52 protein-coding genes and 1 tRNA gene (1 of these 53 running past the window's edge) are annotated in these 57,671 nt (G+C 66.1%); 30 read left to right on the top strand and 23 right to left on the bottom strand.

The features are described from left to right. Window positions 1–715: the 3' portion of a ParA family protein gene (locus QX010_RS09330; protein WP_316179014.1), read on the top strand. 89 nt of this gene lie to the left of the window's left edge; only the last 715 of its 804 coding nucleotides appear in the window; its start codon lies off the left edge, out of view; its stop codon occupies window positions 713–715. A gap of 251 nt (window positions 716–966) precedes the next feature. Here the strand turns inward: QX010_RS09330 and QX010_RS09325 are convergent, their stop codons facing one another. Together QX010_RS09325 and mutM are read right to left on the bottom strand one after the other, a co-directional pair. Beyond that, window positions 967–1,440, bottom strand: a complete 474-nt coding sequence (locus QX010_RS09325) for a cyclic nucleotide-binding domain-containing protein (RefSeq protein ID WP_315803949.1) — start codon at window positions 1,438–1,440, stop codon at window positions 967–969. Window positions 1,441–1,518: 78 nt separating this feature from the next. Beyond that, complete coding sequence (mutM, locus tag QX010_RS09320; RefSeq protein ID WP_316179012.1) at window positions 1,519–2,400, bottom strand: bifunctional DNA-formamidopyrimidine glycosylase/DNA-(apurinic or apyrimidinic site) lyase; 882 nt, start codon at window positions 2,398–2,400, stop codon at window positions 1,519–1,521. 105 nt (window positions 2,401–2,505) lie between these two features. Here mutM and ubiE point away from each other — a divergent pair, with 105 nt between their 5' ends. From ubiE to QX010_RS09260, 12 genes are all read left to right on the top strand, one after another. Further along, entirely contained in the window at window positions 2,506–3,267 is a 762-nt protein-coding gene (gene ubiE / locus QX010_RS09315) for a bifunctional demethylmenaquinone methyltransferase/2-methoxy-6-polyprenyl-1,4-benzoquinol methylase UbiE (RefSeq protein ID WP_316179011.1), read from the top strand. Further along, window positions 3,264–4,838 (top strand): 2-polyprenylphenol 6-hydroxylase, encoded by a 1,575-nt coding sequence (ubiB, locus tag QX010_RS09310; RefSeq protein WP_316179009.1) that lies wholly within the window; start codon window positions 3,264–3,266, stop codon window positions 4,836–4,838. Before ubiE ends, ubiB begins: the two co-directional genes overlap by 4 nt. Window positions 4,839–5,045: 207 nt before the next feature. Then, window positions 5,046–6,473 carry a bifunctional phosphopantothenoylcysteine decarboxylase/phosphopantothenate--cysteine ligase CoaBC gene (gene coaBC / locus QX010_RS09305; protein ID WP_316179007.1) on the top strand — a complete coding sequence of 476 codons (1,428 nt, stop codon included), beginning with the start codon at window positions 5,046–5,048 and terminating at the stop codon, window positions 6,471–6,473. Further along, window positions 6,470–6,928: a dUTP diphosphatase gene (gene dut / locus QX010_RS09300; RefSeq protein ID WP_316179005.1), complete on the top strand. Its 459-nt coding sequence runs from the start codon at window positions 6,470–6,472 to the stop codon at window positions 6,926–6,928. Before coaBC ends, dut begins: the two co-directional genes overlap by 4 nt. Window positions 6,929–7,117: 189 nt before the next feature. After that, window positions 7,118–9,625, top strand: coding sequence for a sensor histidine kinase (locus tag QX010_RS09295; RefSeq protein WP_316179003.1), 2,508 nt, complete (start codon window positions 7,118–7,120; stop codon window positions 9,623–9,625). Next, a complete protein-coding gene (gene tsaE / locus QX010_RS09290; RefSeq protein WP_316179001.1) occupies window positions 9,622–11,163 on the top strand; it encodes a tRNA (adenosine(37)-N6)-threonylcarbamoyltransferase complex ATPase subunit type 1 TsaE in 1,542 nt (513 codons plus the stop codon). Before QX010_RS09295 ends, tsaE begins: the two co-directional genes overlap by 4 nt. A 179-nt stretch (window positions 11,164–11,342) precedes the next feature. Further along, window positions 11,343–11,648, top strand: a complete 306-nt coding sequence (locus QX010_RS09285) for a PilZ domain-containing protein (protein ID WP_008963143.1) — start codon at window positions 11,343–11,345, stop codon at window positions 11,646–11,648. Between the two features lie 150 nt (window positions 11,649–11,798). Further along, complete coding sequence (locus QX010_RS09280) at window positions 11,799–12,521, top strand: nucleotidyltransferase family protein (RefSeq protein ID WP_315803957.1); 723 nt, start codon at window positions 11,799–11,801, stop codon at window positions 12,519–12,521. Between the two features lie 348 nt (window positions 12,522–12,869). Then, on the top strand, window positions 12,870–16,016 hold the full coding sequence (gene addB, locus QX010_RS09275) for a double-strand break repair protein AddB (RefSeq protein WP_316178999.1): 3,147 nt from the start codon (window positions 12,870–12,872) through the stop codon (window positions 16,014–16,016). Next, window positions 16,010–19,483, top strand: a complete 3,474-nt coding sequence (gene addA, locus QX010_RS09270; RefSeq protein ID WP_316178998.1) for a double-strand break repair helicase AddA — start codon at window positions 16,010–16,012, stop codon at window positions 19,481–19,483. Before addB ends, addA begins: the two co-directional genes overlap by 7 nt. Window positions 19,484–19,581: 98 nt before the next feature. Further along, a complete protein-coding gene (trxA, locus tag QX010_RS09265; protein ID WP_015663255.1) occupies window positions 19,582–19,902 on the top strand; it encodes a thioredoxin in 321 nt (106 codons plus the stop codon). A gap of 143 nt (window positions 19,903–20,045) precedes the next feature. Then, window positions 20,046–21,056, top strand: coding sequence for an ATP-dependent DNA ligase (locus QX010_RS09260; protein WP_316179411.1), 1,011 nt, complete (start codon window positions 20,046–20,048; stop codon window positions 21,054–21,056). 2 nt (window positions 21,057–21,058) lie between these two features. Here the strand turns inward: QX010_RS09260 and QX010_RS09255 are convergent, their stop codons facing one another. The 12 genes from QX010_RS09255 to aroA all read right to left on the bottom strand — a co-directional run bounded on the left by QX010_RS09255 (window position 21,059) and on the right by aroA (window position 33,196). Then, the gene (locus tag QX010_RS09255; protein ID WP_316178996.1) at window positions 21,059–21,799 is read right to left on the bottom strand and encodes a metallophosphoesterase family protein; all 741 of its coding nucleotides are present in this window, start codon (window positions 21,797–21,799) and stop codon (window positions 21,059–21,061) included. A 12-nt stretch (window positions 21,800–21,811) separates the two neighbouring features. Then, on the bottom strand, window positions 21,812–23,155 hold the full coding sequence (locus QX010_RS09250; protein ID WP_316178994.1) for a folylpolyglutamate synthase/dihydrofolate synthase family protein: 1,344 nt from the start codon (window positions 23,153–23,155) through the stop codon (window positions 21,812–21,814). Beyond that, entirely contained in the window at window positions 23,152–24,090 is a 939-nt protein-coding gene (accD, locus tag QX010_RS09245) for an acetyl-CoA carboxylase, carboxyltransferase subunit beta (protein WP_315803962.1), read from the bottom strand. The genes QX010_RS09250 and accD overlap by 4 nt, the downstream gene beginning before the upstream one ends. A gap of 94 nt (window positions 24,091–24,184) precedes the next feature. Continuing rightward, window positions 24,185–25,021, bottom strand: a complete 837-nt coding sequence (gene trpA, locus QX010_RS09240) for a tryptophan synthase subunit alpha (RefSeq protein WP_316178992.1) — start codon at window positions 25,019–25,021, stop codon at window positions 24,185–24,187. Beyond that, window positions 25,018–26,241 (bottom strand): tryptophan synthase subunit beta, encoded by a 1,224-nt coding sequence (trpB, locus tag QX010_RS09235; RefSeq protein WP_316178990.1) that lies wholly within the window; start codon window positions 26,239–26,241, stop codon window positions 25,018–25,020. The genes trpA and trpB overlap by 4 nt, the downstream gene beginning before the upstream one ends. After that, on the bottom strand, window positions 26,238–26,897 hold the full coding sequence (locus QX010_RS09230; RefSeq protein WP_315803965.1) for a phosphoribosylanthranilate isomerase: 660 nt from the start codon (window positions 26,895–26,897) through the stop codon (window positions 26,238–26,240). The genes trpB and QX010_RS09230 overlap by 4 nt, the downstream gene beginning before the upstream one ends. Before the next feature lie 77 nt (window positions 26,898–26,974). Next, entirely contained in the window at window positions 26,975–27,367 is a 393-nt protein-coding gene (locus QX010_RS09225) for a lipopolysaccharide assembly protein LapA domain-containing protein (protein WP_315803966.1), read from the bottom strand. 77 nt (window positions 27,368–27,444) lie between these two features. Beyond that, complete coding sequence (locus tag QX010_RS09220) at window positions 27,445–27,762, bottom strand: integration host factor subunit beta (RefSeq protein ID WP_315803967.1); 318 nt, start codon at window positions 27,760–27,762, stop codon at window positions 27,445–27,447. 169 nt (window positions 27,763–27,931) lie between these two features. Continuing rightward, on the bottom strand, window positions 27,932–28,912 hold the full coding sequence (sppA, locus tag QX010_RS09215) for a signal peptide peptidase SppA (RefSeq protein ID WP_316178988.1): 981 nt from the start codon (window positions 28,910–28,912) through the stop codon (window positions 27,932–27,934). 351 nt (window positions 28,913–29,263) lie between these two features. Next, window positions 29,264–30,973, bottom strand: a complete 1,710-nt coding sequence (rpsA, locus tag QX010_RS09210) for a 30S ribosomal protein S1 (RefSeq protein ID WP_315741235.1) — start codon at window positions 30,971–30,973, stop codon at window positions 29,264–29,266. 250 nt (window positions 30,974–31,223) lie between these two features. Beyond that, a complete protein-coding gene (gene cmk / locus QX010_RS09205; RefSeq protein WP_316178986.1) occupies window positions 31,224–31,862 on the bottom strand; it encodes a (d)CMP kinase in 639 nt (212 codons plus the stop codon). Continuing rightward, on the bottom strand, window positions 31,859–33,196 hold the full coding sequence (gene aroA / locus QX010_RS09200) for a 3-phosphoshikimate 1-carboxyvinyltransferase (RefSeq protein WP_316178984.1): 1,338 nt from the start codon (window positions 33,194–33,196) through the stop codon (window positions 31,859–31,861). Before aroA ends, cmk begins: the two co-directional genes overlap by 4 nt. Window positions 33,197–33,347: 151 nt before the next feature. On the opposite strand from aroA, the gene QX010_RS09195 reads away from it, so the two are divergent. The 3 genes from QX010_RS09195 (at window position 33,348) to QX010_RS09185 (ending at window position 34,526) form a co-directional block, all read left to right on the top strand. Next, window positions 33,348–33,752: a TIGR02300 family protein gene (locus tag QX010_RS09195; RefSeq protein WP_315805660.1), complete on the top strand. Its 405-nt coding sequence runs from the start codon at window positions 33,348–33,350 to the stop codon at window positions 33,750–33,752. Window positions 33,753–33,833: 81 nt separating this feature from the next. After that, window positions 33,834–33,909: transfer RNA gene (locus tag QX010_RS09190), tRNA-Ala, on the top strand. Between the two features lie 380 nt (window positions 33,910–34,289). Beyond that, on the top strand, window positions 34,290–34,526 hold the full coding sequence (locus QX010_RS09185; RefSeq protein WP_316178982.1) for a GIY-YIG nuclease family protein: 237 nt from the start codon (window positions 34,290–34,292) through the stop codon (window positions 34,524–34,526). Window positions 34,527–34,562: 36 nt separating this feature from the next. On the opposite strand, the gene QX010_RS09180 is transcribed toward QX010_RS09185, so the two are convergent. Beyond that, window positions 34,563–35,024, bottom strand: coding sequence for a MarR family transcriptional regulator (locus tag QX010_RS09180; protein ID WP_315805658.1), 462 nt, complete (start codon window positions 35,022–35,024; stop codon window positions 34,563–34,565). A gap of 166 nt (window positions 35,025–35,190) precedes the next feature. On the opposite strand from QX010_RS09180, the gene QX010_RS09175 reads away from it, so the two are divergent. The 10 genes from QX010_RS09175 to QX010_RS09130 all read left to right on the top strand — a co-directional run bounded on the left by QX010_RS09175 (window position 35,191) and on the right by QX010_RS09130 (window position 44,185). Further along, on the top strand, window positions 35,191–35,616 hold the full coding sequence (locus QX010_RS09175; RefSeq protein ID WP_316178980.1) for an organic hydroperoxide resistance protein: 426 nt from the start codon (window positions 35,191–35,193) through the stop codon (window positions 35,614–35,616). Window positions 35,617–35,737: 121 nt separating this feature from the next. Further along, a complete protein-coding gene (locus QX010_RS09170; protein ID WP_316178978.1) occupies window positions 35,738–36,940 on the top strand; it encodes a CaiB/BaiF CoA-transferase family protein in 1,203 nt (400 codons plus the stop codon). Window positions 36,941–37,143: 203 nt separating this feature from the next. After that, window positions 37,144–38,463, top strand: coding sequence for a sn-glycerol-3-phosphate ABC transporter substrate-binding protein UgpB (gene ugpB, locus QX010_RS09165; RefSeq protein WP_316178976.1), 1,320 nt, complete (start codon window positions 37,144–37,146; stop codon window positions 38,461–38,463). A 49-nt stretch (window positions 38,464–38,512) separates the two neighbouring features. Then, window positions 38,513–39,394: a sn-glycerol-3-phosphate ABC transporter permease UgpA gene (gene ugpA, locus QX010_RS09160; RefSeq protein ID WP_315805654.1), complete on the top strand. Its 882-nt coding sequence runs from the start codon at window positions 38,513–38,515 to the stop codon at window positions 39,392–39,394. Next, window positions 39,394–40,242 carry a sn-glycerol-3-phosphate ABC transporter permease UgpE gene (gene ugpE, locus QX010_RS09155; protein WP_315805653.1) on the top strand — a complete coding sequence of 283 codons (849 nt, stop codon included), beginning with the start codon at window positions 39,394–39,396 and terminating at the stop codon, window positions 40,240–40,242. Before ugpA ends, ugpE begins: the two co-directional genes overlap by 1 nt. Before the next feature lie 138 nt (window positions 40,243–40,380). Beyond that, window positions 40,381–41,460: a sn-glycerol-3-phosphate import ATP-binding protein UgpC gene (locus QX010_RS09150; protein ID WP_315805652.1), complete on the top strand. Its 1,080-nt coding sequence runs from the start codon at window positions 40,381–40,383 to the stop codon at window positions 41,458–41,460. A gap of 134 nt (window positions 41,461–41,594) precedes the next feature. After that, entirely contained in the window at window positions 41,595–42,020 is a 426-nt protein-coding gene (locus tag QX010_RS09145) for an Hsp20 family protein (protein ID WP_006613108.1), read from the top strand. Between the two features lie 58 nt (window positions 42,021–42,078). Then, window positions 42,079–42,342 carry a DUF1150 family protein gene (locus QX010_RS09140; protein WP_009026315.1) on the top strand — a complete coding sequence of 88 codons (264 nt, stop codon included), beginning with the start codon at window positions 42,079–42,081 and terminating at the stop codon, window positions 42,340–42,342. Between the two features lie 144 nt (window positions 42,343–42,486). Next, window positions 42,487–42,993 (top strand): GNAT family N-acetyltransferase, encoded by a 507-nt coding sequence (locus QX010_RS09135; RefSeq protein WP_315805651.1) that lies wholly within the window; start codon window positions 42,487–42,489, stop codon window positions 42,991–42,993. 265 nt (window positions 42,994–43,258) lie between these two features. Continuing rightward, window positions 43,259–44,185, top strand: a complete 927-nt coding sequence (locus QX010_RS09130) for a sulfotransferase domain-containing protein (RefSeq protein ID WP_316178973.1) — start codon at window positions 43,259–43,261, stop codon at window positions 44,183–44,185. Here the strand turns inward: QX010_RS09130 and ptsN are convergent. The 7 genes from ptsN to QX010_RS09095 all read right to left on the bottom strand — a co-directional run bounded on the left by ptsN (window position 44,146) and on the right by QX010_RS09095 (window position 50,994). After that, window positions 44,146–44,607, bottom strand: a complete 462-nt coding sequence (ptsN, locus tag QX010_RS09125; protein WP_315805649.1) for a PTS IIA-like nitrogen regulatory protein PtsN — start codon at window positions 44,605–44,607, stop codon at window positions 44,146–44,148. The genes QX010_RS09130 and ptsN overlap by 40 nt on opposite strands. Before the next feature lie 328 nt (window positions 44,608–44,935). Then, a complete protein-coding gene (gene hpf / locus QX010_RS09120; protein WP_316178971.1) occupies window positions 44,936–45,538 on the bottom strand; it encodes a ribosome hibernation-promoting factor, HPF/YfiA family in 603 nt (200 codons plus the stop codon). Between the two features lie 72 nt (window positions 45,539–45,610). Beyond that, on the bottom strand, window positions 45,611–47,245 hold the full coding sequence (gene rpoN / locus QX010_RS09115) for an RNA polymerase factor sigma-54 (protein WP_316178970.1): 1,635 nt from the start codon (window positions 47,243–47,245) through the stop codon (window positions 45,611–45,613). Window positions 47,246–47,455: 210 nt separating this feature from the next. Next, entirely contained in the window at window positions 47,456–48,469 is a 1,014-nt protein-coding gene (gene lptB / locus QX010_RS09110) for an LPS export ABC transporter ATP-binding protein (RefSeq protein ID WP_316178968.1), read from the bottom strand. A gap of 354 nt (window positions 48,470–48,823) precedes the next feature. Continuing rightward, window positions 48,824–49,510, bottom strand: coding sequence for an LptA/OstA family protein (locus tag QX010_RS09105; RefSeq protein ID WP_315805646.1), 687 nt, complete (start codon window positions 49,508–49,510; stop codon window positions 48,824–48,826). A 4-nt stretch (window positions 49,511–49,514) separates the two neighbouring features. Beyond that, window positions 49,515–50,216, bottom strand: coding sequence for an LPS export ABC transporter periplasmic protein LptC (gene lptC, locus QX010_RS09100; protein WP_315716868.1), 702 nt, complete (start codon window positions 50,214–50,216; stop codon window positions 49,515–49,517). A 163-nt stretch (window positions 50,217–50,379) separates the two neighbouring features. Continuing rightward, the gene (locus tag QX010_RS09095; protein WP_315758171.1) at window positions 50,380–50,994 is read right to left on the bottom strand and encodes a ribonuclease D; all 615 of its coding nucleotides are present in this window, start codon (window positions 50,992–50,994) and stop codon (window positions 50,380–50,382) included. Between the two features lie 433 nt (window positions 50,995–51,427). Between QX010_RS09095 and QX010_RS09090 the strand changes: the two genes are divergently transcribed. The 4 genes from QX010_RS09090 to QX010_RS09075 all read left to right on the top strand — a co-directional run bounded on the left by QX010_RS09090 (window position 51,428) and on the right by QX010_RS09075 (window position 55,470). Beyond that, window positions 51,428–52,399, top strand: coding sequence for a TRAP transporter substrate-binding protein (locus QX010_RS09090; RefSeq protein WP_316178966.1), 972 nt, complete (start codon window positions 51,428–51,430; stop codon window positions 52,397–52,399). 110 nt (window positions 52,400–52,509) lie between these two features. Then, entirely contained in the window at window positions 52,510–53,055 is a 546-nt protein-coding gene (locus QX010_RS09085) for a TRAP transporter small permease (RefSeq protein WP_316178964.1), read from the top strand. Continuing rightward, window positions 53,046–54,338 (top strand): TRAP transporter large permease, encoded by a 1,293-nt coding sequence (locus QX010_RS09080; protein WP_316178963.1) that lies wholly within the window; start codon window positions 53,046–53,048, stop codon window positions 54,336–54,338. The genes QX010_RS09085 and QX010_RS09080 overlap by 10 nt, the downstream gene beginning before the upstream one ends. A 247-nt stretch (window positions 54,339–54,585) precedes the next feature. Then, complete coding sequence (locus tag QX010_RS09075; RefSeq protein ID WP_316178961.1) at window positions 54,586–55,470, top strand: NAD(P)-dependent oxidoreductase; 885 nt, start codon at window positions 54,586–54,588, stop codon at window positions 55,468–55,470. Between the two features lie 186 nt (window positions 55,471–55,656). Here QX010_RS09075 and QX010_RS09070 read toward each other — a convergent pair whose 3' ends face one another. After that, on the bottom strand, window positions 55,657–56,697 hold the full coding sequence (locus tag QX010_RS09070; protein WP_316178959.1) for a hypothetical protein: 1,041 nt from the start codon (window positions 56,695–56,697) through the stop codon (window positions 55,657–55,659). Window positions 56,698–57,671 lie beyond the last annotated feature (974 nt).

The raw sequence follows: 57,671 nt of genomic DNA, 5'->3' as shown, positions 1-57,671 counted from the left end.
CCACAAGGTGCGCGTGATCGAGACCGACCGTCAGGGCACGCTGACCAAATGGCAGGCGCGCCGCGCCGCGGGCGAGCCGATCGTCGAAGCCGGCTACGACGCCAAGATGATCGAGCCTCGCCTCGAAGCGCTGGCCCGCGACGGCTTCACTGTCTGCGTGATCGACACCGGGGCCGGCATCACGGCGTCCACGACGGCCGCGATCCGCCACTGCGATCTGTGCCTCATTCCGGCGCGTCCGAGCGTCGCCGACATCGAAGCGACAGCACCGACCTTGAGCATCGTGCGCGCCTGGCGCAAGCCGTTCGCCTTCGTGCTCAACCAGGCCCCGATCCGCGGCGGCCATCGCGTCACCGATGCGACGACTGCGCTCGACGCCGACGCGCCACGCGACATCGCGGAGGTGCTGGCGCAGCCCTTCATCATGATGCGCAACGACCACCAGGACGCGCTCGCCGCCGGTCTCGGCGTCAGCGAGTTCGATGCGGCCGGCAAATCGGCGCAGGAGATTCGCAGCCTGTGGCGCTGGACCGCCGGCAAGCTTGCAGGCGATCACGTCATGCACGACGCGGGCGAACTGAAGGACGCGAGCGAGCACGCCGAGGTCGAGTTCCCGATCATGCTGACGCCGCCCACCGAGGAAGCGAAACTGCCGGTGGCGCGGGTGTATCCGACCTGGGCCGACAACGGCATCAACTGGAAGGCGGGATTGTAGTCCTCGTTAGTTGGACCCGAGCTTCTGCCGCGACGGCGGTGCGCTCCCTGGCCCCGCTCTTGCGGGGAGAGGGTTGGGGTGAGGGGCAGACGCGGGGCAGACACACGGGAAGTGTTCGTGGTGAGACCTGTCCCCCTCACCCGGATTGCATCTCACGATGCAATCCGACCTCTCCCCGCAAGCGGGGCGAGGTTAAGGAGTAGCCCAGCCGTAGATCGAGCACGCTTCGCACTGCTTCGCCGCCCGCTCGCCTACCGCGACCCACCCTCCCGCATCTTGATCCGCGCATCGGCGCGACGCAGGCGGCGGCACAGCTCGCGATTGATGTTCTGCAGCACGATCACGTAGGCGTGGATGTCAGCCTTGTAGAAGGCATACAGCTTTTGCGCCGTCAGCTCGTACAGCACGGTCGGCGCTTCCGCGACCACGGTGGCCGATCTGTTCTGCATGTCGAGCAGGGTCATCTCGCCGAAGAAATCCCCGGGCTCGAGACGCGACATATGGATCGCGGCACCCGTCTCCAGGCGCTCACTGACCTCCAGCGTACCGCTATGCACGACGAACATCGAGCGACCCGCCTCGCCTTCGGCGACGACCACGGCGCCCTTGTCGAAGCGCCGCTCGACCAGCATCGAGACCAGCAGATCGAGGCTCGCATCAAGCAGGCCGCCGAAGAACGGCGTCGCGAGCAGAAATGCTTTCAGGTCGGGCGAGCTGACAGCCATGGCGGCAGTATACGCCCACTCCCGTCCGCCACAAGCAGACCGGGGATGGCCGGCCGTGCCGGCTCCTCGGCCGCGACATCACTTCTGGCACTTCGGGCACCAGAAGGTCGAGCGGCCGTTCTGCACGAAGCGCTTCACCACGCCGCTGCAGCCGTCCGTCCGGCATGGCTCACCCTCGCGGTCATAGACCTGGAACGAATGCTGGAAATAGCCGAGTTCGCCTGATGTCTGGCGGTGATCGCGCAGCGACGAGCCGCCGGCGCGGATCGCCTCGTTGAGTACGGCGTGGATCGCCTCCACCAGACGCGTGGCGTGATCCGTGGGCTCGCCCTTCTTCGTTGCCAGCGTCGCCGCCAGACGCCGCGGCGACAGATGGGCGCGAAACAGCGCCTCGCAGACATAGATGTTGCCGAGCCCGGCGACCACGCGCTGGTCGAGCAGCGCGGCCTTCAGGCTGGTCTTCTTGCCGGCACAGGCGCGCGCCAGCATCGCGGCATCGAATTCATTGCCGAGCGGCTCCGGCCCGAGGCCCTTCAGATGCGGCTCGGTCTCGATGTCGCCGCGGCCGATGATCTTCATGAAGCCGAAGCGGCGCGGATCGTTGAAGACGATGTCGGCGCCCGACGACATGTGAAACACGACATGGTCGTGCACGCTGTCCTTGCCGCGCGGATAGTGAAACTCGCCCGGCGTCTCCTCGTGCTCCGGCTTGATCACCCGGAACGAGCCGGACATGCCGAGATGCATCAAGAGCACGTCGCCGGAGCCGAGGTCGGCCAGCAGATATTTGGCGCGCCGACCGAGCCCCCTGACGGTCTGGCCCTGCAGGCGCTTGGCAAAATCGGGCTGAAACGGAAACCTGAGATCGCCGCGCCGGGCCTCGGCCTTGACGATGACGGCGCCTTCCATGACCGGCTGCAACCCGCGCCGGACGGTCTCGACTTCGGGCAGCTCAGGCATCCCTGCTCATTTCACCTTTTGCATCCGCGACCATTCACCTTGTCCGGCTGACGTGATAGCGCCTTGGCCGCATCAGCGCTATGGTGCCGTATCGGAGTAAGGGTGATGGATCAGCCGGACCAAACCACTCATTTCGGCTTCAGGGACGTGCCTCTGGGCGAGAAGCAGACGCTGGTGAACGAAGTGTTTCACAGCGTGGCACAGCGCTACGACCTGATGAACGACCTGATGTCGGGCGGACTGCACCGCGTCTGGAAGGACATCATGATCAACATGCTGAACCCGCCGAAGAGCGATGCGCCGTTTGCGCTGCTCGATGTGGCCGGCGGCACCGGTGACATCTCCTTCCGCGCCGCCAGGAAGGCCGGCGCCGGCTTCCATGCGACCGTGTGCGACATCAACGGCGACATGCTCGAGGTCGGGCGCCAGCGCGCGCTGAAGCAATATCTCGACGACAAGGTCTCGTTCGTCGAGGGCAATGCCGAGAAGCTCGCCTTCCCCGACCGCTCCTTCGACGCCTATACGATCGCCTTCGGCATCCGCAACGTGCCGCAGATCGAGCTGGCGCTGGCCGAGGCATTCCGCGTGCTCAAGCATGGCGGCCGCTTCCTGTGCCTGGAGTTCTCCACCGTCGAGATGCCAGGGCTAGACAAGCTCTATGACCTGTTCTCCTTCAACGTGATCCCGCAGCTCGGCCGCGCCGTCACCGGCGATGCCGAGTCCTACCGCTACCTCGTCGAATCCATCCGCCAGTTTCCGCGGCCCAACGCCTTCGCCGAGATGATCTCGGCGGCCGGCTTCTCCCGAGTGTCCTGGCAGACTCTCTCCGGCGGCATCGTCGCGCTTCATTCCGGCTGGCGTTTGTGATCTCCGCACTCACCCACATTACGCGGCTCGCCCGGGCCGCCCTGGTGTTCGCGCGCGAGGGCGTGTTCGGCGCCGTCGATCCGAGCCTGGCGCCGCCGCCGGGCCAGCTCGCGCTGAAGCTGGCGCGGCTCATCGAGCGCCCCGGCGCCAAGTCCGGGCCAAGATTGTCGCGCGCGCTGGAGCGGATGGGCCCGGCCTATCTCAAGCTCGGCCAGTTCCTGGCGACCCGGCCCGACGTCGTCGGCGTCATCATGGCGCGGGATCTCGAATCGCTGCAGGACCGGCTGCCGCCGTTCCCGCAGGCCGAGGCCGAGGCCGTCATCGCCACCGCGCTCGAACGCCCGATCAGCCAGCTGTTCACGCATCTCGGTCCACCGGTCGCCGCCGCCTCGATCGCGCAGGTGCATCGCGGCGAGGTCGAGCGCGACGGCATTCGTCGTCCGGTCGCGGTGAAGGTGCTTCGACCGAACGTCGCTGCGCGCTTCCGCCGCGACCTCTCCGATTTCTTCTTCGTCGCCGAAAAGGCCGAGGCGCATTCGTCGGAGGCGCGGCGGCTGCGGCTGGTCGAGGTCATCAACACGATGTCGCGCTCGGTCGCGATGGAGATGGACCTTCGCCTGGAGGCCGCTGCGCTCTCCGAAATGGCGGAGAACATCAAGGACGATCCGGATTTCCGCGTGCCCGCGGTCGACTGGGACCGGACCGCCAACACCGTGCTGACGATGGAGTGGATCGACGGCATCGCGCTGAACGATCACGCCCGGCTCGCGGAGGCGAATGTCGATCTGCCCGACGTCGGCCGCAAGGTGATCCAGAGCTTTCTCCGCCACGCCCTGCGCGACGGCTTCTTCCATGCCGACATGCATCCGGGCAACCTGTTCCTGGACCAGCAGGGACGGCTGGTTGCGGTCGATTTCGGCATCATGGGCCGGCTCGGGATGAAGGAGCGGCGCTTCCTCGCCGAAATCCTGCTCGGCTTCATCACCCGCGACTATCGCCGCGTCGCCGAAGTGCATTTCGAGGCCGGCTACGTGCCGCCGCATCATTCGGTGGAGAATTTCGCACAGGCCATCCGCGCCATCGGCGAGCCGATCCATAACCGCACGGCCGAAGAAATCTCGATGGCCAAGCTCTTGACCCTGCTGCTCGAGGTCACCGGCCTGTTCGACATGCGCACCCGGCCGGAGCTGATCCTGCTGCAGAAGACCATGGTGGTGGTCGAGGGCGTCGCGCGCGGCTTCGATCCCAAGCTCGACATCTGGAAGGTCGCCGACCCCGTGGTGCGAGAATGGATCGAGCGCAATCTCGGGCCGATCGGCCGGATCGAGGGCGCCGTCACCGGAATCGGCGAACTGGCCCGGCTGACCGCGACCCTGCCGGTGCTCGCCGCCCGCGCCGCCGCCGTGCTCGAGCACATGGAGACCATGACCCGCGACGGCCTCCGCCTGTCGCCCGAGACCATCGCCGCCATGGGCCGCACCGAAGGCAAGAAGAGCCGCTGGCGCGCGATCGCGCTGTGGGTCATCGCGCTGACCTTCATCGGCATTTTGTTCGCGGTGCTCAGGCTGTAGATTCGTAGGGTGGGCAAAGGCGCAGCCGTGCTGTCTCGTCGTACGAGATGGCGGTGACGCCGTGCCCACCGTCTCACCCTGGAGCCTGCCGATCGACGGTGGGCACGCTGCCGCCTACGGCGGCCGCTTCGCCCACCCTACATTGATTGCACTGCGATCAATTTCTGCTAGCATTGCTTGCATCTGGACCCTGCTGGGGAGGCGGACATGGCCAGCCTGACCATCCGCAAGCTCGACGACTCGCTCAAAACCTATCTACGACTGCGCTCGGCGCAGAACGGGCGCTCCGTCGAGGAGGAAGTCCGGGTCATCCTGCGCGCGCTGATCGAGCCGGTCGATCCGTCCGAGCCGACGACGGCAGCGCCAGCTCCAGCCGCTCTGCCTGAGCCTGGTCTCCCTCAGCCCGGCGCCGCCCGTGAAGCGCGCGTCACCCTGATCATCGGCGGCGGCATCGCGGCATACAAGTCGCTCGACTTGATCCGCCGTCTGAAGGAACGCCACATCCGCGTCCGCTGCGTGCTGACCAAGGCGGCGACGCAGTTCGTCACCGAGTTGGCCGCGTCAGCGCTGTCGGGCGACCGCGTGTTCACCGATCTGTTCGACGCGCGCAGCGAGTTCGACGTCGGCCACATCCGCCTCGCGCGCGACTGCGACCTGATCGTGGTCGCGCCGGCCACCGCCGACCTGATGTCGAAGATGGCGCACGGCGCCGCCGGCGACCTCGCCAGCGCCATCCTGCTCGCGGCGAGCCGGCCGATCCTGCTGGCGCCGGCGATGAACCCGATGATGTGGAGCAACCCGGCCACGCGCCGCAACGCCGCCACCCTGCAGCGCGACGGCGTCCGGATGATCGGCCCCAACGCCGGCGAGATGGCCGAGAAGGGCGAGGCCGGCGTCGGCCGCATGGCCGAGGCCATCGAGATCGCGGACGCCGTCGTCGCCATGCTCAAGCCGCCGACGCCGCGCCCGCTCGCCGGCCGCCGCGTGCTGATCACGGCCGGACCGACGCACGAGCCGATCGATCCGGTGCGCTACATCGCCAACCGCTCCTCCGGCAAGCAGGGCTTTGCGATCGCCGCCGCCGCGCAGGCCGCCGGCGCCGACGTCCGGCTGATCGCGGGGCCGGTCGAGCTCGCCGATCCCAAGGGCGTCAACGTCACGCATGTCGAGTCGGCACGGCAGATGCTGGAAGCGGTCGAGGCCGAGCTGCCGGCCGACGTCGCGATCTTCGCCGCGGCGGTGGCCGACTGGCGCGTCGCCAATGAGGGCGGCCAGAAGCTGAAGAAGACGGACAAGGCGATTCCGCCGCTCGCGCTGGTTGAGAATCCCGACATCCTCGCAACGATCTCGAAGCTCAAAGACAAGCGGCCAGGTCTCGTGATCGGCTTCGCCGCCGAGACCGAGCACCTGATCGACAACGCGAAGGCCAAGTTCGCCCGCAAGGGCTGCGACTGGATCGTCGCCAACGACGTCTCGCCTGCGACCGGCGTGATGGGCGGCGACCGCAACACCGTGCATCTCTTGACGAAGGACGCCGATGGCGTCCATGTCGCGTCCTGGCCGATCATGACCAAGGACGAGGTCGCGACGGCGCTCGTTGCCGAGATTGCCAGAACCATGGGACCCGTTGCGTGACACAGACGATCGCGATCGACGTGCAGATCCTGCCGCATGGCGAAGGCCTGCCGCTGCCGGCCTATCAGACCGCACATGCCGCGGGGCTCGATCTGCTCGCCGCGGTTCCGGCCGATGCACCGCTCGTCCTTGCGTCAGGCGGCCACGCGATGGTGCCGACGGGATTGTCGATCGCGCTGCCCGACGGCTACGAGGCCCAGGTGCGACCGCGTTCGGGGCTCGCTGCACGCCACGGCGTCACGGTGCTGAACGCACCGGGCACGGTGGACGCGGACTACCGCGGCGAGATCTGCGTGCTGCTGATCAACCACGGCAAGGAACCGTTTACGATCCGTCGCGGCGAGCGCATCGCGCAGATGGTGATCGCCGCCGTGGTGCGCGCCGAGCTCAGCCTCGCGACAAGCTTGACGACGACCGCGCGCGGCAGCGGCGGCTTCGGCTCGACGGGCCGTTGAACTACGGGCTTGCCACTGTTCCGACTCGAAAGAGTCGATCGGCGGACGCATTTTCCTCAGGCGCAACCACCGTTCACGGTCTGGACTCTTACCGCTGGAGTCCCGAAGCGGTTATGGTTGATTGATTCGTGAGACGGCGCGGTCGACGCGATCGGCGCCGCGCGGAACTTCGTGCGGTTTGGGGCAAATATGTCGGGCGTGATCGTGGTGATGCGTCAGACGCTGCTGTCGTGCACGTCACTTGCGCGCAAAGGCCTGATGGGTCTCGCTGCGACTGCGCTTGCGCCGGCGACACCGGGCTTCGCAGGCGATGGCGTGCCGCCGGATGCGATCACGACGCTGTTCGAGCTGAGCCGTCCTGATATCGCCGAGGTCACGGCGATGCTGGCGCTGCTCGGCTTCTCCGTGGTCGCTGCGGTCGCGCTGGTGCGCACGCGTCTGGCGGCCGCGCGCAAGGAAGCGCGGCTGCGTGCCAATGTCGCCGAGCTGCAACTGCAGGCCGATCGCTACCGTGCGCTGCTGTTCGCCGAGCCGCAGATCCTGATCGCCTGGCCGGCCGGCGGCCATCGCCCGCAGATCTCCGGCGACACCTCGATGCTGGTGCCGCAGGATCAGCCGCAGCGCATTCTCGCCTTTGGAACCTGGCTGCCGCCGGAGCCCGCGCTGCAGCTCGACCGCGCCGTCGACGCGCTGCGCGAAGCAGGCGAAGGCTTCATGCTCAATCTCACCACCTCGCACGGCCATGCGATCGAGGCGATGGGCCGCGCCATCGGCGGGCAGGCCATCGTGCGCATCCGCGAATTGTCCGGCCTGCGCCGCGAGCTCGCCGAGACGCAGCTCCGCTTCAAGGCGCTCGGCGAGGAGACGGAGTCGCTGCGCGCGCTGGCATCGGCGCTGCCGTGGCCGATCTGGGCGCGGCAGGCCAATGGCGCCCTCGCTTACGTCAACCCGGCCTATGCCCGCGCCGCGGACGCCCGCGACGTGCCGGACGCGATCGGCCGCAACATCGAGCTGCTCGACTCGGCCGACCGTATCGACCTGCAGCGTGCGCTCGGCGCCAACGGCCGTTTCGAGGGCCGGCTGCCGATCGTGACCGGCGGCGAGCGTCGCATGTATGACGTGCGCGCCTTCGTGCTGGGCCACGGCAGCGCCGGCGTCGCCATCGATGCCAGCGAGGCGGCGGCGCTGGATGCGGCCGTGGTGCGGATGCGGGAAGCACACCGGCGCACGCTCGACCAGCTGTCCTCGGGCGTGGCCGTGTTCGACGGCCAGCGCCGGCTCGCCTTCTACAACGACTCCTATCGCCGACTGTGGGGTCTCGATCCCACGTTCCTGGACAGTCAGCCCGATGACTCGTCGGTGCTCGACCGTCTTCGCGCCGCGCGCAAGTTGCCCGAGCAGGCCGACTTCCGGGCCTGGAAGGCCAAGCTTCACGAGGCCTATCGCGCCGTCGAGGCCGCCAAGGACACCTGGTTCCTGCCCGACGGCCGCGCATTATCGGTCGTCACCACGCCGAACCCGGAAGGCGGCGTCACCTATCTGTTCGACGACGTCACCGAGAGCTTCGCGCTTGCCCGCCGCTTCGACGGCCTGATCCGGGTCCAGCGCGAGACGCTCGACAGCCTCGCCGAAGGCGTCGCGGTGTTCGGCTCGAACGGCCGGGTCGAGCTGTTCAATCCGGCCTTCGCCAAGATGTGGCGGCTGTCGCCGGATCAGTTGCGCGAGCATCCGCATATCGACACCGTGGAATCCTGGTGCCATCAGCTCTATGACGACGCCGTCGCCTGGCGCACCATCCGCGAGGCGATCACCTCGATCGAGAACCGGCTCGACGCGGCGCTGAAGCTCGAGCGCAAGGACGGCAGCGTGCTCGACTGCATGAGCCGTCCCCTGCCCGACGGCGCGACCATGCTCACCTTCCAGGACATCACCGATACCGAGAATGTCGAGCGGGCGTTGCGCGAGAGCAACGAGGCGCTCGAAGCCGCCGGCCAGATGAAGATCGACTTCGTCCACCACGTGTCCTACGAGCTGCGTGCGCCGCTGACGACGATCATCGGCTTCGCGCATTTCCTGTCCGATCCGTCGACCGGGCCGCTGACGCCGAAGCAGGCCGAGTATCTCGACTACGTCACCAAATCCACCAACGCGCTGCTCGCGCTCACCAACAACATTCTCGACCTCGCCACCATCGACGCCGGCGCCATGAAGCTCGAGCTCGGGCCGGTCGACGCCGCCAAGGCGATCGAGGCCGCGGCCGAGGGCGTGCAGGACCGCCTCGCCACCGATCGCATCCGCCTGACGATTGCGGTCGACCCCGATGTCGGCTCCTTCGTCGGCGACGAGCGCCGCGTCGTGCAGGTGCTCTACAATCTGCTCGCCAACGCCGTTGGCTTCTCGCCGCCGGATTCGAGCGTCGTCGTCAGCGCCCGCCGCACCGATCACAGCGTCACCTTCGCGGTCACCGATTCCGGCCCCGGCATTCCGCCCGAGGTGAAGGACAAGGTGTTCGAATGGTTCGAGAGCCATTCGCAGGGCTCGCGCCATCGCGGCGCCGGCCTCGGCCTGTCGCTGGTGCGCTCCTTCGTCGAGCTGCATGGCGGCAGGGTGCGGATGGATTCGGTGGTCGGCAAGGGCACCACGGTCACCTGTGACTTCCCGACCGACCACGTCGCGCAACGCAACGCCGCGGAATGACGGACCAGCTGACATTCACCACCGCGCTCGCGGACGAAGCCGCCACCGCCGCTCTCATGGCCGACCTCGCGCTGCTGATCGGCCCGGGCGCGCTGATCACGCTCACCGGCGATCTCGGCTCCGGCAAAACCGCGGCGGCGCGGGCGATGATCCGCTACCTCGCCGGCGACGACGAGCTGGAGGTGCCCAGTCCGACCTTCACTCTGGCGCAGAGCTACGACCTGCCGAGCTTCCCGCTGGTGCATGCCGATCTCTATCGCATCAGCGATGCATCGGAGCTCGAGGAGATCGGCCTGTCGCCGCTGCCGGAGGCGACCGTCGTGCTGATCGAATGGCCGGAGCGCGCCGGCAACGCTCTGCCGCTGGACCGCGTCGACATCGCGCTGCGCCACGATCCATCGCAGGGCGACACCGCCCGCAGCGCCGAGGTCACCGGCAGCGGCAAGGCGGCCGCGGTGGTTGCGCGGCTGAAAGCCTTGCGCGAATTCCTCGCCGAGGCCGGGCACGCCAAATCGCGCCGCGAGCGCATGGCCGGTGATGCCTCGACCCGCTCCTATGCGCGGCTCCACAAGGGCGAGCGCGTCTCAATCCTGATGAACTCGCCGAAACGCCCTGACGGCCCGGCGACCTACAACGGCAAGCCCTATAGCGGCGCCGTGCATCTCGCCGAGGACGTCCGCCCCTTCGTCGCGATCGCCGCGGCCTTGCGCGGGCGCGGCATCTCGGCGCCGAAGATCAACGACGCCGATCTCGGCCAAGGCTTTCTCATCACCGAGGATCTGGGACGCGAGGGCGTGATCGAGGGCGACCCGCCACGACCGATCGTGGAGCGCTACGAGGCCGCGACCGATCTGTTGGCCACGCTGCACGCGCAGGACGTCCCCTCGGTGCTGCCGCTGGCGCCGCAGGTGACCTACGAGGTTCCGACCTTCGACGCCGAAGCCATGCTGATCGAGATCGGCCTGATGCTCGAATGGTACCTGCCCGACCGTGGCGTGGAGCTGTCGCAGGTGCTGCGGGCCGAATTCCTGGAAATATGGCGGGAGATGCTGGAGGCGCCGCTCGCGGCCAAGCCGACATCTAGGCCGACCTGGGTGATCCGCGACTACCACTCGCCCAACCTGCTCTGGCTGCCCGCGCGCGACGGCATCGCCCGCGTGGGCGTGATCGACTTCCAGGACGCGGTGATGGGACCACCGGCCTACGACGTGGTCTCCCTGGCGCAGGACGCCCGGATCGACGTGTCGCCCGAGATCGAGCGGGCGCTCCGAGAGCGCTACATCGCCGCGCGCCAAGCTGCGTCGACGGAGTTCGACGCCGACGAATTCAGCGCGCACTACGCGATCATGTCGGCCCAGCGCAACACCCGCCTGCTCGGCACCTTCGCCCGCCTCAACCGCCGCGACGGCAAGCCGCATTACCTCAAGCACCAGCCCCGCATCTGGGACTATCTCCACCGGTCGCTGGCCCATCCCGCACTGGAGCCGCTGCGCGACTGGTACGCGGCGAACGTGCCGCCGCCAGCGGGCATAGCTTGAAGCATCCTCTCATGGCACCGACGGTCCACTCCCCTCCCCCATGCGGGCAGGGGAGCCGACCGTCGCCATGGCAAGCTCGCACCATCGCTCTCACACCGTAGCTTTACCGGTTCTTAGCCATCCCCCCTTACCTTGCGCCCGCGGCGCCGGTTGCGCGCCGCGCGTGAATGGAGGTTGCGATGGCAGAGCGGATGAAGGGCGAACGCGTCGTCTTCGAGCGCGGCATCCCGGCTTTCATGATGGGCATCGACGGCACCTGGCGCCGCAACTGCACCATCGAGGACGTCTCGGAGACCGGGGCGAAGCTGACGGTCGAGGGCTCGGTCGAAGGCCTGCACCTGAAGGAGTTCTTCCTGCTGTTGTCGTCGACCGGCTTGGCCTACCGGCGCTGCGAGTTGGCCTGGGTCAATGGCGACCAGATCGGCGTCACCTTCCTGAAGCAGGGCAAGAAGAAGACCAACAAGCGCGCCACGGCCGAAGCCTGACCGAGCCACGACAGCCTGCGGCATCTTGCATCACGACGGCCGGGCAGCCGTCGCATATTCGTCATCGGCCCAGGCTATCGCAACCGGCCGAGACGATAGATGTTCTTGCGTGGTATGATTCGCACCACCGTTGATCGAGATGCCCTGAAGATGCCCGTCAAGCCGCACAAAGCCATGGTCCTCGCCGCCGGTCTCGGATTGCGCATGCGCCCACTGACCGAGACGATGCCCAAACCGCTGGTGCGCGTCGCCGGCCGCCCGCTGCTCGACCATGTGCTCGACCGCCTCGCCGAAGCCGGCGTCACCGAAGCCGTCGTCAACGTCCACTATCTCGCCGACCAGATCATCGAGCACACGGCCGCGCGCAGCACGCCCCGCGTGATCATCTCCGACGAGCGCGACCAGGTGCTCGGCACCGGCGGCGGCGTCGTCAAGGCGCTGCCGCTGCTCGGCCATGAGCCGTTCTTCCACGTCAACTCCGACACGATGTGGATCGAGGGCGTGCGCCAGAACCTGTCCCGGCTCGCCGACGCGTTCGATCCCGAACGCATGGACATCATGCTGCTGATGGCGCCGACCGCGACCTCGATCGGCTACGCGGGTCAAGGCGACTACGCGATGCTCGCCGACGGCACCTTGCGCAAGCGGCGGGAGCATCAGGTGGTGCCGTTCGTCTATGCGGGCGCCGCGATCATCTCGCCGGCGATCTTCGACGGCGCGCCGAAGGGCGAGTTCTCGCTGACGAAGATGTTCGACAAGGCGAACGAGCAGGACCGCCTGTTCGGCCTCCGCCTCGAAGGGGTGTGGATGCATGTGGGCACGCCGGCTGCTGTGATGGAAGCCGAAGAGGCGCTGCTGGAGAGTGCGGCGTAGACCCCCGGGCGAAGCCATCACCTCACACTCGGTGTCATCCGGAGCGCCGCGGCTTTTCTCCGTCATTGCGAGCGCAGCGACCCAATCCAGAGTCCCGTGCTCAGCCGTGGATTGCTTCGCCGCGCTGTCGGTGACGATGAAGGTGGGCGGATGGTTCCAGCAACTCAGCTCTCACCGCCCGCGAAAGCGGGTTACGACAGCTGAGATCGCGGCCGCAGAGGGGCTCCCCGCGTGCGGCGTCCAACATCGGAGCGGTCGCGGCGCTATCAACACCCATCCACACCCCGGATATGACCTCCGCCCGATCGCTCCCTATATAGATGGCCTGAGCAACCCGAATCGCAGGCCATGCGCGTCTTCACCGTTCCCATCTCGGCGCCGTTCCTGCGCAGCGTGATCGCGGCGCTGGTCGACGGCCGGCTGGTCGACGGCTTCGAGGCGCGCAGCGATCCGGCCCGACTCGCGACCGCCACGCTGTATCTGCCGACGCGCCGTTCGCTCCGTGTCGCGCGCGAAATGTTCCTCGACGAGCTGAAGACCGATGCCGCGGTGCTGCCGCGCCTCGTCGCGCTCGGCGACATCGATGAGGACGAGCTTGCCTTCGCCGAGGATCGCGACGCGTTCCTCGGGCCCGCGCCGCTGGAGATCCCGGAACGGCTCGACGACCTCCAGCGCCGGCTTACGCTGGCACGGCTGGTGGCGGCCTGGGCCAAGACGCCGGTGTCGGCGCCGCTGGTGATCGGCGGGCCCGCCTCGACGCTCGCGCTGGCCGGCGACCTCGCACGGCTGATCGACGACATGGTGACGCGCGGCGTGTCGTGGGACGCGCTCGACGCGCTGGTGCCGGATCAGCTCGACAAATACTGGCAGTATTCGCTCGAGTTCCTGCGCATCGCGCGGACCGCGTGGCCGGCCTATCTGCAGGAGATCGAGCGCATCGAGCCGGCGGCGCGGCGCGATCTGTTGATCGCGGCCGAAGCCGCGCGGCTGTCGGCGCATGCCGATGGTCCCGTCATTGCCGCCGGCTCCACCGGCTCGATGCCGGCGACGGCAAAATTCCTGCTCGCCGTCGCCAAGCTTCCGCATGGCGCGGTGGTGCTGCCTGGGCTCGACACCGATCTCGACGAAGCCGCGTGGAATTCGATCGGCGGTGCCAGGGACCGCGCCGGCCGCGTGTTGACGCCGCCCGCGGTCAACCATCCGCAATATGCCATGCACCTGCTGCTCAAGCGCTTCGGCCTGGAGCGGCGCGACGTGGTCCGTCTCGCCCCAACCGGCCGCGGCGGCCGGGAGGTGTTGATCTCAGAGGCGATGCGGCCGTCGGAGGCGACCGCCGTCTGGCACGAGCGGCTGCGCCAGTTCGACATCGCCGCCAATATCGGTGAGGCGATGGACAATCTTGCGGTGGTTGCCGCACCGAATCCGGAGATGGAGGCGCTGGCGATTGCCATCGCGATGCGCGAGGCGCGCCATCTCGGCAAATCCGCTGCGCTGGTGACGCCCGACCGCGCGCTGGCGCGCCGCGTGATGGCGGCGCTGACGCGCTGGCACCTTACGTTTGATGATTCCGGCGGTGATGCGCTGCTGGAAACACCCGCCGGCATCTTCGCGCGCCTCGCGGCGGAGGCCGCCGCGCGCGGCCTGGAGCCGCCGACCTTGCTGGCGCTGCTCAAGCACCCGCTGTGCCGGCTCGCCCGTGCTGCCAATGGCTGGAAGAGTGCCATCGAGACGCTGGAGCTCGCGGTGCTGCGCGGCACGCGGCCGCAAGCCGGAACCGGCGGGCTCGCGCGCGACTTCGCGCGCTTCCGCGACGAGCACACCAAGCTGCATCAGGGCGAAGTATCATCGCTGCACAAGGCCGAGCCGCGCGCGCGTCTCAGTCCCGAGCAGCTCGACCGCGCCGGCGCGCTGATCGCGCAATTGCAGACGGCGCTGGCGCCGCTGGAAAACCTCGCCTCGCCGCGCCCGCAGGATTTCGCCGAGCTCGCCGCGCGGCATCGTGAGGTGCTGATTGCGCTGTCGACCGACGATGTCGGCCTCAGCACCGCCTTCACCGATAGCGACGGCGCCGCGCTGGCGCGCTGCTTCGACGACCTGCTCGCGTCCGGCGAGCGCTGCGGCCTGATGGCGCCGCTGGCGGATTATCCGGATCTGTTCCATACCGCCTTCTCCGATCGCGCGGTGCGCCGCCCCGAGCGCCACGGCGCGCAGCTGCAGATCTACGGTCCGCTCGAAGCCCGGCTGATGCAGGCCGACCGCATGATCGTCGGCGGCCTGATCGAGGGCATCTGGCCGCCGGCGCCGCGCATCGATCCCTGGCTCAGCCGCCCGATGCGGCATCAGCTCGGCCTCGACCTGCCCGAGCGCCGCATCGGACTATCAGCACACGATTTCGCGCAGCTGCTCGGCGCGCCCGAGGTGATCCTGACCTACGCCGCAAAGTCCGGCGGCGCGCCCGCCGTGGCCTCGCGCTTCCTGCACCGGCTCGAAGCCGTCGCCGGCGCCGAGCGCTGGAAGGCGGCGGAGGCGCGCGGTGACATCTACGTCCGCTATGCCGAGGTGCTCGACCAGCCCGCGACCGTGAAGCCGATCGAGCAGCCGGCACCGAAGCCGCCGCTGGCAGCACGGCCGCTGCGCATGTCGGTGACCGCGATCGAGGACTGGCTGCGCGATCCCTACACGATCTTCGCGCGCTACATCCTGCGGCTCGATCCGCTCGATCCCGTCGACATGCCGCTGTCATCAGCCGATCGCGGCTCGGCGATCCACGAGGCGATCGGCGAGTTCACGCAAGTTTATGCCGATGCGCTGCCGCTGCATCCGGCGCATGCGCTGCGCGTGATCGGCGAGAAACATTTTGCGCCGCTGATGGAGCGCCCCGAAGCGCGGGCGCTGTGGTGGCCGCGCTTCCAGCGCATCGCCGGCTGGTTCGCGGCGTGGGAGAGTGCGCGGCGCGAGCAGATCGGCGCGATCACCGCGGAGATCCGCGGCGAGATCGGCATTCCCGTAGGCCCGGGCCGCACCTTCATGCTGTCGGCGCGCGCCGACCGCATCGAGCAGCGTGCCGAGGGCACCTACGCCATTCTCGACTACAAGACCGGACAGCCGCCCACGGCCAAGCAGGTACGCATGGGCCTGTCGCCGCAGCTCACGCTTGAAGCCGCGATCCTCCGCGAGGGCGGCTTCGACGGCATTCCGGCCGGCAGCCTGATCAGCCAGCTCGTTTATGTCCGGCTGTCCGGCAACAACCCGCCGGGCGAGGAGCGCATTCTCGAGCTGAAGATCAACAAGAGCGACGCGCCGCAGCATCCGGACCAGGCCGCGCAGGAGGCGCGCGAAAAACTCGAAGCGCTGATCCGCAGCTTCGAGGACGTCAATCAAGGCTACACCTCGCTGAACCTGTCGATGTGGGCGAACCGCTACGGCGCCTATGACGACCTCGCCCGCATCAAGGAGTGGTCGGCGGCCGGCGGCCTGGGAGTGGAGGAATGGTGAAGGCGCCCCGCCCCATTCCGCAGGCCGTGCGCGAGGCGCAGACGCGCGCATCGAACCCGGCTGCCTCCGCGTTCGTGTCGGCCAATGCCGGCTCGGGCAAGACGCATGTGCTGGTGCAGCGCGTGATCCGGCTGCTGCTCGACGGCGTGCCGCCGGAGAAGATCCTCTGCATCACCTTCACCAAGGCCGCCGCCGCCAACATGGCCGAGCGCGTGTTCTCGACGCTGGGCCATTGGGTGACGCTCGACGACGACGCACTCGACGGCGCGATCCAATCCACCGGCATCCCGAGCCCCGACAAGACGCTGCGCGCGTCGGCGCGAAAGCTGTTCGCCAGCGCGCTTGAGACGCCGGGCGGCTTGAAGGTGCAGACCATCCACGCGCTGTGCACGCGGCTGCTGCAGCAGTTTCCGTTCGAGGCCAATGTGCCGGCGCGGTTTTCGGTGCTCGACGAGCGCGACCAGACCGAGATGATGGAGCGCGCCAATCTCAAGGTGCTGCTCGATGCCTCCAGGGCCCCCGACAGCGCGGTCGGCCGCGCGCTGCAGGTGGCGATGACCAATGCGGCCGATTCGACCTTCAAGGACGTCGTCCGTGAGGCCTGTCTCAGCCGCGATCACTTCATGGCCTGGACCGATGGCGCCGGCCGCGTCGAGGTCGCCGCGCAGCATCTCGGCGAAGTACTTGGCATCGCGCCGGATGAGACGCTGGAAGCCATCGAGCGCGACATGGTCGACGGTCCCAATCTGCCGCGTGCGGATTGGACCGATATCGCCGCCCGGCTGGATGGCGGCGCCAAGACCGACCAGAAGCAGGCGGAGCAACTTCGCGCTGCACTGGCGTTCTCTGGAGCCGATCAGGTCGACGAATATCTCCGGCTGTTTCTCACCGACGACAAGCAGCCGCGCAAATCGCTGCTGACCAAGAAGTTCGCCGAGAGCAATCCCGGCCTTGCCGGCCTGTTCGACGCCGAAGCGCGTCGGCTCGACCGCCTGATCGAGAAGCGCCGCGCCGCTGTCGTGCGCGACCGCACCGAGGCGCTGCTGCAGATCGCGACAGCGGCAGCCGCGAACTATCGCCGCGAGAAGGAGGAACGCGGGCTGCTCGACTATGACGACCTGATCGACAAAACCTTGGCGATGCTGAACCGCGTCTCTGCCGGCTGGGTCCACTACAAGCTCGACCGCGGCGTCGATCACGTGCTGATCGACGAGGCCCAGGATACGAGCCCACGGCAGTGGGACATCGTTGCCCACATCATCGAGGAGTTCACCGCCGGCGCCGGCGCGCGCGACGGCCTGACGCGGACGATCTTCGCGGTCGGCGACGAGAAGCAGTCGATCTTCTCGTTCCAGGGCGCCGACCCGCACGAGTTCGATGCGCGCCGGCGGCAATTGCAGAAGCGCTTCACCGACGCCGGGCTGTTGTTCGATCCGGTGTCCTTCACCTATTCGTTCCGCTCCGGGCCGACGGTGCTGCACGCGGTCGACCATGTATTCCGCGAGCGCGAGGTCTACAGCAGCATCCACTCGCCTGACATCGGCCATCCCATCCACAACGCGCTGACCGATGCCGGGCCGAGCATGGTCGAGCTCTGGAGCCTGTGCGAACGCGACGACCGCAAGGAGATCGAGGGCTGGCGGGCGCCGTTCGACGGCGTCTCCGTCACCAGCCCCGAGGTGAAGCTGTCGCGCCGCATCCAGGCCGAGATCAAGCGGCTGATCCTGACAGGCACGATGACCGGCCATGACGGCGCGCGGCGGCGGCTCAGCTATGGCGACATGCTGATCCTGGTGCGCCGGCGCGGCAACGCCTTCGATGCCGTGATCCAGGCGCTGAAGCACGCCGGCATCCCCGTCGCCGGCGCCGACCGGCTCAAGCTGACCGAGCACATCGCGATATCAGACCTGATGAACCTCGCCGACGCGCTGCTGCTGCCGCAGGACGACCTGGCGCTGGCCACCGCGCTGAAGAGCCCGCTGTTCGGGCTCGACGACGACGATCTGTTCAAGCTGGCGTGGCAACGCCGCGGCTCCTTACGCGACGCACTCACAGCACATGCCGCTGACGACGAGCGGCTGCAGTCGGTCGTCCGACGGTTGCAGCAATGCGAGCGCCGCGCCGCGGAGGACACGCCGTTCGCGTTCTATGCCTGGCTGCTTGGCGGCGATGGCGGCCGGCGCCGTATCCTGGCGCGGCTCGGCCACGAGGCCAATGACGCGCTCGACGAATTCCTGGAGCTGGCGCTGTCCTATGAGCGCAAGGCGCCGGCCTCGCTGCAGGGATTCATCGCCTGGCTGCGCGCCGCCGACACCGAGGTGAAGCGCGACATGGAGATTTCGCGCGATGAGGTGCGCGTCATGACCGTGCACGGCGCCAAGGGCCTCGAAGCCTCCGTCGTCTTCCTGGTCGACACGACGTCATCGCCGGCGGATTCGCAGCGGCTGCGGCTGATCCACGTGCCGCATGGCGAGCAGGAGATCGTGGTCTGGGCCGGCCGCAAGGCCGACGATCCGCAAGCCGTGGCTGCGGCGCGCACGGCGATGCTCAAGGAAACCGAGGACGAATATCGGCGGCTGCTCTATGTCGCGATGACGCGCGCCGCGGATCGGCTGGTCATCGGCGGCTGCATGCCGGGCAACATGAACAACGTCCGCAGCGGCAGCTGGTACGACCTGATGGCGCGCGGCCTTGACGCGGCGGGCCTGCAGGTCGAGGTGACCGAAACCGAGGACGGGCCGGTCAAGCGCTACGCGCGGGCCGAGGACATCGCGGAAACCGCTGCTGACGAAACGCAGCGCATGGTCGAGACGGCCGTCGAGCTGCCGGCGTGGCTGCGCACGGCGGCGGCGGAGGCGCCCGGCGAGGTCGCCGTGCTCCGGCCATCCGATCCGTCCGCCGACGAGCGGCCGGTGCGCACGGGCGAATCGCTGGCCGCGCGCAGCCTCGCGATGCAGCGCGGCACGCTGGTGCATCGCCTGCTGCAGTCGCTGCCCGAGGTGCCGCCGGAGCGGCGGCGCGATGCCGCGCTGCGATATCTGATTCGCAACGCCGCCGACTGGCCGGAGGACGAGCGCGCGGGACTCGCGGAACGCGTGCTCGCCGTGGTCGAAGACCCGCGCTTTGCCGCGGTGTTCGCGGCCGGGAGCCGGGCGGAAGTCTCGATCGTGGGCCGCCTCGCACTGGCCGGCCAGCCTCCGGCGCTGGTCTCCGGCCAGATCGACCGACTGGTGGTGACCGAGGTCGAGGTGCTGATCGTCGACTTCAAGACCAACCAGCAGCCGCCCTCGGGACTCGCCGACGTGCCCCCGGCCTATGTCCGGCAGCTCGCGCTGTACCGCGCCGTGCTCGGCCAGTTGTACCCCGGACGAAACGTCCGCGCCGCGCTGCTCTGGACCGAAGCTCCTGAATTCATGGAGCTTCCGGCCTCCGCGCTGGACGCCGTGCTGCCATCCCAGCACGACTGAGTGAGCCCGCTTGACCCGGCATCACGCCATTCCTACTTTGACATCCACGCTGAGGCGGCGCGTCCGCGCCGCTCCCTCCAACCGAACGAGGTAATTCCATGGCCGTTGGCAAGGTTTCCGACGCCGATTTCGAAAGCGAAGTGCTCAAGGCCGACGGCCCGGTCGTGGTCGACTTCTGGGCCGAGTGGTGCGGCCCGTGCCGCATGATTGCGCCCGCCCTCGACGAGATCTCGAGCGCGATGGGCGACAAGGTCAAGATCGTCAAGCTCAACGTCGACGAGAGCCCGAAGACGGCCTCGAAGTACGGCGTGATGTCGATCCCCACCCTGATGGTATTCAAGGGCGGCGAGATGGCCTCGCGCCAGGTCGGCGCTGCGCCGAAGGCGAAGCTGCAGCAGTGGATCTCGTCGGCGGTCTGACGCTCCACGATCCAGGATTTTTGTCGAACGGCCGGCGGAATCGCCGGCCGTTCGCGTTGAGGGGGTGTGTTTCAGCGTTTTCGGATGTCGCCATGCCCGCCCGCGCCCATCGCTCGCCCTCCCGCAAATCCGGTTTGCTGGCCATGGAGGCGCGCTCGGTGGATGCAATCCCGCGCGGCGAGGACTGGCAATACGAGCCGAAATGGGACGGCTTCCGCTGCCTGCTCGCGCGCGAGGGCGCTCAGGTGACGATGCAGTCGAAAGCCGGCGAAGATCTCGCCCGCTACTTCCCCGAGGTGGTCGCCGCGGCACGCCAACTGAAGGCAACCAGCTTCATCCTCGACGGCGAGCTGGTGGTGCCGCAGGTGAAGTCGTTCTCGTTCGATGCGTTGCTGCAGCGGATTCATCCCGCCGCCAGCCGGGTGAAGAAGCTGTCGGTGGAGACGCCGGCGCTGTTCCTCGCCTTCGATCTGCTGGCGAGTGGCAAGAAGGAGCTCGTGACGCACACGCTGCACGAGCGGCGGCCGGCGCTGGAGGCGTTTGCGGAAGCGAACTTCGCCGGGCACCCGACGTTTCGGCTGTCGCCGGCGACGACGCGCTTTGCGACCGCGCAAGACTGGCTGGCGCAATCCGGCGGCGGCTCGGATGGCGTGATCGCCAAGCGCATCGACCTGCCCTACCAGGCAGGCAACCGCGACGGCATGCAGAAGATCAAGCGCTATCGCTCGGCCGATTGCGTGATCGGCGGCTTCCGCTACGCCACCAACAAGGGCGCCCAGGGGCGCAAGCTGGTCGGCTCGCTGCTGCTCGGGCTCTACGACGATGACGGCCTGCTGCATCACGTCGGCTTCACCTCCGCGCTCAAGAAGGACGAGAAGCCCGCGCTGACCGACAAGCTCGAGCCGCTGATCTCGCCACCCGGCTTCACCGGCAATGCGCCGGGCGGGCCGAGCCGCTGGTCGACCGAGCGCTCCGCGGAGTGGTGTCCGCTGAAACCGAAGCTGGTGATCGAGGTCTGCTACGACCATTTCTCCGGCGAGCGCTTTCGCCACGGCACCTCGATCCTGCGCTGGCGGCCCGACAAATCGCCGAGGCAATGCACGTTCGAGCAGCTCGAGCAGAGGGTCGCTGATCCCTGGAAACTGCTCGCGTGAGCTCAGCGGATCCAGCCGGTCGCAAGCGCCGATGCAAATTCCTCGTCGCCATTGGCGCGCGCGAGCGCAGCCATGGATCGGTGATCATAGGGCACGTGGCGGAAGCTCACGCTCCAGCCGGACGACGTCAGCTCAAGGATCGCGTAGCGCGCATCAGGCGTGCCGGCCTGCACGACATGCGGATGCGGCGCGTTATAGGAATAGCCGGGGCTGCCGACGCTGCCCGGATTGACGATCAGCCGACCGTCGCGCAAGCGCACCGCACGGGCCGTGTGGGTATGGCCACACAGGATCAATGATTGCGAAATGCCGGCGGCCAGTCGCTCGATGTCGTCGAGCAGCGCGCAAGTGATCGCACCGTCCTGAGCGACGCGCTCGAGCCAGTAGACGTTGTCGTCATCGGGCGTCGCGTGACATAGAAACACCTCGTCCTGATACACGGCCGTCGCCGGGATCGTGCGCAGCCAGTCGAGATGATCAGCTTCGAGCTGGGCGTAAGCAGGCCGCTCCCATGCGCCCATCTTCTCCGGCGGTCGATCGATCAGCCAGCGATCGTGGTTGCCGCGGACATGCACCGCATCGAGCGGCATCAGCAGATCCATCGTCTTGCGCGCGTCGAGCGGGCCGCTCGCCATGTCGCCGAGGTTCACGATCTCGGTCACGCCCTGCGCACTGATATCCGCGAGCACGGCCTCCAGCGCGAGATGGTTGCCGTGGACATCTGCGATCGCGGCAAAGCGCATGCGCCATTCCTCTCAGGTCGGCGGAGTGCCGTTGAGGTCGAGCACGTGGCCCGCGAGATAGAGCGACCCCGTGATCAGGATACGCGGCGGGACCTCATAGGCAAGCCGCGCGATGCCGGCGAGCGCCGACGCGACGCCATCGGCGATCTCGACGCGCATGCCGAGCGTGCGCGCGGCGGCGGCCAGATCAGCCGGTGCCATCGCCTTGCTCTCGTTCGGAACCGGCACGACGATGATGTGGCGCGTCAGGCCGGCGAAGTTGACCAGGAAGCCCGCGGCATCCTTGTTGCCCATCATGCCGACGATGACGACGAGCTGCCGCGACACGCGCTCCTCGAGATCCCCGATCGCCGCGGCGACGACACGGCCGCCTTCGGCATTGTGGCCGCCGTCGAGCCAGATCTCCGCGCCCTGCGGCGCGATCGCGGTGAGCGCGCCGCTCGACAGCCGCTGCATGCGCGCCGGCCATTCGGCGCCGACGATGCCGTCCTCGAACGCCTTGGTGGCGAGCTTGAACTGATCGACCGCGCGCAAGGTCGCGATCGCGAGGCCCGCATTGTCGAACTGATGCCGGCCGAACAGTTTTGGCGCCGGAAGATCAAGAAGACCACGGTCGTCCTGATAGACCAGCCGGTTGCGCTCGACACTGACGTGCCAGCTCTCGCCCGCGGCAAACAACGGCGCGCGCTGTCGCCTGGCCTCGCGCTCGATCACGGCCATCGCATCGGGCTCCTGCGCCGCCGAGATCACCGGGCAGCCGCGCTTGATGATGGCGGCCTTCTCGGCCGCGATCAGCGCGCGGGTGTCACCGAGAAACTCCATGTGGTCCATGCTGATCGGCGTCAGCACGGAGGCCGCGACCTGCTCGACAACATTGGTGGAATCGAGCCGGCCACCGAGGCCGACTTCGAGCAGCACGACATCGGCTGGATGCCTTGCGAACAGCACGAAGGCCGCGACGGTCTTGACCTCGAAGAAGGTGATCGGCGCGCCGGCATTGACCCGCTCGCACTCCAAGAGCGCGGAGATCAGCTCGTCGTCCTCGACCAGGACGCCACCGCCGACCTGGCCGAGCCGATAGCTCTCGTTGATGCGCACCAGCCAGGGCGAGGTGAAGACGTGGACGCGCAGCCCCGCGGCCTCGAGCATTGCGCGCAGATATGCGACCGTGGAGCCCTTGCCGTTGGTGCCGGCGACGTGGATGACCGGCGGCAGCTTGCGCTCGGGATGACCGAGCTGCGCCAGCAGCCGGTGCATGCGATCCAGCCCGAGCGAGATCCGGCTCGGATGCAGGGCAGAAAGCCGCGTGATCAGCTCGTCGAGCGACGGTCTTGGCTGGGCGGCAGAATCGTTCACGCGCTCGTTGCGACCGCCGGCGCTTCCGCGGCTTCGGCGGGCTTGGCCGGCGGCGGCAGCTGCGGCGCGGGCTTGGCGTGTTCGATGGCCGGCGCCTTGGTCAGCAATCGGCACAGCCGCGCCAGCGTCGGGCGCAGGTCATGACGGTGCACGACCATGTCGACCATGCCGTGGTCGAGCAGGTATTCCGCGCGCTGGAAACCTTCGGGCAGCTTCTCGCGAATGGTCTGCTCGATCACCCGGGCGCCGGCGAACCCGATCAGCGCACCGGGCTCGGCAATGTGGACGTCGCCGAGCATCGCGTAGGACGCGGTGACGCCGCCGGTGGTCGGATTGGTCTGCACGACGATGTAGGGCAGCTTGGCCTCGCGCAGCATCTGGACCGCGACCGTGGTGCGGGGCATCTGCATCAGGGACAGGATGCCTTCCTGCATGCGCGCGCCGCCGGAGGCCGCGAACACGATGAACGGCGACTTCTTCTCGACCGCGAGCTCCAGGCCACGCACGATCGCCTCACCGGCGGCCATGCCGAGCGAACCGCCCATGAAATCGAAATCCTGCACGGCGATGACGACGCCCATGCCTTCGAGCTTGCCGAAGCCGACCTTCACCGCATCGTTCATGCCTGTCCGCGCCCGCGCATCCTTGATGCGGTCGGCATAGCGGCGCTCGTCGCGGAATTTCAGCGGGTCGGGCGTGACCTCGGGCAGCGCGACGTCGAACCAGGTCTCGTTGTCGAACATCGACTTCAGCCGCGCCACCGCACCCATGCGCATGTGGTAGTTGGAGCCGGGGATGACGAACTGGTTGGCCTCGACGTCCTTGTAGAACACGAGCTGTCCGGAATCCGGGCACTTGATCCAGAGGTTCTCCGGCGTCTCGCGGCGCAGGATGTTGCGGATCTTCGGCCGGACCACGTTGGTAAGCCAGTTCATGTGTCGCTCCGTGTTGCGGTCGCCCGGATATATGGCGGGACGGCGGGGTCACGGCAAGACGGCCGCGACATCCGCTCGGATAGTGGTTGACGGCCTATTCCGCGGCCTGTTGCGCGCCGCGCACGCCCTGGGCGAGAGCGGCGGCCAGATCGGCGACCGCACTGACGGTCTTGGCGGTCGCGCGGTCCTCGGCATCGAGGCTGGCGCGGAGTGCGTCGACCAGGGCGGTGCCGACCACGGCGCCATCGGCATGGGCTGCGATGGCGCGGGCCGTCTCCGGTGTCCGGATGCCGAAGCCGACGCAGACGGGCAGCGCCGTATGGCGCTTGATGCGCGCCACGGCGGCGCCCACAGCCGACGAATCCGCGGCCGCCGCGCCGGTGATGCCGGTGATCGAGACGTAGTAGACGAAGCCGGAGGTGTTCGCGAGCACCGCCGGCAGCCGCTTGTCATCGGTGGTCGGCGTCGCCAGCCGGATGAAGTTGAGCCCGGCCTTCAGCGCGGGGATGCAGAGCTCGGTGTCCTCTTCCGGCGGCAGGTCGACGATGATCAGGCCGTCGACGCCGGCGGTCTTGGCATCGTCGAGAAACCTGTCGACGCCGTAGATGTAGATCGGGTTGTAGTAGCCCATCAGCACGATCGGCGTGTCGACATCGCTGTCGCGGAAGCTGCGCACCAGTTGCAGCGTCTTCCTCAGGGTCATGCCGGCCTTCAGCGCGCGCAGGCCCGCCGCCTGGATCGACGGACCGTCGGCCATCGGATCGGTGAACGGCATGCCGATCTCGATGATGTCGGCGCCAGCCTGCGGCAGCGCCTTGACGATCGCCAGCGAGGTTTCAGGATCAGGGTCGCCTGACATCACGAAAGTGACGAACGCCGAGCGGCCTTCCTTTTTCAATTGCGCGAAACGCGCATCCATCCGGCTGGTCACGATGCCTTCGCCCTTCCTCGCAAGATGTCGCCCACCTGCGGCACGTCCTTGTCGCCGCGGCCGGACATGTTGACCACCATCAGGTGGTCTTTCGGCTTCTTCGGCGCGAGCTCCATGACCTTGGCGATCGCATGCGCCGGCTCCAGCGCCGGGATGATGCCTTCGAGCCGCGATAGCAATTGGAACGCGGCCAGCGCCTCCTCATCGGTCGCCGACAAATAGTTCACGCGGCCGACCTCGTGCAGCCAGGAATGCTCCGGTCCGATACCGGGATAGTCGAGACCGGCCGAGATCGAATGCGCCTCCTCGATCTGTCCGTCCTCATCCATCAGCAGATAGGTGCGGTTGCCGTGCAGCACGCCGGGACGGCCACCGGCGATCGATGCCGCATGCAGCTGCGTGAGGCCGTGGCCCGCGGCCTCGACGCCGTAGATCTCGACCGAGGGGTCGTCGAGGAAGGGATGGAACAGGCCCATCGCATTGGAGCCGCCGCCGATGCAGGCGATCAGCGAATCCGGCAGGCGGCCTTCGGCCTCCTGCATCTGCGCGCGCGTCTCGCTGCCGATCACCGACTGGAAGTCGCGCACCATCATCGGATAGGGGTGCGGGCCGGCGACGGTGCCGATGCAATAGAACGTGTTGTGGACGTTGGTGACCCAGTCACGCAGCGCCTCGTTCATCGCATCCTTCAGCGTCTTGGCGCCGGACTGCACCGGCACCACCTTGGCGCCGAGCATCTCCATGCGGATCACATTCGGCTGCTGCCGCTCGACGTCGACGGCGCCCATGTAGACCACGCAGTCCAATCCGAAACGCGCGCACAGCGTTGCGGTGGCCACACCATGCTGGCCGGCGCCGGTCTCGGCGATGATGCGCTTCTTGCCCATCCGGCGCGCGACCATGATCTGGCCGAGCACGTTGTTGACCTTGTGCGAGCCGGTGTGATTCAGCTCCTCGCGCTTGAAGTAGATCTTGGCGCCGCCGAGATGCTCCGTCAGCCGCTCCGCGTAATACAGCGGCGAGGGCCGGCCGACGTAGTTCTTCAGGTAGCCGTTCATCTCGGCGTGGAATGCCGGATCGGCCTTGGCCTCCGCATAGGCCTTTTCCAGGTCGAGGATCAGCGGCATCAGGGTTTCGGCGACGAAGCGGCCGCCGAAGATGCCGAAGTGACCGCGGTCATCAGGACCGCTGCGGTAGGAATTGGGAATGGCTGTCGTCATTGAACGCTCAACTCTTCAGCGGCCCGCGCCGCGCGAATGAAATCCCGGATCATGTCGCAATCCTTCACACCCGGCGTTCGCTCGACGCCGGATGACACGTCGACGCCGCCGGCGCGCGTGATCCGCACGGCCTCGGCGACGTTGTCGGCGCTCAGGCCGCCGGACACCATGAACGGGCGATCGAGTTTCAGGCCCTGCAGCAGACGCCAATCGAAGGTAGCCCCGAGTCCGCCGGGACGGGTCGCATCCTTCGGCGCACGCGCGTCGAACAGGATGCGGTCGCACACATCGGCGTAGCCCGCCAGCGGCGCAAGATCGGCGTCGGTCGCGACCGGAATGGCTTTCATGATGGGCAGGCCGAAGCGCTGCTTGAGGTCGCGGATGCGCGCGATGCTTTCGCGGCCATGCAGCTGCAGGAGATCAGGCCGCAGCGTCTCGACGATATTTTCGATCATCGCGTCGTCGGCATCGACGGTCAGCGCCACCTTGAGCGCGCGCCCCCTGACGTCACGGCCCAGCTCACGCGCGGCCGTCAGGCCGACATGGCGTGGGGACGGCGGAAAGAACACGAAGCCCACCATGTCGGCGCCCGCGTCGAGCGCCGAAGCGAGGGTATCGGGCGTGGTCAGGCCGCAGATTTTGACGAGCAGGGACATCGATGAACAACGCACGTCCGGGCGGAAAGGATCACCAGAAGCCGGCGGCTTCCAAGGCCGGCGAGCTTGGGCGCCTTCTACAACGCGGCGCCCTGCTTGTCTCGCCCATAAGGGGCGAAAAGCCGCGCCGGCGCCGCCGGAACCAGAGATTGTGCCGAGCCCTGATTTGCACGCGCCGCGGCGCTCAACTGCACCACCTGCGCACGGGCCGCTTCGGCATCGGCCTGATGACGGCGCGCGGCCCGCCGCCAGCGGCGCTGGCCGATCCAGGTGGCACAACCACCTGCGATCACGCCCAGGATCGCGACGGCGATGATCAAGGCGAACAACGGGACCGATACCGCGAGCGCCGGATCGGTCGCGTTGAACGGATCAAACGATACGGTAACGAAATGCCGATTGGCGACCGCGAAGATGACGAACAGCACCAGCAGCGGAAGGACGACCACGACAGTGAAGAATTTTCGCATGCGCTCGCTCGTGTCAGTCAGGCCGGATTCGCCTCGAAATCAGCCGCCGACGACTAGCACGGCCGGCGCGAGATGCTTCAATCGTCTGAGTCGTCAGCCGCAGCGCCCGCGGGATTGTCTCGGTTCAGCCGCTCGCGCATTTCCTTGCCCGTCTTGAAGAACGGGACGCTCTTCTGGTCCACCGGGACATGCGCCCCGGTCCGCGGGTTGCGACCGGCGCGGGCCGGCCGATGCTTGACCGAGAAGGCGCCGAAGCCGCGCAGCTCGACGCGGTCACCGCGGGCGAGCGCCGCGACGATCTCGTCGAGGATCGCGTTGACGATGTTCTCGACATCCCGCTGGTAGAGATGCGGGTTGTGCTCGGCGATACGCTGAACCAGCTCGGATTTGATCATCGAGAAAATGTACCCGGGGAGACAGGTCCCATTTCCGTGAAAATATGCTGGACTGTCAAGACGCTAAATCATTCATCGCGGCCGTGAATCGGGGGGCGAGGCCGGGTACGGGGCCTCGCCATGGCACACGCGAAACGGGAAGATCGTCCCGAGGATGGTCTTGGCGAGTTCAATTGCCCGGCGCGGGCGTCCAGAGCGCGAGCATGCCGTCGAGGCCGATGCGATCGACCGCCTGGACCACGCCGGTGTGCTCGAGCTGGCGGGCGATTCCGGAAAGGCCGATGGCGTCGAGCGCGATCGAGGTGGCCGTTCGCAGGAAGGTGAGATCGCCAAACCGCGGCGTGAGCTTGTAGTCACGCACCGGAAGGTCCTTCTTGACGTTCTTGTTCGCGACGAGCCAGGCGACCGCGGTCTTCTCGTCGCCGAGCTCGTCGATCAGCTTCAGCTCGATCGCCTGCCGGCCGGTGAAGACGCGGCCGTCGGCCACCTTCTCCAACTGCTCATCATTCATGGCCCGGCGATCCTTCACCAGTCCGCGGAACCAGGCGTAGGAATCCTTGACCAGGGCGTCGAGCGCCGCACGCGCTTCCGGGCTGGTGGGCTCGTAGCCGTTGGGGGCGGCCTTCAGCGGCGAGGATTTGACCTCCTCGATCTTCACGCCGACCGTCTTCAACAGCTCGCCGACATTGGGGTACTGGAACAGCACGCCGATCGAACCGACCAGCGAACTCTGCTGCGCGACGATGTGATCGGCAGCGATCGCGCCGATATAGCCGCCGGACGCCGCGAGACCTTCAACGACGACGACCAGCGGCTTCTTCGCCTTCAGCCGGACCAGCGAATCGTAGAGCTGCTCGGAGCCGGCGGTGGTGCCGCCCGGCGAATTGATGTGGACGATGACGGCTTCGGCCGAGGAGTTTTCGAGCCGCTCCAGCGCCTCGACTCGCTCATGATCGCTACGGATCAGGCCCTCGATATTGACGCGGGCGATCGAGCCGGTGGTCGACAGCACGGTGCGGCCGCGCGGCGACATGGCGAGGCCGATGGCGGAAAGAGCCGCGACCGCGATCAGCACCGCGACCACCCGCCAGAACGTCAGCTTGCGGCGCAGCCTGCGGCGATCGACGATCACATCCGAATCAAGCGACATGGACAGCTCCTGGAAGTCTCGGCGCGTTTTGCATCCGCAGCCTGAATATCTCGTTATCCGATTACATCAATCGCGGCGCAATTTGAAGAAAGGAAGGCTCCGCCACGAAGCCGTCAAAGGGTCGACGGGCTCCGAGCAGGCCGCAGGGCTAGCGTATTCGATGATCGGAGTCTTGCTCTCATCTCTCCACGTCGTCATGGCCGGGCTTGTCCAGGCCATGACGGAGCAACTAAGTTGCAGGTTCGACCGTATCCACATATGCGATGGCGAGGGGCGGGTCGAAATGCCCTGGGGGCACAAAAAAGCCCCGGCCGAAGCCGGGGCTTTGATCTCGTCACGCGGATCGAAGGCTTACTTCGAGTCGCGGTTCTTGAGCGCGGTGCCCAGAATGTCGCCCAGCGTCGCGCCCGAATCGGACGAGCCGTACTGCGCGATGGCTTCCTTCTCTTCAGCGACTTCCAGCGCCTTGATCGACACCTGGACCTTGCGGGCCTTCTTGTCGAACTGGATCACGCGGGCATCGACCTTCTCACCGACGGCGAACCGCTCGGTGCGCTGATCGTTGCGATCGCGCGCCAACTCGGAGCGCTTGATGAAGGTGGTGAAGTCGGTGCCGGTGATCTTGACGTCGATGCCGCCGTCCTTGACGTCGAGCACCTCGCAGGTGACGACCGCACCCTTCTTGACATCGCCCGGCTCGGCGAAGGGATCGCCTTCGAGCTGCTTGATGCCGAGCGAGATGCGCTCCTTCTCCACGTCCACGTCGAGCACCACGGCCTTGACCATGTCGCCCTTCTTGTAGTTGTCGATGACCTGCTCGCCCGGCTGCTTCCAGTCGAGGTCCGAGAGATGGACCATGCCGTCGACGTCGCCTTCGAGGCCCAGGAACAGGCCGAACTCGGTCTTGTTCTTGACTTCGCCCTCGACGACCGAACCCGTCGGATGCTTCTCGACGAAGACCTCCCACGGGTTGCGCATGGTCTGCTTGAGACCGAGCGAGATGCGGCGCTTGACGCTGTCGACTTCGAGCACCTGCACTTCGACTTCCTGCGAGGTCGAGACGATCTTGCCGGGGTGCATGTTCTTCTTGGTCCACGACATCTCGGAGACGTGGATCAGGCCTTCGATGCCCGGCTCGAGCTCGACGAACGCGCCGTAGTCGGTGATGTTGGTGACGCGGCCATGGAAACGGGCCTGCAGCGGGTACTTCGCCTCGATGCCCTGCCACGGATCGTCGAGCAGCTGCTTCATGCCCAGCGAGATGCGGTGCGTCTCGTGGTTGATCTTGATGATCTTGACCTTGACCGTCTGACCGATGCTGAGCACCTCGGTCGGATGGTTGACGCGGCGCCAGGCGATGTCGGTGACGTGCAGCAGGCCGTCGATGCCGCCGAGGTCGACGAACGCACCGTAATCGGTGATGTTCTTGACGACGCCGTCGATCACCTGACCCTCTTCGAGGTTCTGCACCAGCTCCTGGCGCTGCTCGGCGCGGGTCTCTTCCAGCACGGTCCGGCGCGACACGACGATGTTGCCGCGGCGACGGTCCATCTTGAGGATCTGGAACGGCTGCGAGTTGTTCATCAGCGGCGCGACGTCGCGGATCGGACGGATGTCGACCTGCGAGCGCGGCAGGAAGGCCACGGCACCGTCGAGGTCGACGGTGAAGCCGCCCTTGACCTGGTTGAAGATGACGCCGTTGACCTTTTCGTTGTTCTGGAACGCCTTCTCGAGCTTGCCCCAGCTCTCTTCGCGGCGCGCCTTGTCGCGCGACAGCACCGCTTCGCCGAGCGCGTTCTCGATGCGATCGAGGAACACTTCGACCTCGTCGCCGACTTTCAATTCACTGTCACGGCCGGGCCCGGCGAATTCGCGCAGCGCCACGCGGCCTTCGGTCTTCAGGCCGACGTCGATGACGGCCATGTCCTTCTCGATCGCAACAACCTTGCCCTTGACGACAGAGCTTTCCTGCAGGTTGCCCTTGGTGAAGGACTCATCCAGCATCGCGGCGAAATCATCGCGGCTGGGATTGTAGGAAGAAGCAGAGGTACTCGAAGCCATTTGTTCTCCAGATGCGGACATTCTCGCCAGCTTGGGTTGATCGGCGCATCGAATGGACAGTGCCTGGAGGTCCACAAATCCCCAGACGTCCGCGCTGTCAGCGCGATAAGCGCAAACGACGCGGGCCGGCAGTGCCTGCACATGCGATACGTATGAAGTGCGTCCGGCTGATCGGACTCGATTGAACCGCAATCGAGCTATCGACGGTCAAGGGCGGGAGCGGGCTTTCCTCCAATGACGCCGGCGGAAATCAAACCCGCTGGCGGCCCGCTCGAACGGCCTCGACGATGTCGATGGCGGCCCGGACGCCGCCTTCTATATCCAAATGGGAGTTGTCAAGCAAGTAAGCATCCGGGGCTTGTTTTAAAGGCGCGACGGCCCGGTTCTGGTCGCGCTCGTCGCGCGCCAGGATGTCGGCCAGAATGGCCGCCTCGTCGGCCGGTTCCCCCCGCGAAAGCGCCTCGAGCGTGCGGCGATGCGCCCGGATGCGGGGATCGGCGACGACGTAGATCTTCACCTCGGCGTCCGGGCAGATCACGGTTCCGATGTCGCGGCCGTCGAGCACGGCACCGGGTGGCTGGCTTGCGAACTGACGCTGGAAGGCCACCAGCGCCTCGCGCACTTTCGGCAACGCCGAGACCACGGAGGCCGCAGACCCGACCTGGTGCGACCTCAGCGCCGGATTGTCGAAGGTCGAGGGATCCAGGCTCATGGCGACGTCCGCCGCCCGCGCCTCGTCCTTGAGGTCGATGCCGGCGGTCAGCAGCGCATGGGCAACGGCCCGGTAGATCACGCCCGTATCCAGGTGCCTGAGGCCGTAATGCGCCGCGAGACGCTTGGCCATGGTGCCCTTGCCCGAGGCCGCCGGGCCGTCGATGGCGATGATCATGCGAAATCCGCGCCCGCCTTGCACATCAGCGGGATGAAATCCGGGAAGCTGGTGGCGATGAAGGCGGTATCGTCGACGGTGACCGGCTTGTCGGACGCGAGGCCCATCACGAGGGCGGACATCGCGATGCGGTGGTCCATGTGGGTCGCGACGATGCCGCCGCCCGGCACGTGACCGCGGCCCTCGACGATCAGGTCATCGCCGCTGATCTCGACCTTGACGCCGTTGACACGCAGCATCGCCGCGGTGGCCTCCAGCCGGTCGGATTCCTTGACGCGCAGCTCATGCAGGCCGCGCATCACGGTGGTGCCCTCGGCATAGGCGGCGGCGACGGCCAAGACGAGATATTCGTCGATCATCGACGGCGCGCGCTCGGGCGGCACGACGACGCCCCTCAGCTTCGAGGCGCGCACGCGCAGCCGGGCCATGGGCTCGCCGGCATCGCCGCGGACGTCGTCCTCCTCGATCGAGGCGCCCATCTCGCGCAGGGTCGTGAACAGGCCGGTGCGCAGCGGGTTGGTCATCACGTCCGACAGCACGAGGTCCGAGCCATCGACGATCAGCGCGGCGACCAGCGGGAACGCGGCCGAGGACGGGTCGGCGGGAACGATCACGGGGGCACCACACAGCTCCGGCTGGCCGGTCAGTGCGATGCGGCGGCCATGAGACCCTTCCGGCGTGGTCACGATCTCCGCGCCGAAATGCTTCAGCATCAGCTCCGTATGGTCGCGGCTGGCCTCCTGCTCGATCACGGTGGTCACACCGGGCGCGGCGAGGCCCGCGAGCAGCACCGCCGACTTGATCTGGGCCGAAGCCACCGGCGTGCGGTATTCGATCGGCACCGGGTTGCCGGCGCCCTGCAGGGTCAACGGAAGCTTGCCGCCCTCGGCGATCGACACCACCTTCGCGCCCATCAGCGCCAGCGGGTCGAGGATGCGCCGCATCGGACGGCTGCGCAGCGAGGCATCACCGTCGAAAACGGCCGTGATCGGGCAACCGGCGACGGCGCCCATCACCAGCCGGCAGCCGGTGCCGGAGTTGCCGAAATCGAGCGGTGTGCTGGGCTGGGCGAAGCCGCCGACCCCCACGCCACGGACGGTCCACGCGAAGTCGCCGGTGCGCTCGACCTTGGCACCCAGGGATCGCATCGATTCGGCGGTGTTGAGGACGTCCTCGCCCTCGAGCAGGCCGGAAATCCGGGTCTCGCCGACCGACAGCGCCCCCAGGATCAGCGCCCGGTGCGAGATCGACTTGTCGCCAGGCACGCGAATCGTGCCCGAGAGGGGCCCGGAGGCGCGTGATTCCAGGGGAGTCGGGGCGGCTGACGTGCTCACGGCGGGATCCTCGTGTTTCGGACGCGGCAGGTATCACAGCCCCCGCCCTCCGTCACGAGCGGTGATTTTCCCGTTGACAGCGCTATTGACAGCGGCGCGGCAACTAGCCAAGTGAGACACCGCTTTTCAGACATTGCCAGGACGCCTGCACGTGGCCAAATCCGAGCTCGGAACCAAACGCATTTGCCCGACCACGGGCAAAAAGTTCTATGACCTCAACAAGAACCCGGTGATTTCGCCCTACACCGGCGAGGTCGTGCCGATCGCGCCCGTGGCTCCGACCCGCGCCATGCGCGGCGAGGCTGCGCGTGCCGCTGCGGCGGCCGACGTGGTTGAGCCCGCCGAGGCCGAGGAGTTGGTGTCGCTCGAGGAGGCCGATGCCGAGGAGAACTCCGGCAAGGTCAAGGCCGTCGTTCCCGAATCGGAGGACGACATCGAGATCGACGAGACCCTCGACGATGACGAGGATGATGACTCGACCTTCATCGCCGACGAAGAAGAAGGCGACGAGGACGTGACCGACATCATCGGTGATGTCGGCGGCGACGAAGAATAATCGTCGAAGACACTTGAGATCAGCCGCGAACTGTGGTTCACGGTGCTCCCCGGCGGTCACCCAGACCGCCGGTTCGGTTCAGGGGCCATAGCTCAGCTGGGAGAGCGCTTGCATGGCATGCAAGAGGTCGGCGGTTCGATCCCGCCTGGCTCCACCAGCCTTCGCTCGCTTCGCGAGCTTCGGCTCGGCAAGCCACCCCAATCTGCCAATTGAGCGAAGCGAGCGAAGGCTGTCGCGCCGTAGCCTGGACGCCGGAGCCCTCTTTGGCGCAGGCGGGAAGGCGAAGGCGGACTTCGCTCCGCACGACGATACCCCCCCCTCTCCGTCGCTTCGCGAGCTTCGGCTCGGCAAGCCACCCTAATCCGCCAATTGCGCGAAGCGTGCGAGGGCTGTCGCGCCATAGCCCGAAGGGCGAAGGCGGACTTGGGCTCCGGGCGATAAGGCCACCTCCTTCGAACTGCTCATTCGACCGAAGCTGTAGACCCTAAGCGGCATCGCCTGCCACAATCGTACCTAGAAGGGTCGGGACGGCCTGCCATGAAGTTTGTCTACATCCTCGAAAGCCTCGATGGCGAGCACTTCTACGCCGGCATCACAGACGACGTCCCGGCTCGGGTCGCGAAGCACAATGCAGACGAAGTCCCGCACACCTCGAAGTTTCGGCCGTGGCGGCTCAAGACTTACATCGCTTTCAACGACGTGAAGCAGGCCTTCGCCTTCGAGAAGTATCTGAAATCTGGCTCAGGTCGGGCGTTTGGGAAGAAGCGCCTCTAACGATGCGGTGCTCCGAGGCTGATCTGGCGGGAGGTCTCACCCCTCCGCCGCCGCATCGAGCCGCTCCCGCAGCTTCACCAGCTTGCCGTGCAGATCCGTGAGCTCCGCGATCGAGCATCCCGTCGCGTCCAGGATCGCCGGCGGCACGATCGCTCTTGCCTTGTCGCGCAGGCTCGCGCCCTGGCTCGTCAGGGTGACCAGCACCTGCCGTTCGTCCTCGGCCGACCGGGTCCGCTTCACCAGATGCGTAGCCTCCATCCGCTTCAGCAGCGGCGTCAGCGTGCCGGAATCGAGGAACAGGCGGGCGCCGATGTCCTTCACCGTCAGGCCGTCCTGCTCCCACAGCACCAGCATGACCAGATATTGCGGATAGGTCAGGCCCAGGCGGTCGAGCAGCGGCTTGTAGACGCGGTTGAAGGCGTGCGCGGTCGAATAGACGGCGAAGCAGAGCTGGTTGCCGAGCTGGAGCGGCAGGTCTGCCGCGGACTTCTTTCGCATCGAGGTCACCACAGGTCGATCCCATCGGCATCTTGAGCCCGCACGCCTCGCATCGACAACGGGCCCGGCGCACCGATCACGAATTTTCTACCGAACAATTATATTGTGCACAATATAATAGTGTGCAACATGGACTCACTGAATTCGTCCAACCAGGAGACACTCCATGTCCGTGAACGTGCTCTACACGACCAGCGCCAAGGCCACCGGCGGCCGCGACGGCGAGGCGGCGACCCTCGACGGCTCGCTCAAGGTCAAGCTCTCCACCCCGAAGGAGCTCGGTGGCGGCGGCGGCGCCGGCAACAATCCCGAGCAGCTGTTCGCGGCCGGCTACGCCGCCTGCTTCATCGGCGCGATGAAGTTCGTCGGCTCGCAGGGCGGCCCGAAGGTTCCCGCCGACACGTCGGTGACCTCCACCGTCGGCATCGGGCCGCGCTCGGAAGGCGGCTTCGGCATCACCGTCGAGCTCGCCGTCTCTCTGCCCGGCCTCGCCAAGGCTGACGCCGAGGCGCTGGTCGCCAAGGCGCATGAGGTGTGCCCCTATTCCAACGCCACGCGCGGCAATGTCGACGTCAAGCTGACCGTCGTCTGAGCTTCAATTCCGTCGTGCGGCAGGACGACCTCCGTTGTCCTGCCGCATGGCAGCCCCCGTTTGCGCCACCGCCGCAGCAATGCTTAATGATCGCGAGCTGTAACCAACCTCGCGACATCCGATGACACCTCAATTTGCTCCCGGCGCCATGGCCGGACTGCGCGTGATCGATCTGACGCGCGTGCTCGGCGGGCCCTATTGCACGCAGATCCTGGCCGATCACGGCGCCGACGTGATCAAGGTCGAGCCGCCGGCCGGCGACGAAGTGCGCGACTGGGGCCCTCCGTTCCACGACGAGGACGCCGCCTATTTCGTCGGGATCAACCGCAACAAGCGCTCGATCGGCCTCGATCTCGCGTCCGAGGGCGGACGCGTCGTGCTGATGCGGATGCTCGAGACCGCCGACGTGCTGATCGAGAACTTCAAGCCCGGCACCTTGGAGAAATGGGGCATCGGCAGCGACACCCTGCGCGAGAAATTCCCGAAGCTGGTGCACTGCCGCATCTGCGGCTTCGGTGCCGACGGGCCGCGCGGCGGCAATCCCGGCTATGACGCGATCATCCAGGCGATGACCGGCATGATCGCCGCGACCGGATCGCCGCAAAGCGGGCCGATGCGGATCGGCGTGCCGCTGGTCGACATCACCACCGGCCTCTATGCCGCGATCGGCATCCTGATGGCGCTGTCGGAACGGCAGCGTTCTGGGCTCGGTCAGTTCCTCGAGGTCACGCTGTATGAGACCGGCCTCGCGATCATGCATCCGCATACCGCAAACTACTTCATGCATGGCAAGCCGCCGTCGCTGACCGGCAACGAGCATCCGAACCTCGTGCCCTATGCGATCTTCCCGACCAGGACCGACGATATCTTCATCGGCGTCGGCAATGACGGCACCTTCCGCAAGCTCGCCAAGGAAATCGGCCGGCCGGAACTCGGCACCGATCCGCGCTTCGCGCGCAACAAGGATCGCGTCGCCAATCGCGAGGCGCTGCGCGCCGAGCTCGCCGCCGTGTTCAGCCAATTCGAGGCGGAGCCGCTGTGCGACCGGCTGCTCGCAGCCGGCCTGCCGGCGGGACCCGTGCAGAAGATCGACCAGGCGTTGACCAATCCGCACACGATCCACCGCGGCGATGTCATCGAGAAGGACTGGTACAAGGGCGTCGCCTCGCCGATCCGGCTCGAACGCACCAAGCCGAGCCTGCGCTCCACCCCGCCGAAGTTCAGCCAGCATGCCCAGGAGGTGCTCAGCGAGTTCGGCTACTCGGAGCCCGAGATCCAGGCCCTGCTCTCCGAGGGCACGGTCTGCGCCGAGCGCAAGCGCTGAGGAGCCATCAGCCTGTCGTCTCCCAACGCTAGCGCCGCCCGGGCATCACCCCGGCGCCGCTACCGTCTCCCGCAAGTCGCTGCGTTCCGCGGCGATGAACGCGCTTTCCGCTGACGATCCAACCGGTTATACATTCACAAAACTGTCATCTCGCGCTGCTACGGCCGCGACGCCGATGACGTTCCATGGGAGGAATTTTTTTAATGTCACTTCGACAATTCTGGACAGCCGCCGCTGCGGCAGCCACGCTGGTCCTTGGCGCCGCCGCACCCGCACACGCGGTGACGGAGATTCAGTGGTGGCACGCGATGACCGGCGCCAACAACGACGTCATCGTCAAGCTCGCCAATGATTTCAACGCCTCGCAGACCGACTACAAGGTCGTTCCGACCTACAAGGGCAACTACGCCGACACGATGAATGCCGGCATCGCCGCGTTCCGCGCCGGCAATGCGCCGCATATCATGCAGGTGTTCGAGGTCGGCACTGCCACGATGATGGCCGCCACCGGCGCCGTGAAGCCGGTCTACAAGCTGATGCAGGACGCCGGCGAGAAGTTCGATCCCAAGAGCTACCTGCCGGCCATCACCGGCTACTATTCGACCTCGAAGGGCGAAATGCTGTCCTTCCCCTTCAACTCGTCCTCCACCGTCATGTGGGTCAATCTCGATGAGCTGAAGAAGGTCAACGCCGAGATCCCGAAGACCTGGCCCGAGCTGTTCGAGACCGCCAAGAAGCTCCACGCGGCCGGCCACCCGACCTGCGGCTTCTCCGGCTCGTGGGTAACCTGGGTCAATCTCGAGCAGCTCTCCGCCTGGCACAACGTGCCGCTCGCCAGCAAGGCCAACGGCCTCGACGGCTTCGACACCGTGCTCGAGTTCAACGGTCCGCTGCAGGTCAAGCATCTCGAAAACCTGGTCGAGCTGCAGAAGGACAAGACCTATGACTACGCCGGCCGCACCAACACCGGCGAGGGCCGCTTCACCTCGGGCGAATGCCCGATCTACCTGACCTCGTCGGCGTTCTTCGGCAACGTCAAGGCGCAGGCGAAGTTCGCCTTCACCGCCGCGCCGATGCCGTATTACCCCGACGTGAAGGGCGCGCCGCAGAACTCGATCATCGGCGGCGCTTCGCTCTGGGTCATGGGCGGCAAGTCGGCCGATGAGTACAAGGGCGTCGCCAAGTTCCTGACCTTCCTCTCGGACACCGACCGCCAAGTCTACATCCACAAGGCGTCGGGCTATCTGCCGATCACCAAGGCCGCCTATGCCAAGGCCAAGGCCGAGGGCTTCTACAAGGATCAGCCCTATCTGGAGACCCCGCTGCTCGAGTTGACCAACAAGGAGCCGACCGAGAACTCCCGCGGCCTGCGCCTGGGCAACATGGTGCAGCTGCGTGACGTCTGGTCGGAGGAGATCGAGCAGGCTCTGGCCGGCAAGAAGACCGCCAAGCAGGCGCTGGACGCCGCCGTCGAGCGCGGCAACCAGATGCTGCGCCAGTTCGAAAAGACGGCCGTGAAATAAGGCCAAGAGCCGGCAGGCCACCCGCGGCCTGCCGGCTCGCCGACCGATCATGCAGAAGAACGCCATCTTCCAGTCAAAGCTGCTGCCGTTCGTGCTGGTCGCTCCCCAGCTCGCGATCGTGCTGATCTTCTTCTATTGGCCCGCCATCCAGGCCGTCATCCAGTCGTTCCTGCTGCAGGACGCGTTCGGCCTGTCCACGAGCTTCGTCTGGTTCGAGAACTACGCCGACCTGCTCAGCCAGCCGGACTATTTTGAAGCCATTCTCCGCACCTTCGGCTTCTCCTTCGCCATCGCATTCTCGTCGCTGTCGGTCGCGCTGCTGCTCGCGGTCATGGCGGACAAGCCGCTGCGCGGCGTGACGCTGTACCGGACGCTGCTGATCTGGCCCTATGCCGTGGCGCCGCCGGTGGTGGGCGTGCTCTGGATCTTCATGCTGCACCCCTCGCTCGGCGTGATCTCGCGCTATCTGCGCGCCATGGGCATCGACTGGAATCCGCTGCTCGACGGCGACCAGGCGGCACTGCAGATCATCCTCGCGGCCGCCTGGAAGCAGATCTCCTACAACTTCCTGTTCTTCCTCGCCGGGCTGCAGAGCATCCCCAAGAGCGTGCTCGAAGCCGCCGCGATCGATGGCGCACGGCCGATGCGGCGGTTCTGGACCGTGACCTTCCCGCTGCTGTCGCCGACCATCTTCTTCCTGCTGGTGATCAACATCGTCTACGCCTTCTTCGAGACGTTCGGCATCATCGACACGATGACCCGCGGCGGTCCTGGCAAGTCCACCGAGACGCTGGTCTACAAGGTCTACACCGATGGCCTGCTCGGCGGCAATCTCGGCTCCTCGGCTGCACAATCCGTCGTTCTGATGGTCATCGTCATCGTGCTGACGGCGATCCAGTTCCGCTTCGTCGAGCGCAAGGTGACCTACTGATGGTCGAGCAAGAAGGCATTCGACGCTACGTCGCGCATGTCATCCTGTGGATCGGAATCGCGATCGTCGCGTTCCCGGTCTATCTCGCATTCGTCGCCTCGACGCAGGACAATGCGGTGATCGCCAACGGGCAGATGTCGCTGCTGCCGGGCGGGCACTTCCTGTCGACCTACTATCAGACGATCTTCGTCGGCACGAGCGGCTCGACCCGCGAGCCGGTTGCGACCATGCTTTTGAACTCGCTGGTCATGGCGCTCTCGATCGCCGTCGGCAAGATCGCGATCTCGATCATCTCGGCGTATGCGGTCGTCTACTTCCGCTTCCCGTTCCGCATGCCGATCTTCTGGCTCATCTTCATCACCCTGATGCTGCCGGTCGAGGTGCGCATCTATCCGACCTACAAGATCGTCGCCGACCTCCATATGCTCGACAGTTATGCGGGGCTCGCGCTGCCGCTGATCGCGTCCGCCACTGCGACGCTGCTGTTCCGCCAGTTCTTCATGACCGTGCCGGACGAGCTGCTGGAGGCGTCCCGCATCGACGGCGCCGGGCCGTTCCGCTTCTTCTGGGACACCCTGCTGCCGCTGTCGCGCACCAACATGGCGGCGCTATTCGTGATCCTGTTCATCCTCGGCTGGAATCAATATCTCTGGCCGCTGCTGATCACGACGCGCGACGACATGCAGACCATCCAGATCGGCATCCGCAAGATGATCACGACGACCGACGCGCTGACGGAGTGGCCGATCGTCATGGCGACCGCAGTGCTCGCGATGCTGCCGCCGGTGTTCGTCGTCGTCGTCATGCAGCGCCTGTTCGTCAAGGGGCTGGTGGAGACGGAAAAGTGAGGACAGCGAATAGGGAGTGGCGAATAGCGAATAGAGACATCCGGGTATCAGAAGCCGTTCGCCTTCCCCTCCTCGCCACACCCCATTCACCATTCGCCTGCCACCGCCCGCTGCTCAACCTCTACCGGTAATCATTCCATGGCCAACGTCACCCTCCGCAACGTCCGCAAGGTCTACCAGGGCGGTTTCGAAGCCATCAAAGGCGTCGATATCGATGTCGGCGACGGTCAGTTCTGCGTGCTGGTCGGCCCGTCGGGCTGCGGCAAATCCACCCTGCTGCGGATGGTCGCGGGGCTCGAGACGATCACCTCGGGCGAGATCGACATCGGCGGCCGCATCGTCAATGCGATCGAGCCGGCCGATCGCGACATCGCGATGGTGTTCCAGAATTACGCGCTCTACCCGCATATGACCGTCTACAACAACATGGCCTACGGCCTGCGCAATCGCGGCATGGCCGAGAAGGAGATCAGGACGCGCGTCGAGGACGCCGCTCGCATCCTCGAGCTCGGCACCATGCTCGAGCGGAAGCCGCGCCAGCTCTCCGGCGGCCAGCGCCAGCGCGTCGCGATGGGCCGCGCCATCGTGCGCCAGCCCAAGGTGTTCCTGTTCGACGAGCCGCTCTCCAACCTGGACGCCAAGCTGCGCATCGCGATGCGGGTCGAGATCCGCAAGCTGCAGCGCCGGCTCAACACCACCGCGATCTACGTCACCCACGACCAGCTCGAGGCGATGACGCTCGCCGACATCCTGGTGGTGATGAACGGCGGCAAGGTCGAGCAGATCGGCAATCCGCTCGAGATCTATCAGAAGCCCGCCACCACCTTCGTCGCATCCTTCATCGGCGCGCCGCCGATGAACCTGATGCCGGTCGATGGCCTCCGTCCCCAGTTGCACGGTGCCGACGCGGTTCCCGCCGATGCCGGCCAGCTCGGCATCCGCCCTGAAGATTTCGAGCTCGGCGACACCGTTCCGGCGGGCGGGGTCGGGCTCGACCTCCGCGTCGAAGCGATCGAGCACGTCGGCGCCGAAACCTATGTCTACGGCGCGCGCCAGGACGCCGGCAGCGACGACCGGCTCTCCGCCACCGCCAACGACATCATCGTGCGGCTGCCGGGCACGGCCGCGCCGGAGATCGGCGCGCGGATTCGCGCCGTGGCGCCGCGGGCCAAGCTGCACCTGTTCTCGGCCGACGGCCGGCAGCGGCTATCGGCTTAAGCCCTTCCACAGGCTGACCGTTCCGGCGCATTCGGGGTGCTTGAACGCACCCCGGATCGTGCCCATATTGCTGCTCAAGGGGTGCCGACAGGGCCCTGATACATCAAAGTCGCTTCGAGAGGACTTTGTAAACCATGTCTCGTGTTCCTTCGCTCTCCAGTCCGTTTCTGCTGGGCTTCGACGAGATCGAGCGCGTGCTCGACCGCGTCGTCAAAGGTGCCGACGGGTATCCGCCGTACAATATCGAGCGGTTCGAACGCACCAATGGCCAGCCCGAGCGTCTGCGGATCACGCTGGCGGTGGCGGGTTTCACCCGCGACCAACTCGATGTCACCATTGAGGAAAACCAGCTGGTCATCCGCGGCCGGCAGCAGGACGACAAGACCAGGCAATACATTCATCGCGGCATTGCCGCGCGCCACTTCCAGCGCACCTTCGTGCTGGCGGAGGGAATGCATGTGCTCGGTGCGGACCTGAAGAACGGGTTGTTGTCGGTCGATCTGGCCAGGCCGGAGCCTGAGCGGATCGTTAAGACAATAGCGATCAATGAACACGAATAATGGTTTGATGGAACGAGTAGCGGACTCGACCGCTTGAGTCTCAGAAGGAGTCGAGACCATGACTGAAGGTAATGTTGCGTCGGAATCCCCCGTCTCCCTGGAGTCGCTGGCTACCTTGGGCGAGGGCCACATTGCTTATGTGAAGCAGATCCGCTCCGAGGACGTACCGGGACTGTTTCCGCAGGCACCGCACATCGCGCCGGGACTGAAGCTGTTCGCCTTGCATGCCGCTGACGGCACGCCGATCATGCTCACCGACAGCCGCGAAGCCGCGATTGCGAATGCTTGGAGCCACGAACTCCAGGCCGTGAGCGTGCACTGACGCAAAGGCCGCGCCGCAGCGCCTGCGGCAACCGCGTCTCGTGAGACTTGATGCTCACGAGATCCATGTGGCTCACGCACTGACACGAGGGCGGTCCCCGGAAACGGGGGCGGCCCTTTTTTCTGCCCGGAGCGAGCGCCGCACATGACGTTGCCGACAACACCCCTGAGCGCCGCAGAGCTGAGCGCAGATCGTGCGCTCGCGGACGCACTGCTCGCGCTCAACAATGCGCATGCCTCGGAGCTGTCCTGGCTCTCGCCCGATGCGCTGGAGCAGCTGGTCGATCGAGCCTGGCGCGCCCGGCGCGTTGGTTGGGCCGACGCGCTGGTGATCGCGCTGGATCACGCCGCCGCCTATGACAATCCGAATCACCGCTGGTTCCGGGCGCGCTACGATCGGTTCGTCTATGTCGACCGCATCGTGGTGGCGCCGGCCGCCCGCGGCCGGGGCCTGGCGCGGCAGCTCTATGAGGAGCTGATTCGGGAGGCGACCGCGGCGGGCCACGACCACATCGTCTGCGAGGTCAATCTGGATCCGCCCAATCCGCAGTCGGACGCGTTTCATGCTGCGCTCGGCTTCGCGCCGTTGGCGACGGCCGGCATCCATGGCGGCGCCAAGACGGTGCGCTACATGGCGAGATCGTTGCGATAGCCGGCGTCAGACGACGCGGCTGCTGAAAGCGCCTTTGAGAAATTTGTTTCCATCGATGTCTGGAACGGTCGATTTGACAACCAGATACAATCCGACCGGGTTTAAGGCGAAGGTGTCCAATCCTTAAGTTGTCCCCATTGCAGCACGCGCTAGTCCGATGTGTGGCGAGCATGTGTAGGGATGGCAGATGCATGGATCACGGCTTGATGCAGGCGGCGTCTATCGAGAGCTTGCACGCGGGACCCTCCCCAACCGGCACGTCTTTGTGGACAGTCCTCCGCCGGGACCGAGCCCTTACTACGTCATCTGCAACAGCGTGCCGAAAGCAGGAACGTACCTGCTGGTCGAACTCGTCAGAGCGCTGGGCGGTCATGTCGACGTCGGCTATCACACCTACACGTCATCGATCAGCAGGCTGAATCCCGACGGCTCGCTCGACTACGGACGCGCGCTCCCGGCGCCGCTGTGGGCGTCGGCCCTGAGCTCCGGCTACTCCTGCGCCTCGCATACCGAGTACTGTCCGTATCTCGAGCAATATCTGCTGGGCCGACCGGACCACAAGATGCTGTTCATCGTCCGCGACCCCCGCGACATCGTCGTGAGCTGGGTCGACTTCGTCTACCATTCGGCGGCCTACCCGAAGATGCGGAAGTGGAACGCCTATCTGCGGGCGGCCGGATCGGCTGCTCACCCCGACGACGCCTCCCGAATCAACTCGACCCTCCTCTCTTTGCCCCGGTCCGGCATCAAGAACTTCATGAGCTGGCTGGACTCGCCGGCCTGCCTGACCGTGAGGTTCGAAGAGCTCTATGCAGAGCTCGCGGCCGACGATGTGGCGCGGTCGTCGTTTCCCGTCCTTCACGGCATCTGCGACTACCTGGGGCTGCCGCGCAAGACGGCCGCGGAGCTCGATGTGCTCGGCCGCGGTCTGACGTCGTCGGGACGGGGCCGGAAGGTCGGCATCTACAAGGAGCGAATGATGCCGCATCATTTCGACCTGCTCCGCAGCGAGGCATTCCAGGAGCTCGTCGTCGAGTTCGGCTACGAGCCGACGCCGTTGCACCCACCCGCGCGGACGAGCGGGTTCAGTGCGGCGCGGAAGCTCGCCAGCAGGCTTTCCCGGTCCTTGCAGGGCGGCGGCGCGATACGACGTCAGGCCGCGGAGGCGGGCGGCAGCGCCAGCACCGAATAGATCGCCTGGGCGTCGCGCGAGGCACGGAGCTTCTTGGCGACATCCTGGTCGCGGAGCAGCCGGGCGATCCGCGCGAGGGCCTTCAGATGGTCGGCACCGGCGCCCTCCGGCGCCAGCAGCAGGAACACCAGATCGACCGGCTGGCCGTCCATGGCCTCGAAATCGATCGGCCGCTCCAGCCGGGCGAACAGGCCGAACAGCTTCTCCAGCTTCGGCAGCTTGCCGTGGGGAATCGCCACGCCATACCCGACGGCCGTGGTTCCGAGCTTCTCCCGCTGCAGCAGCACTTCGAAGATGTTGCGCTCGTTCTGCCCGGTCAGCGCAGCCGCGCGGGCGGCAAGCTCCTGCAGCGCCTGCTTCTTACTGATGACCTTCAAAGCCGGCACGATCGCCTCGGGTGCGACCAGATCGGTAATCGGCATAGGGCGTTCCGAGGTGATTGAACCGTCAGGGTGCGAAATAGGTCGGGACAGACCGGCGTCAAGAAGCTGAGGCGGCAGGCGGGCTTAACCCGTGTCCGATGGGTGGGGCTTCTACCCCAACGCAACGGCCGTGCCAACACCCGCAAGCGTGTTCCCGCAGCCTATCCTTAAAGATCGCCGGAGCGTGGCGGCCTGAAGGCGCCAGCGCCCCAACCGCTTGGTCGCATCCCTTCATTGCCGTGGCGTGACGTCGCAACCCGTCCGCCAACCGCCTGATCGGGAACCGGTTTTCGCGCCGCCAGGAGATCCCTGGAACGCATCCGCGTGACTACGGTGTCACCGCCGGTGGATCGACCCAGCCGATATTGCCGTCGGCGCGGCGGTAGATGATGTTCACCCGGCCGCTGGAGCCATGCTGAAACACCATGCAGGGCGCCCCCGAAAGATCGAGCTCCATGACCGCTTCCGACACCGACAGCCGCTTCAGCGCCGTGGTGTTCTCGGCAATGATCACCGGACTGTAGCCAGTGATCTCCTCGTCGCCCTCGGCCGGCGCCTCGATCACATAGCTCGGCGCATCCAGCACCGCGCCGTCGAGATTGGCGAGCGCCGCATTGGCCGCATGGGATTTGCGCCCCGAGCGGTCCTTCAGCCGGCTCTTGTAGCGGCGCAGGCGCTTCTCGATCATCAGGAGCGCCTGGTCGGCGCTGGCATAGGCGTCCGGCGCATTCGATTCGGCCTCGAGCGTGATGCCGGAATCGAGGTGCAGGGCGCAATCGGTCTTGAACCCGAAACCGTCCTTGGAGAGCGTGACATGGCCGGAATAGTTGCCGTCGAAGTATTTTCGCAAGACTTCGTCGGTGCGCTCGCTGACGCGCCCACGCAGCGCTTCGCTGACGCTGATGCTCTTTCCGGAAATCCGCAGGGTCATGTGTCGCCTCGATTCATGTGAACCAAGTATGACACTAAGCCTATTTGGTTAAGGCGCAATCGCGGGGCCCGGTCAAACTGACGCGGCATCCCGGGTGCGGTCGGCGCTGGCGGGGGCCGACAGGGCATGCGCCAGCATGCTCTGCTTGTCGCGGCGGCGCTGCACCGAGGACGGGATCCGCATCGCCTCCCGGTATTTCGCGACCGTGCGGCGGGCGATGTCGATGCCGGCGGTCCGCAGCTTCTCGACGATGGTGTCGTCGGAGAGAATTGCGGAGGGATCTTCCGCATCGATCAGCTGCTTGATGTGATGGCGCACGGCTTCCGCCGAGTGCGCCTCGCCGCCATCGGCCGATGCGATCGAGGCGGTGAAGAAATATTTCAGCTCGAACGTGCCGCGATTGGTCGCCATGTATTTGTTGGCGGTGACGCGCGACACGGTCGATTCATGCATCTGGATCGCATCCGCAACGGCCTTCAAGTTGAGCGGCCGCAGATGCGCGACGCCGTGGGTGAAGAAGCCGTCCTGCTGGCGCACGATTTCGGTCGCGACCTTCAGGATCGTGCGGGCGCGCTGATCGAGCGCACGCACCAGCCACGTCGCGTTCTGCAGGCAGTCGGTGAAGTAGGACTTGTCGCCGTCCTTGCGGATCGTCTTCGACAGCTCGGAGTAATAGTGCTGGTTCACCAGGACGCGCGGCAGCGTGTCGCTGTTGAGCTCGACCAGCCAGCCGCCGTCGGGACCCGGGCGGACGTAGACGTCGGGCACCATGGTCTGTGTGCGCGTGGTGCCGAACTTCAGCCCCGGCTTCGGATCGAGCCTGCGGATCTCGCCGATCATGTCGACGAGGTCCTCGTCGTCGACGCCGCACAGCTTGCGAAGGGCGACGAAGTCGCGCTTGGCCAGGAGATCGAGGTGCTCGACGAGCGCCTGCATCGCCGGATCGTAGCGGTCGAGCTCACGCAGCTGGATTGCGAGACATTCGCTCAAATTGCGGGCGCAGATGCCGGGCGGATCGAACGTCTGCAGCACGCCGAGCACGGCATCGACGTCGGCCTGCTCGGCGCCGAGCCGGTCGGCGGCCTGGCCGAGATCGGCGGGCAGATAGCCGGCCTCGTCGACGAGATCGATCAGATACTGGCCGATCATGCGGTCGGCCGGCGCGGTGAAGGCCACCGCCGCCTGCTCGGCGAGATGATCCGACAGCGTGGTCTCGGCCGCGACGAAGGCTTCGAGATTGTAGTCCTCATCACCGGAGGCGCCACCGCCCCATTCGGTGTAGGTGGTCGGCGCGGCGTCCTGCGCGGTCCGCGCGGCCGCTTCGGCGGGCTCTTCGGAGAACACATTCTCGAGCCCGGAATCGAGCGTCTGTTCGATCTCCGTACGGGTGCCGAGATCGCGGCTCATCCAGTCGTCCTGGGCGCCCTCGAAGCTCTCGCCGCCGCTCGCGCCCTCGCCGAAATCGTCGCCGCCGGCCTCGCCACCTTCCGAGAACTCGGCCCGCTCGGACATCTGCTGCTCGCCGGCGACCGGCGCTTCCGGACCGTCGCTCGCGCGCTCCAGCAGCGGGTTGCGCTCCAGCTCCTCTTCGACGAACGTGGAGAGGTCGAGATTGGACAATTGCAGCAGCTTGATCGCCTGCATCAGCTGCGGCGTCATCACCAGCGACTGCGACTGGCGGAATTCTAATCTCTGCGTCAACGCCATGGGAGCAAGAATATTCCCTTACTGGTCCAATTCTTGCTTATCCTAATCTGCGCGCGATGTACACGGCTTGACGAATAAGAAAAAGGGAGTATGGCGCGCGCGGAAGACGAGGTTACCGGCCTCGCAAAGCAGTTGGAAACAGCGGTATTCGCAGCGTTTCCGCGACCCGTCCTGTGTCCGACAAAGCGGACAAACAGCGCGTCGGCAACCCTACAGCCGGAATTCCTCACCGAGATACAGCCGGCGCACGTCGGGATCGGCGACGATCTCCTCCGGGCTGCCTTCGGTGAGAATCTGCCCCGCATAGACGATGTAGGCCCGATCGGTGAGGCCGAGCGTCTCGCGGACGTTATGGTCGGTGATGAGCACGCCGATGCCGCGGTTGGTGAGATGGCGCACCAGCTGCTGGATGTCGCCGACCGCGATCGGATCGATGCCGGCGAACGGCTCGTCGAGCAGCATGTAGTTCGGGCGCGTCGCCAGCGCGCGCGCGATCTCGACGCGGCGACGCTCGCCGCCGGACAGCGCGATCGACGGCGACTTGCGCAGCCGCGTGATGGTGAACTCTTCCAGCAGCGCGTCGAGCTCGCGCTCGCGCTTCTTGCGCGACGGCTCGACCACCTCGAGCACGGCGCGGATGTTCTGCTCGACGGTGAGGCCGCGGAAGATCGAGGCCTCCTGCGGCAGGTAGCCGATGCCGAGCCGCGCGCGCTGATACATCGGCAGCCGCGTCACGTCATGGCCATCGAGCTCGATGGCGCCGCGATCGGCCTTGATCAGCCCGGTGATCATGTAGAACACGGTGGTCTTGCCGGCGCCGTTCGGCCCGAGCAGGCCGACGGCCTCGCCGCGGCGGACATAGATCGAGACGCCGCGCACGACCTGGCGGCTGCCAAAGCTCTTCTCGATCGAATGCACGGCGAGGAAGCCCGGCCGGCGCAGCAATTGCGGGCCGCCGCCCGCGCCATTGTTGCGCGGCTTGGCGGGTCCCGGCTGTGAGGCCGGCCGCTTGCGCTGGATCTGCTCGGTGTTCTGCGGCGAGCGCGGATTGATGCGTGGCACCGTTTCATCGCGCACGGAGTCGGCGAGCGCGGCGAGCGGATCATCGCTGTAGGAATTGCCGAACGGATCGTCCATGGCCGTGATGTCGTCGCGCCGGCGCGAGGAGCCTCGCTGGCCGCGCTTGGCGGGACGCCCACGAAACATGCCGAGTAGATCCACCATCCCCGCTTCGCTTACGCCCTTCGAGGCTGCCCGTCACCGACCGCAGCGCTGGCTCGCCCGCTCACCGCGAGCGAACGCATCTCACCTCTCTCGCGGATCACAGGGAGCGCGAGGCCGGCCAAAGCGCGGCAGGCCGCGCTTCGGAGTTTGTCGTCTGACGGCGAAGTCGCGGTCGCCACGCAGGCGACCGATCGCAAGATCGCAATCGTGTCCGGCATCACTCTTTCGCAGCCATGCAACGGGCTCCACGGCCTCCCGTTACATCGGTCCTGCGACAGAACCGCCCGCCCGCTAGATAGAGGCAGCAGCGGCGCGGTTCAACTGGGCCGCCGGCGTTTTGCTAAATAATTGAAGTCACTTCGATTTGCCTGGACCGAGCTGCAGCGGCGCGGCGCTGCCCGGAGCCGAGGCGGTCGACGGACCGCAGCCGCCGCCCGCGCCGGCGCCCGCCTGCGGCAGCAGCACCTGCACGCCGCGCCCGCTGTCGGATTCGACGCGCGACACGCCGGTGGTCATGTCCACCGTCAGGCGGTCGCCACGCATCACGTTCTTGCACTGGGTCAGCACCACGCCGCCCTGCATCGAGATCATGTTGGTCTTGGTGTCGTAGACCGCGGTCTCGCCGGTCACGACCTGATCCTTCTGGGTCACCTTGACGTCGCCGCGCGCCTCCAACCGGCGAATCGCCGAGCTGCCGTCCGGCCCCGGCGTCGCCGCCGGCGTGGCCTTGCTCGACTTGGCGCCGCCCGGCTGGGCGCCGCCGTCGTAGAACACCACCAGCGATTTCGAGGTCATGGTGGTATCGCCCTGCACGACCTTGACGTTGCCGGTGAAGGTCGCCTCCTTCTTCTTGTCGCGCATCTCGAGCGCAGCGGCCTCGATCTGGATCGGCTGGTCGCGGTTCTGCGAAAATCCCTGCAGCGCGTTCGGCACCCCGGTGGTCGCGCTCTGCGCCTGCAGCGGATCGGCGAACGCGATCAGCGCCAGCGCACCGAACGAGGCGCCGCGCCGGACCGCGGCAATCAAACGATACGTCGTCATGAGCTCACTTCACGTTGCGGGCCGGACGGCCGGGATCGGCGCTCGCGGTCGTGGCCGGAGCGGCATTCATGTTGTCGAGGTTCATCATCACGTTGCCCTCGAAGCGGATGACCTCGCCATTGTCGGTGATGCGCAGGCGGTCGGCGGAGAGCGTGCCGTTGGTGAGCTTGACGTCGACGCGCTCGTCCGAGCTCACGGTGCCCTTGGCCATGTCGACCGAGGCCCGGCTCAGCCGCGCCTCGTAGCCCGTCGACGTCGTCAGCAGGATGTCCTTCGTCAGCTCGAGCTGCTGCTGCTTGGTGTCGAACACGCCGGTATTCGCCTTCAACGTCACCGTCGACTGATCCTCCATCAGCACCTTGGCGCGGAGGATGTTGAGCTCGACGTGATCGGGATCGGTGAGGTCCTGCACCGCGCTCCGGGCGACGAGGTCATAGGGCCGCTGGTCCGGCGTGAAGCCGGTCAGATGCGGCGTCTCCATCGTGATCTTGCGGCCGGAGATGACGAGGTTGCCGGTGAGATTCGGGGTGTTGATCTCCATGTGGAACGGATTGAACAGCGCGATGCCGATCACGACCGCCATCGCCAGTCCCACCGCCGCCGGCACCGCGACCCGCAGCACGCGCACGAAGCGGCTGTGGCGCGCCGCGACCGCGAAGCGCGCCTGCAGGGTGGGATCATAGGCGGGGTTGTGGACCGAGTTCACCAGGGCTCCGACGGACACGGGGAGGCGCGCGAAACAGCGCCCATCCTACCATGGACGCCCTCACCATTGCAGCCTGGAACTGGCGCGAAATCGCGACGCGGGGCGGCTTGCGATCATTACGAGACATTAATGATCGTGAACGCGCGCCCGCGATTCGCCGGCTTCAGGAATGCGCGAAGATGTCCTCGGCCTCGAATCCGCCCAGATCGAGCGTCGCGCGGTGGGGCAGGAACGCGAAACAGGCCTGCGCCAGCGCCAGCCGCCCTTCGCGCGCCAGCATCACGTCGAGCTTTTCGCGCAGCGCATGCAGATGCAGCACGTCGGAGGCGGCATAAGCGAGCTGCGGCTCGCTGAGCTGCTCGGCGCCCCAGTCGCTCGACTGCTGCTGCTTGGAGAGATCGACGTTGAGCAGCTCGCGCACGAGATCCTTCAGGCCATGGCGGTCGGTATAGGTGCGCGCCAGCCGCGAGGCGATCTTGGTGCAATAGACCGGCTGCGGCATCACCCCGAACGCGTGAAACAGCGCCGCGACGTCGAAGCGCGCGAAGTGGAAGATTTTGGTGATGTCCGGGTTGCCAAGCAGCGCCTTCAGGTTCGGCGCGTCGGTGTGCCCCTTGGGAATCTGCACCACGTCGGCCGAGCCGTCGCCGGGCGACAGCTGCACCACGCACAGCCGGTCGCGGTGCGGATTGAGCCCCATCGTCTCGGTGTCGATCGCGACCGACGAGGTATAGCGGGAAAGATCAGGCAGGTCGCCGCGGTGCAGGCGTACGGTCATGGCTCTCAAAACCTCGTCGAATCGAAATCGGACGCGACGGGCCGGAGCAACGCCGCGGGAAGCGCTCGGGAACCGGCTGTAGCCCGGCGCTGGTAACCAACCGGCAAACGCGCCGGGCCGGTCCGGAGATCAGCCGTGGGAATGCCAGCCCCGCCGCCCGGGCGCAAGGGCCGGACAGGGCCAGGTGATCGCATCTGAGGCGGCGCCGTCGTCATTGAGGCGGTCGACCCGCTGGTTGCATCGCGCCAGATCGCACCCAATCGATCGATGCAACTCTTGCATTGATCGATGCCGCCTTTGGCTTGGACAGAAAATGCCACTGGCCGTACGCGTGATATTGTCGCATGACTTCGCATCTGGAGTGCAGCGACCCAAGGCGGCCTGCAGCATCTGCCCAACAACAACGACATAATCAATTGAGGAGGAAGCCAAGATGAAGGCACTTACAGGTATCATTGCGGCCGCTGTGCTGGCGGTCTCGTCGCCTTTGGCGACCGCGCGCGATTTCCGCTCCGCCGACGTGCACCCCGCCGATTATCCGACCGTCGAAGCCGTCAAGTTCATGGGCAAGCAGCTCGCCGCCGCGAGCGGCGGCAAGCTCGGCGTCAAGGTGTTTCCGAACGGCGCCCTCGGCTCCGAGAAGGACACGATCGAGCAGCTCAAGATCGGCGCGCTCGACATGATGCGGATCAACTCCTCGCCGCTCAACAATTTCGTGCCGGAGACCGTCGCGCTGTGCCTGCCCTTCGTGTTCCGCGACACGCAGCACATGCGCACCGTCCTGGACGGCCCAATCGGCGACGAGATCCTGGCGGCCATGGAGCCCGCCGGCCTGATCGGCCTCGCCTATTATGACAGCGGCGCGCGCTCGATCTACACGGTCAAGGCGCCGGTCAAGTCGCTCGCCGACCTCAAGGGCCTGAAGATCCGCGTCCAGCAGTCCGACCTCTGGGTCGGCATGATCCAGAGCCTCGGCGCCAACCCGACCCCGATGCCCTATGGCGAGGTCTACACCGCGCTCAAGACCGGCCTCGTCGACGCCGCCGAGAACAACTGGCCGTCCTACGAATCCTCGCGCCACTTCGAGGCCGCCAAGTTCTACAACGTCACCGAGCACTCGCTGGCGCCGGAAGTCCTCGTGATGTCCAAGAAGGTCTGGGACACCTTGAGCAAGGAGGATCAGGCGATGATCCGCAAGGCGGCAAAGGACTCCGTGCCGGTCATGCGCAAGCTCTGGGACGAGCGCGAGCAGACCTCCCGCAAGGCCGTCGAGGCCGCTGGCGTGCAGGTCGTGACGATCGCCAACAAGCAGGAATTCGTCGACGCGATGAAGCCGGTGTACCAGAAGTTCGCCGGCGACGAGAAGCTCTCGAGCCTCGTCAAGCGCATCCAGGACACCAAGTAAGAGTAGCGACGTAAAAATCGCGACTTCAAAGACATCTACCAAGAACAACAATCATACGGTCCGGCGTCGCCAGCAGGCGGCGCCGGAGGAAAGCCAGGGGAGGGACGGGAATGACAGACCCACATGTCGGCGACCACGAGCATGGGGAGGGACGCCCGTCGACCGGCCTGCTGTCGCGGATCAACGCCGTCGTCGCGCGCGTCGGCATGTATCTGTCCGTCGCCGGCCTGCTCGTCATCGTCACCATCGTCTTCTACCAGGTGTTCGGACGCTACGTTCTCAACTCCAGCCCGACCTGGACCGAGAACCTGGCGCTGGTCCTGATCCTCTATGTCACGCTGATCGGCGCGGCCGTCGGCGTTCGCGACGCCGGCCATATCGGCATGGACAGCCTCCTCGTGATGCTGCCGGATCATATGCGGGAAAAGATCGAGCTCGTCATCCACGTGCTGGTCGCGATGTTCGGCGTCGCGATGGCCTACAACGGCTGGATCCTCGGCGCCTCCGTGGGCACCGTGAAGATCGCCAATCTCGGCCTGCCCGAAGTCGTCCGCTACATCCCGCTGATCGCTTCGGGAATCCTGATCGTCATGTTTTCCATCGAGCACATCATGGCTCTCTTGCGCGGCGAAGAGGTCGTCCCCTCATGGAACTGATCATTCTCGGCGTCACCTTCTTCGGCCTCCTGGTCCTCGGCGTTCCCGTTGCGTTTGCGATCGGCCTTTCGGCGATCTGCACCATCCTCTATGAGGGCCTGCCGGTTGCCGTCATCTTCCAGCAGATGATGTCGGGGATGAACATCTTCTCGTTCCTCGCCATCCCGTTCTTCGTCTTCAGCGGCGAGCTGATGCTGCATGGCGGCGTCGCCGACAAGATCGTGCAGCTCGCCAAGAATCTCGTCGGTCACATCCGCGGCGGGCTCGGCATGTCCAACGTCGTCGCCTGCACCTTGTTCGGCGGCGTCTCCGGCTCGCCCGTGGCCGACGTGTCGGCGATGGGCGCGGTGATGATCCCGATGATGAAGAAGGAAGGGTTCGACACCGACTACGCCGTCAACGTCACCACCCACGCCTCGCTGGTCGGCGCGTTGATGCCGACCAGCCACAACATGATCATCTATGCGCTCGCCGCCGGCGGCAAGGTGTCGATCGGCGCGCTGATCGCCGCCGGCCTGCTGCCGGCGATGGTGCTGATGGTCTGCATGCTGGTGGCGGCCTACGCGGTCGCGGTGAAGCGCGGCTATCCCGCCGGCAAGTTTCCAGGCTGGCCCGAAGTTTTCCGCTCGTTCGCGGCGGCGCTGCCCGGCCTTCTGATCGTCGGCATCATCCTGACGGGCATCCTGTCCGGCGTCTTCACCGCCACGGAGTCCGCGGCCGTCGCGGTGACCTACACGATCCTGCTGACGTTCTTCATCTACCGCACGATGACCCTGGCCAACTTCCTGCGGGCCGCTGCCAAGGCGGTGAAGACCACCGGCGTCGTGCTGCTGCTGATCGGCGTCTCCACCATGTTCCAGTACCTGATGGGACTCTACGAGGTCGCCGACTTCGCCGGCGACCTGATGAGCAAGGTGTCGACGCAGCCCTGGATGATCTTCCTGCTGATCAACGTCATCCTGTTCCTGCTCGGCACCTTCATGGACATGGCGGCCACCATCCTGATCTGCACGCCGATCTTCCTGCCGATCGCGATGAAGGCTGGCATGGACCCGGTGCAGTTCGGCATGCTGATGCTGATCAACTGCGCGTTGGGCCTCAACACCCCGCCGGTCGGCACCACGCAGTTCGTCGGCTGCGCCATCGGCGGCATCTCAGTCGGCGCCGTCATGCGCACCATCCTGCCGTTCTACGCCGCCCTGATCGCCGCCCTGATGTTCGTGACCTACGTCCCCGCCTTCTCGCTGTGGCTGCCGCGATTGTTGATGGGGTACAAGGGATAGTCGTCACGCGGTGCCGGCCTCCACCGGCACCGCACTCTGATTGTCGTCCCAGACTTCCCCGCCAACCGCTCACGTCACGCAGGAGCGCGCGACGATTCCGATCTTGCGGTTGTCGCCGGCGAGGTCAAACTGCAGCCCATCATCAGCTCGGCCTCGACCTTGCCGAGCCCGTCATAGACGAGCTCGATTCGCTTGGCCTCCTGTAGCGTCGGCCATCGTCGCGCCGACGGATGAAAAGGAACGTGCAATGGCGGCGATCGGATTCATCGGTCTGGGTGTCATGGGCGAGCCGATCTGCCGCAATCTGGCGCGGAAGTCGGGCGCCACGGTGTTCGGCTTCGATCGTGTGGATGCGCCGCTGGAGCGGCTCGCCGAGGTCGGCGTCATCAGGGCCGGGTCGCTGGCGGAGCTGGCGCGCGAGACTGAATTGATCTTCATGGCGCTGCCGAGCGGCAAGCATGTCCAGGCCGTGTGCGACGGCGATGACGGCCTGCTCCGCCATGTCGAGGCGCGCCACACCATCGTCGACCTCGGCACCTCGCCGGTGCAGGCCAGCCGGGAGCTCGCCGCCCGTTTCGCCGCCAAGGGCGCGGCCTTCGCCGATGCGCCGATCGCCCGCACCCGGCAGGCGGCCGAGGACGGCACGCTGAGCGTGATGGTCGGGGCCGACGCGGCGACGTTCGAACGGCTGCGGCCGCTGATCGCGCTGTTCGCGACCGACATCACCCATTGCGGGGGCGTCGGCGCCGGCCAGGTCGTGAAGATCCTCAACAACATGGTGCTGATGCAGACCGTGGTCGCGCTCGGCGAGGCGCTGGAGACCGCCAAGCGTGCGGGCCTCGATCCCAAGCTGCTGTTCGAGACCCTCGCGAAGGGCTCCGCCGACAGCTTCGCGCTGCGCAACCACGGCATGAAGGCAATGCTGCCGGACACATTTCCCGAGCGCGCATTCTCGACCGAATATGCGCGCAAGGACATCGGCTATGCGCTCGATCTCGCCAGGTCCGTACAGATCGATCTGCCGGGCGCGGAGCTCGCCGACAGACGGCTCGGAGAGGCCATCGAGGCGGGATATGGCAATCTGTATTGGCCGGTGCTGGCACGCGTGATTGCGGCGTCACGCAAGACTTGACCTGCTTATTGGACTTTGTTGCCGCCATGGACCGGTGAACTGCGCCTGTGATGACAGCTCAGAACGCAATTTTCTGTAGTGGCTCATAAGCTCGCTGACGGCACGCGTCCATTGGACCCCGATCCGGGGACACATCATCACCCGGCTCTGTTCGAGCCTGCGCTTGTTGCAACGGCGCCGCAGGCTTCAGTCCAACTTAATAAACTTCGGCTTCGGCGAAATTACGCTAATAGCCTTCTGTTTAACATGAAGCCAGTTTGGAGCATTAACCCCCATAAGAACGTGAGATTCTTTTACCAAGTTTTGTTGCGACGCTTCGTTGAGAGCATCCTCGACGTCTAGCACAAGCGCATCCGGATACTTCTCGATCTGTTCCTGAACTCGTTGACCTTTTGCGCTCGGTTTGACGTAATAAGGTGGAGGATGATGCTTTCCCAACGTGCATATTGCGCGCGCAACAGCGTGGTACGCGTCATTGTATATGCCCATGAATCCGTTGGGATCATCCAGCGACACTATCCAAAGCTTCTTGTCCGCGTCGTATCTAACGCCGCCTCCATTCTTTACGCTTGAAGACTCCGGGACAATCCCGATGCGCAATCCGGCTCCACCTTCTAGCTGAGCAATATTTGACTTAATCGTCGCCGCGAAGTGCCGAACGTCGCCAGACGCAGCGAGAAATAGATCAGTCTTCCAAATCTTCTTGATACGGTTGTTCAGCCGATCTTCCACCGTATGACCTTGGGCGGCCAAAGATACCCATGGGCCAAATTTGAAGGGCTTTCCACTGCCTTGAGGAAGCAAAAATGAGTCCGTGCCAGCCTTGTCCACGACCGCATCTAAGAAGCCCAGGAACTTAGCCCGCTCCTGTCCAAACAAGATTGATGTTGGAGCATTGTCAGGAACAAACTTGGACGCCATTCGCATTGCTTGGCTTACGTACGAGGTAACCTTTGGTTCGCCACCGATAATCGCCTCATGAACAGCCCACTCAAAACCGTCGCCGCGCATTCCCTTGTCGCGCTCAAGTCGTGCGATCTTGGCGAATTGCCTCATTCGAACCCTATCAAGCGGAGTATTTATATCGGCCAGATCTTCATTAGTTATCGAATCGATATACGCTCTCAGAATTGAGCGCGACACGGCGTAGAGCGCGCGTCCGTACTCATCCACTGGCGCATTCTGCTCTATAAATGTTACCGTAGACCGGTTAGTTTCTTCAGCCATCGATCGCACCTAATCTCTTGCAACAGATACTTAGAAAACCGACCCATATTGCTACCTGCAAGTCCGGCTAGTGTACAGCCTCAAGCTTCTAAGCGATGCAGAAGGCCGCGCTGGTTGTCGCCCTTGATTCTCCAAACTGCCCGTCGTGCCAGTCTGTCGCAGCATTCGGGCTTGCGCCGTCGGGCAAATCAGCTGCACATTTCCGCGCATCCCTGCTGCCGCATGAGGGGCGTGTCGCGACCGTCACGAGACGTTGGCAGTGGGATGCGATGGGCGTGTGTCGGCGCAGCGTGGATCACTCCGCGCGGACGAACGGCGGTGCACGAACGGTCAAGTCGCGCGGTCCTGATATCCCGACGCTGATATCAACCTGGCGCAATGCTAGCGCATTGCGTGGGGGATGGTGGCCAACAAGCCCGGCGCACCAGGGAGAACGCGAAGCAGCCGTTAAAACCGTTGCGCAGGGAGGGCCGGATGCTCCGGCGCGTACCTGTGGTTCCTGCCGCCAGCATTTTCTTCCGCTGGCGGGCCATGGGTGCGGTCGGCACCCGGCCTTCCCTGCGCCCTCATGATTTGGAGGGCGAGACGATCAGCATGACTCGGGCGCGGATGCATCGCGAGGCCGAGGAGGCTCGTCCGGACTGATTTCCGATAAGCGCACGAGATCCGAGACGATGAGGATGGCTGACAAGCAAGATGTATCTCCGCGCAGGAGGCGCCTCGCCTTTCTTCGTTACGCGATCGGATCAAAGTCTCACCAAGGTCTCGGTCCACTCCCCTCCCCCTTGCGGGGAGGGGTCGGGGGTGGGGGTCTCCGGGCGATGAAGCAAGCGACAGGCACCACCTCTCTGAAGCAAGAGAAGCGACGTGCGCCTCATTTGCAGCGGAGCGTGCGGACCCCATTGGCGCTAACTTACCATTTTGCTGCCGGAAATGGATGATTCCTCGGTCGAGTGACTGACGAATCGCTTTCG

It is taken from the genome of Bradyrhizobium sp. SZCCHNRI1009, from assembly GCF_032487575.1.
GTDB lineage: Bacteria > Pseudomonadota > Alphaproteobacteria > Rhizobiales > Xanthobacteraceae > Bradyrhizobium.
This window is presented reverse-complemented; position numbering and strand designations above follow the sequence as displayed.

Bases quoted from the DNA above. Each gene is read 5' to 3' on its own strand.
- QX010_RS09150 (WP_315805652.1), top strand. From the start codon at position 40,381: ATGGCCAACGTCACCCTCCGCAACGTCCGCAAGGTCTACCAGGGCGGT.
- QX010_RS09085 (WP_316178964.1), top strand. From the start codon at position 52,510: ATGACAGACCCACATGTCGGCGACCACGAGCATGGGGAGGGACGCCCG.
- QX010_RS09095 (WP_315758171.1), bottom strand. From the start codon at position 50,994: ATGACCGTACGCCTGCACCGCGGCGACCTGCCTGATCTTTCCCGCTAT.
- QX010_RS09180 (WP_315805658.1), bottom strand. From the start codon at position 35,024: ATGCGAAAGAAGTCCGCGGCAGACCTGCCGCTCCAGCTCGGCAACCAG.
- QX010_RS09325 (WP_315803949.1), bottom strand. From the start codon at position 1,440: ATGGCTGTCAGCTCGCCCGACCTGAAAGCATTTCTGCTCGCGACGCCG.
- rpoN (WP_316178970.1), bottom strand. From the start codon at position 47,245: ATGGCGTTGACGCAGAGATTAGAATTCCGCCAGTCGCAGTCGCTGGTG.
- QX010_RS09280 (WP_315803957.1), top strand. From the start codon at position 11,799: ATGCCCGTCAAGCCGCACAAAGCCATGGTCCTCGCCGCCGGTCTCGGA.
- QX010_RS09185 (WP_316178982.1), top strand. From the start codon at position 34,290: ATGAAGTTTGTCTACATCCTCGAAAGCCTCGATGGCGAGCACTTCTAC.
- hpf (WP_316178971.1), bottom strand. From the start codon at position 45,538: ATGACCCTGCGGATTTCCGGAAAGAGCATCAGCGTCAGCGAAGCGCTG.
- QX010_RS09075 (WP_316178961.1), top strand. From the start codon at position 54,586: ATGGCGGCGATCGGATTCATCGGTCTGGGTGTCATGGGCGAGCCGATC.
- QX010_RS09220 (WP_315803967.1), bottom strand. From the start codon at position 27,762: ATGATCAAATCCGAGCTGGTTCAGCGTATCGCCGAGCACAACCCGCAT.
- QX010_RS09285 (WP_008963143.1), top strand. From the start codon at position 11,343: ATGGCAGAGCGGATGAAGGGCGAACGCGTCGTCTTCGAGCGCGGCATC.
- trxA (WP_015663255.1), top strand. From the start codon at position 19,582: ATGGCCGTTGGCAAGGTTTCCGACGCCGATTTCGAAAGCGAAGTGCTC.
- sppA (WP_316178988.1), bottom strand. From the start codon at position 28,912: ATGTCGCTTGATTCGGATGTGATCGTCGATCGCCGCAGGCTGCGCCGC.
- QX010_RS09295 (WP_316179003.1), top strand. From the start codon at position 7,118: ATGTCGGGCGTGATCGTGGTGATGCGTCAGACGCTGCTGTCGTGCACG.
- ugpA (WP_315805654.1), top strand. From the start codon at position 38,513: ATGCAGAAGAACGCCATCTTCCAGTCAAAGCTGCTGCCGTTCGTGCTG.
- lptB (WP_316178968.1), bottom strand. From the start codon at position 48,469: ATGGTGGATCTACTCGGCATGTTTCGTGGGCGTCCCGCCAAGCGCGGC.
- accD (WP_315803962.1), bottom strand. From the start codon at position 24,090: ATGAACTGGCTTACCAACGTGGTCCGGCCGAAGATCCGCAACATCCTG.
- QX010_RS09090 (WP_316178966.1), top strand. From the start codon at position 51,428: ATGAAGGCACTTACAGGTATCATTGCGGCCGCTGTGCTGGCGGTCTCG.
- coaBC (WP_316179007.1), top strand. From the start codon at position 5,046: ATGGCCAGCCTGACCATCCGCAAGCTCGACGACTCGCTCAAAACCTAT.
- cmk (WP_316178986.1), bottom strand. From the start codon at position 31,862: ATGATCATCGCCATCGACGGCCCGGCGGCCTCGGGCAAGGGCACCATG.
- addB (WP_316178999.1), top strand. From the start codon at position 12,870: ATGCGCGTCTTCACCGTTCCCATCTCGGCGCCGTTCCTGCGCAGCGTG.
- QX010_RS09135 (WP_315805651.1), top strand. From the start codon at position 42,487: ATGACGTTGCCGACAACACCCCTGAGCGCCGCAGAGCTGAGCGCAGAT.
- tsaE (WP_316179001.1), top strand. From the start codon at position 9,622: ATGACGGACCAGCTGACATTCACCACCGCGCTCGCGGACGAAGCCGCC.
- mutM (WP_316179012.1), bottom strand. From the start codon at position 2,400: ATGCCTGAGCTGCCCGAAGTCGAGACCGTCCGGCGCGGGTTGCAGCCG.
- trpB (WP_316178990.1), bottom strand. From the start codon at position 26,241: ATGACGACAGCCATTCCCAATTCCTACCGCAGCGGTCCTGATGACCGC.
- QX010_RS09080 (WP_316178963.1), top strand. From the start codon at position 53,046: ATGGAACTGATCATTCTCGGCGTCACCTTCTTCGGCCTCCTGGTCCTC.
- ptsN (WP_315805649.1), bottom strand. From the start codon at position 44,607: ATGCCGATTACCGATCTGGTCGCACCCGAGGCGATCGTGCCGGCTTTG.
- QX010_RS09070 (WP_316178959.1), bottom strand. From the start codon at position 56,697: ATGGCTGAAGAAACTAACCGGTCTACGGTAACATTTATAGAGCAGAAT.
- QX010_RS09140 (WP_009026315.1), top strand. From the start codon at position 42,079: ATGACTGAAGGTAATGTTGCGTCGGAATCCCCCGTCTCCCTGGAGTCG.
- addA (WP_316178998.1), top strand. From the start codon at position 16,010: ATGGTGAAGGCGCCCCGCCCCATTCCGCAGGCCGTGCGCGAGGCGCAG.
- QX010_RS09225 (WP_315803966.1), bottom strand. From the start codon at position 27,367: ATGCGAAAATTCTTCACTGTCGTGGTCGTCCTTCCGCTGCTGGTGCTG.
- QX010_RS09260 (WP_316179411.1), top strand. From the start codon at position 20,046: ATGGAGGCGCGCTCGGTGGATGCAATCCCGCGCGGCGAGGACTGGCAA.
- QX010_RS09175 (WP_316178980.1), top strand. From the start codon at position 35,191: ATGTCCGTGAACGTGCTCTACACGACCAGCGCCAAGGCCACCGGCGGC.
- ugpE (WP_315805653.1), top strand. From the start codon at position 39,394: ATGGTCGAGCAAGAAGGCATTCGACGCTACGTCGCGCATGTCATCCTG.
- QX010_RS09230 (WP_315803965.1), bottom strand. From the start codon at position 26,897: ATGTCCCTGCTCGTCAAAATCTGCGGCCTGACCACGCCCGATACCCTC.
- rpsA (WP_315741235.1), bottom strand. From the start codon at position 30,973: ATGGCTTCGAGTACCTCTGCTTCTTCCTACAATCCCAGCCGCGATGAT.
- ubiE (WP_316179011.1), top strand. From the start codon at position 2,506: ATGGATCAGCCGGACCAAACCACTCATTTCGGCTTCAGGGACGTGCCT.
- QX010_RS09145 (WP_006613108.1), top strand. From the start codon at position 41,595: ATGTCTCGTGTTCCTTCGCTCTCCAGTCCGTTTCTGCTGGGCTTCGAC.
- ugpB (WP_316178976.1), top strand. From the start codon at position 37,144: ATGTCACTTCGACAATTCTGGACAGCCGCCGCTGCGGCAGCCACGCTG.
- QX010_RS09255 (WP_316178996.1), bottom strand. From the start codon at position 21,799: ATGCGCTTTGCCGCGATCGCAGATGTCCACGGCAACCATCTCGCGCTG.
- QX010_RS09170 (WP_316178978.1), top strand. From the start codon at position 35,738: ATGACACCTCAATTTGCTCCCGGCGCCATGGCCGGACTGCGCGTGATC.
- QX010_RS09105 (WP_315805646.1), bottom strand. From the start codon at position 49,510: ATGACGACGTATCGTTTGATTGCCGCGGTCCGGCGCGGCGCCTCGTTC.